Annotated in this window: 49 protein-coding genes, 2 tRNA genes and 1 other RNA gene (1 of these 52 running past the window's edge); 6 read left to right on the top strand and 46 right to left on the bottom strand. The window is 41.7% G+C overall.

Going from position 1 to position 57671, the window contains the following annotated elements; all coding sequences use genetic code 11:
• The 13 genes from KQI87_RS08980 to KQI87_RS08920 form a co-directional block, all read right to left on the bottom strand.
• Positions 1-1154 carry the 5' portion of a polyribonucleotide nucleotidyltransferase gene (locus KQI87_RS08980; protein ID WP_216459839.1) on the bottom strand. It extends 940 nt beyond the left edge of the window, so 1154 of the gene's 2094 nt are visible here — the first part of the coding sequence; its start codon is at positions 1152-1154; its stop codon lies off the left edge, out of view.
• Positions 1155-1480: 326 nt separating this feature from the next.
• Positions 1481-1747 (bottom strand): 30S ribosomal protein S15, encoded by a 267-nt coding sequence (rpsO, locus tag KQI87_RS08975; RefSeq protein WP_008707580.1) that lies wholly within the window; start codon positions 1745-1747, stop codon positions 1481-1483.
• Between the two features lie 176 nt (positions 1748-1923).
• Entirely contained in the window at positions 1924-2823 is a 900-nt protein-coding gene (locus tag KQI87_RS08970) for a bifunctional riboflavin kinase/FAD synthetase (RefSeq protein ID WP_216459838.1), read from the bottom strand.
• 113 nt (positions 2824-2936) lie between these two features.
• Complete coding sequence (gene truB / locus KQI87_RS08965; protein WP_334300731.1) at positions 2937-3824, bottom strand: tRNA pseudouridine(55) synthase TruB; 888 nt, start codon at positions 3822-3824, stop codon at positions 2937-2939.
• Entirely contained in the window at positions 3821-4783 is a 963-nt protein-coding gene (locus KQI87_RS08960) for a DHH family phosphoesterase (RefSeq protein WP_216459836.1), read from the bottom strand. The genes truB and KQI87_RS08960 overlap by 4 nt, the downstream gene beginning before the upstream one ends.
• 12 nt (positions 4784-4795) lie before the next feature.
• A complete protein-coding gene (gene rbfA / locus KQI87_RS08955) occupies positions 4796-5188 on the bottom strand; it encodes a 30S ribosome-binding factor RbfA (RefSeq protein WP_118508559.1) in 393 nt (130 codons plus the stop codon).
• A 378-nt stretch (positions 5189-5566) separates the two neighbouring features.
• Positions 5567-8404 carry a translation initiation factor IF-2 gene (gene infB, locus KQI87_RS08950; RefSeq protein ID WP_216459835.1) on the bottom strand — a complete coding sequence of 946 codons (2838 nt, stop codon included), beginning with the start codon at positions 8402-8404 and terminating at the stop codon, positions 5567-5569.
• A gap of 3 nt (positions 8405-8407) precedes the next feature.
• Positions 8408-8707, bottom strand: coding sequence for a L7Ae/L30e/S12e/Gadd45 family ribosomal protein (locus tag KQI87_RS08945; RefSeq protein WP_118508557.1), 300 nt, complete (start codon positions 8705-8707; stop codon positions 8408-8410).
• Positions 8697-8972 (bottom strand): RNase P modulator RnpM, encoded by a 276-nt coding sequence (gene rnpM / locus KQI87_RS08940; RefSeq protein WP_216459834.1) that lies wholly within the window; start codon positions 8970-8972, stop codon positions 8697-8699. Before rnpM ends, KQI87_RS08945 begins: the two co-directional genes overlap by 11 nt.
• Positions 8956-10182 carry a transcription termination factor NusA gene (gene nusA / locus KQI87_RS08935; protein ID WP_216459833.1) on the bottom strand — a complete coding sequence of 409 codons (1227 nt, stop codon included), beginning with the start codon at positions 10180-10182 and terminating at the stop codon, positions 8956-8958. Before nusA ends, rnpM begins: the two co-directional genes overlap by 17 nt.
• A 28-nt stretch (positions 10183-10210) precedes the next feature.
• A complete protein-coding gene (gene rimP / locus KQI87_RS08930) occupies positions 10211-10675 on the bottom strand; it encodes a ribosome maturation factor RimP (RefSeq protein WP_216459832.1) in 465 nt (154 codons plus the stop codon).
• A 173-nt stretch (positions 10676-10848) separates the two neighbouring features.
• Positions 10849-13095 (bottom strand): DNA gyrase/topoisomerase IV subunit A, encoded by a 2247-nt coding sequence (locus tag KQI87_RS08925; protein WP_216459831.1) that lies wholly within the window; start codon positions 13093-13095, stop codon positions 10849-10851.
• Between the two features lie 71 nt (positions 13096-13166).
• The gene (locus tag KQI87_RS08920; protein ID WP_216459830.1) at positions 13167-15092 is read right to left on the bottom strand and encodes a DNA gyrase/topoisomerase IV subunit B; all 1926 of its coding nucleotides are present in this window, start codon (positions 15090-15092) and stop codon (positions 13167-13169) included.
• A gap of 597 nt (positions 15093-15689) precedes the next feature.
• Between KQI87_RS08920 and KQI87_RS08915 the strand changes: the two genes are divergently transcribed.
• Positions 15690-16607, top strand: coding sequence for a hypothetical protein (locus KQI87_RS08915; RefSeq protein WP_216459829.1), 918 nt, complete (start codon positions 15690-15692; stop codon positions 16605-16607).
• Between the two features lie 120 nt (positions 16608-16727).
• On the opposite strand, the gene KQI87_RS08910 is transcribed toward KQI87_RS08915, so the two are convergent.
• From KQI87_RS08910 to KQI87_RS08845, 14 genes are all read right to left on the bottom strand, one after another.
• Complete coding sequence (locus KQI87_RS08910; protein WP_216459828.1) at positions 16728-20072, bottom strand: carbohydrate-binding domain-containing protein; 3345 nt, start codon at positions 20070-20072, stop codon at positions 16728-16730.
• Positions 20073-20093: 21 nt separating this feature from the next.
• Positions 20094-20414 carry a hypothetical protein gene (locus KQI87_RS08905; protein WP_216459827.1) on the bottom strand — a complete coding sequence of 107 codons (321 nt, stop codon included), beginning with the start codon at positions 20412-20414 and terminating at the stop codon, positions 20094-20096.
• 153 nt (positions 20415-20567) lie between these two features.
• Positions 20568-21191 carry a PrsW family glutamic-type intramembrane protease gene (locus KQI87_RS08900; protein ID WP_019161654.1) on the bottom strand — a complete coding sequence of 208 codons (624 nt, stop codon included), beginning with the start codon at positions 21189-21191 and terminating at the stop codon, positions 20568-20570.
• On the bottom strand, positions 21188-21814 hold the full coding sequence (locus KQI87_RS08895; RefSeq protein ID WP_216459826.1) for a histidine kinase: 627 nt from the start codon (positions 21812-21814) through the stop codon (positions 21188-21190). The genes KQI87_RS08900 and KQI87_RS08895 overlap by 4 nt, the downstream gene beginning before the upstream one ends.
• The gene (locus KQI87_RS08890; protein ID WP_216459825.1) at positions 21798-22166 is read right to left on the bottom strand and encodes a DUF4179 domain-containing protein; all 369 of its coding nucleotides are present in this window, start codon (positions 22164-22166) and stop codon (positions 21798-21800) included. The genes KQI87_RS08895 and KQI87_RS08890 overlap by 17 nt, the downstream gene beginning before the upstream one ends.
• Positions 22153-22701, bottom strand: coding sequence for an RNA polymerase sigma factor (locus KQI87_RS08885; protein WP_253292438.1), 549 nt, complete (start codon positions 22699-22701; stop codon positions 22153-22155). The genes KQI87_RS08890 and KQI87_RS08885 overlap by 14 nt, the downstream gene beginning before the upstream one ends.
• A 20-nt stretch (positions 22702-22721) precedes the next feature.
• Positions 22722-23759 carry a hypothetical protein gene (locus tag KQI87_RS08880; protein ID WP_216459823.1) on the bottom strand — a complete coding sequence of 346 codons (1038 nt, stop codon included), beginning with the start codon at positions 23757-23759 and terminating at the stop codon, positions 22722-22724.
• A 98-nt stretch (positions 23760-23857) separates the two neighbouring features.
• On the bottom strand, positions 23858-25561 hold the full coding sequence (locus KQI87_RS08875; protein ID WP_253292437.1) for an MBOAT family O-acyltransferase: 1704 nt from the start codon (positions 25559-25561) through the stop codon (positions 23858-23860).
• A gap of 66 nt (positions 25562-25627) precedes the next feature.
• Positions 25628-25699, bottom strand: a tRNA-Glu gene (locus KQI87_RS08870).
• Between the two features lie 262 nt (positions 25700-25961).
• Complete coding sequence (locus KQI87_RS08865) at positions 25962-28130, bottom strand: RNA degradosome polyphosphate kinase (RefSeq protein WP_216459822.1); 2169 nt, start codon at positions 28128-28130, stop codon at positions 25962-25964.
• A 14-nt stretch (positions 28131-28144) separates the two neighbouring features.
• Positions 28145-29683 (bottom strand): Ppx/GppA phosphatase family protein, encoded by a 1539-nt coding sequence (locus tag KQI87_RS08860; protein WP_216459821.1) that lies wholly within the window; start codon positions 29681-29683, stop codon positions 28145-28147.
• A 27-nt stretch (positions 29684-29710) separates the two neighbouring features.
• Positions 29711-31018: an ATP-binding protein gene (locus tag KQI87_RS08855; RefSeq protein WP_216459820.1), complete on the bottom strand. Its 1308-nt coding sequence runs from the start codon at positions 31016-31018 to the stop codon at positions 29711-29713.
• Between the two features lie 90 nt (positions 31019-31108).
• On the bottom strand, positions 31109-32239 hold the full coding sequence (gene pheA / locus KQI87_RS08850) for a prephenate dehydratase (RefSeq protein ID WP_216459819.1): 1131 nt from the start codon (positions 32237-32239) through the stop codon (positions 31109-31111).
• A 24-nt stretch (positions 32240-32263) separates the two neighbouring features.
• Complete coding sequence (locus tag KQI87_RS08845) at positions 32264-33553, bottom strand: bifunctional folylpolyglutamate synthase/dihydrofolate synthase (protein WP_216459818.1); 1290 nt, start codon at positions 33551-33553, stop codon at positions 32264-32266.
• A 294-nt stretch (positions 33554-33847) separates the two neighbouring features.
• Here KQI87_RS08845 and KQI87_RS08840 point away from each other — a divergent pair, with 294 nt between their 5' ends.
• The 3 genes from KQI87_RS08840 (at position 33848) to KQI87_RS08830 (ending at position 35668) form a co-directional block, all read left to right on the top strand.
• Entirely contained in the window at positions 33848-34234 is a 387-nt protein-coding gene (locus tag KQI87_RS08840) for a putative ABC transporter permease (protein WP_216459817.1), read from the top strand.
• Positions 34235-34313: 79 nt separating this feature from the next.
• Complete coding sequence (pyrB, locus tag KQI87_RS08835; protein ID WP_216459816.1) at positions 34314-35237, top strand: aspartate carbamoyltransferase; 924 nt, start codon at positions 34314-34316, stop codon at positions 35235-35237.
• Positions 35231-35668: an aspartate carbamoyltransferase regulatory subunit gene (locus KQI87_RS08830; protein WP_216459815.1), complete on the top strand. Its 438-nt coding sequence runs from the start codon at positions 35231-35233 to the stop codon at positions 35666-35668. The genes pyrB and KQI87_RS08830 overlap by 7 nt, the downstream gene beginning before the upstream one ends.
• Before the next feature lie 137 nt (positions 35669-35805).
• Here KQI87_RS08830 and rnpB read toward each other — a convergent pair.
• The 7 genes from rnpB to KQI87_RS08795 all read right to left on the bottom strand — a co-directional run bounded on the left by rnpB (position 35806) and on the right by KQI87_RS08795 (position 43553).
• Positions 35806-36155: RNase P RNA component class A (rnpB, locus tag KQI87_RS08825), an RNA gene on the bottom strand.
• 159 nt (positions 36156-36314) lie between these two features.
• On the bottom strand, positions 36315-37982 hold the full coding sequence (locus KQI87_RS08820) for a nucleoside kinase (protein WP_216459814.1): 1668 nt from the start codon (positions 37980-37982) through the stop codon (positions 36315-36317).
• Between the two features lie 103 nt (positions 37983-38085).
• Positions 38086-38868, bottom strand: a complete 783-nt coding sequence (locus tag KQI87_RS08815) for a Nif3-like dinuclear metal center hexameric protein (RefSeq protein ID WP_216459813.1) — start codon at positions 38866-38868, stop codon at positions 38086-38088.
• Positions 38855-39562 (bottom strand): tRNA (adenine(22)-N(1))-methyltransferase, encoded by a 708-nt coding sequence (locus KQI87_RS08810; RefSeq protein ID WP_216459812.1) that lies wholly within the window; start codon positions 39560-39562, stop codon positions 38855-38857. Before KQI87_RS08810 ends, KQI87_RS08815 begins: the two co-directional genes overlap by 14 nt.
• 10 nt (positions 39563-39572) lie before the next feature.
• Positions 39573-40700 (bottom strand): RNA polymerase sigma factor RpoD, encoded by a 1128-nt coding sequence (gene rpoD / locus KQI87_RS08805; protein WP_216459811.1) that lies wholly within the window; start codon positions 40698-40700, stop codon positions 39573-39575.
• A gap of 39 nt (positions 40701-40739) precedes the next feature.
• A complete protein-coding gene (gene dnaG, locus KQI87_RS08800; RefSeq protein WP_216459810.1) occupies positions 40740-42530 on the bottom strand; it encodes a DNA primase in 1791 nt (596 codons plus the stop codon).
• 15 nt (positions 42531-42545) lie between these two features.
• Positions 42546-43553, bottom strand: coding sequence for a deoxyguanosinetriphosphate triphosphohydrolase (locus KQI87_RS08795; RefSeq protein ID WP_216459809.1), 1008 nt, complete (start codon positions 43551-43553; stop codon positions 42546-42548).
• A 198-nt stretch (positions 43554-43751) separates the two neighbouring features.
• On the opposite strand from KQI87_RS08795, the gene KQI87_RS08790 reads away from it, so the two are divergent.
• A tRNA-Leu gene (locus KQI87_RS08790) sits at positions 43752-43836 on the top strand.
• A 292-nt stretch (positions 43837-44128) separates the two neighbouring features.
• Here KQI87_RS08790 and KQI87_RS08785 read toward each other — a convergent pair.
• From KQI87_RS08785 to KQI87_RS08750, 9 genes are all read right to left on the bottom strand, one after another.
• Positions 44129-45400, bottom strand: a complete 1272-nt coding sequence (locus KQI87_RS08785) for a peptidoglycan-binding protein (protein WP_216459808.1) — start codon at positions 45398-45400, stop codon at positions 44129-44131.
• A 99-nt stretch (positions 45401-45499) separates the two neighbouring features.
• Complete coding sequence (locus KQI87_RS08780; protein WP_330655762.1) at positions 45500-45763, bottom strand: PD-(D/E)XK nuclease domain-containing protein; 264 nt, start codon at positions 45761-45763, stop codon at positions 45500-45502.
• Positions 45760-46047, bottom strand: a complete 288-nt coding sequence (locus KQI87_RS16590; protein ID WP_253292435.1) for a hypothetical protein — start codon at positions 46045-46047, stop codon at positions 45760-45762. Before KQI87_RS16590 ends, KQI87_RS08780 begins: the two co-directional genes overlap by 4 nt.
• Positions 46028-46450, bottom strand: coding sequence for a HEPN domain-containing protein (locus KQI87_RS08775; protein ID WP_216459807.1), 423 nt, complete (start codon positions 46448-46450; stop codon positions 46028-46030). Before KQI87_RS08775 ends, KQI87_RS16590 begins: the two co-directional genes overlap by 20 nt.
• Positions 46441-46794 (bottom strand): nucleotidyltransferase domain-containing protein, encoded by a 354-nt coding sequence (locus tag KQI87_RS08770; RefSeq protein ID WP_216459806.1) that lies wholly within the window; start codon positions 46792-46794, stop codon positions 46441-46443. Before KQI87_RS08770 ends, KQI87_RS08775 begins: the two co-directional genes overlap by 10 nt.
• A gap of 212 nt (positions 46795-47006) precedes the next feature.
• The gene (locus KQI87_RS08765; protein WP_216459805.1) at positions 47007-47540 is read right to left on the bottom strand and encodes a hypothetical protein; all 534 of its coding nucleotides are present in this window, start codon (positions 47538-47540) and stop codon (positions 47007-47009) included.
• Between the two features lie 63 nt (positions 47541-47603).
• The gene (locus KQI87_RS08760; RefSeq protein WP_216459804.1) at positions 47604-49934 is read right to left on the bottom strand and encodes an Ig-like domain-containing protein; all 2331 of its coding nucleotides are present in this window, start codon (positions 49932-49934) and stop codon (positions 47604-47606) included.
• A gap of 168 nt (positions 49935-50102) precedes the next feature.
• The gene (locus KQI87_RS08755; RefSeq protein ID WP_216459803.1) at positions 50103-52043 is read right to left on the bottom strand and encodes a hypothetical protein; all 1941 of its coding nucleotides are present in this window, start codon (positions 52041-52043) and stop codon (positions 50103-50105) included.
• A gap of 24 nt (positions 52044-52067) precedes the next feature.
• Positions 52068-53024 (bottom strand): hypothetical protein, encoded by a 957-nt coding sequence (locus KQI87_RS08750; RefSeq protein WP_216459802.1) that lies wholly within the window; start codon positions 53022-53024, stop codon positions 52068-52070.
• A gap of 557 nt (positions 53025-53581) precedes the next feature.
• Here KQI87_RS08750 and KQI87_RS08745 point away from each other — a divergent pair.
• Positions 53582-53842: a helix-turn-helix domain-containing protein gene (locus KQI87_RS08745; RefSeq protein ID WP_216459801.1), complete on the top strand. Its 261-nt coding sequence runs from the start codon at positions 53582-53584 to the stop codon at positions 53840-53842.
• Between the two features lie 95 nt (positions 53843-53937).
• On the opposite strand, the gene KQI87_RS08740 is transcribed toward KQI87_RS08745, so the two are convergent.
• The 3 genes from KQI87_RS08740 to KQI87_RS08730 all read right to left on the bottom strand — a co-directional run bounded on the left by KQI87_RS08740 (position 53938) and on the right by KQI87_RS08730 (position 56982).
• Entirely contained in the window at positions 53938-55539 is a 1602-nt protein-coding gene (locus KQI87_RS08740; RefSeq protein ID WP_216459800.1) for a serine/threonine protein kinase, read from the bottom strand.
• 17 nt (positions 55540-55556) lie between these two features.
• A complete protein-coding gene (locus KQI87_RS08735; RefSeq protein WP_216459799.1) occupies positions 55557-56018 on the bottom strand; it encodes a hypothetical protein in 462 nt (153 codons plus the stop codon).
• A gap of 232 nt (positions 56019-56250) precedes the next feature.
• Positions 56251-56982, bottom strand: a complete 732-nt coding sequence (locus tag KQI87_RS08730; RefSeq protein ID WP_216459798.1) for a DUF554 domain-containing protein — start codon at positions 56980-56982, stop codon at positions 56251-56253.
• Positions 56983-57671 lie beyond the last annotated feature (689 nt).

Genomic DNA, 57671 nt, shown 5'->3' with positions numbered 1-57671 from the left:
ACAGAGTAGGACGGGAAGTTATAATGATGCATATATCTCTTTGTAGTTTCGAACTCATCAAGTCCGTCAAGTCTCTGTGCTTCTGCGAGAGGAGCAAGAGTTGTGATGGTACAGATCTGTGTCTGTCCACGTGTGAACATAGCAGAACCATGTACTCTCGGGATGATATCTGTCTCTGCTGCCAGAGGACGGATCTGTGTGATTGCACGGCCATCCGGACGTTTGTGGTCTTTTAAGATCATCTTACGTACGGTCTTCTTCTGGTACTGATATACAGCTTCGCCCAGAACTGCAAGCCATTCTTCATTGTCAGCAAAAGCTTCTTTCAGCTTCTCTGTTACCTGGCGGATGTTCTCTTCTCTTGTCTGTTTATCGTCAGAGAATACTGCAACTTCCATTTCTTCCGGAGGTACGATCTCTTTCATTGCTGCGAAAAGTTCTTCCGGAACAGCGCATGATTCATAGCTGTGTTTCGGTTTGCCGCATTCTTCTACGATCTTATCGATAAATTTGATGATTTCCTGGTTTACTTCGTGAGCTTTGTAGATAGCTTCGATCATCTTGTCTTCCGGAACTTCTTTTGCACCGGCTTCGATCATGATTACTTTCTCTCTTGTAGAAGCTACTGTAAGCTGAAGATCAGAAACATCTTTCTGTGCCATAGTCGGGTTAATGATATACTCACCATTAATAAGACCTACCTGTGTAGTTGCACATGGACCGTCGAACGGGATATCGGAAATGCAGGTTGCGATAGAAGAACCAAGCATAGCCGGGATCTCCGGATTGCATTCCGGATCAACAGACATAACCATGTTTACTAATGTTACGTCATTTCTGTAATCCTTCGGGAACAGAGGACGCATCGGTCTGTCGATGACACGGGAAGTAAGGATTGCATGTTCGCTTGCTTTTCCCTCTCTCTTATTAAATCCTCCAGGGATTTTGCCTACTGCATACATTTTCTCTTCGTATTCAACGCTTAACGGGAAGAAATCGATTCCTTCTCTTGGCTCTTTAGATGCTGTTGCTGTAGATAAAACTGTAGTATCGCCATAATGCATTAATGCAGCGCCGTTTGCCTGTTTCGCAACACGGTTGATATCTACCGTTAAGGTTCTTCCAGCTAATTCCATGGAATAACTTTTGTACATACGTTCATTCTCCTTTTTTCATATTTGAGTTGTTATATTACTTTGCAAAACTGCCCACATTATCATTGGGGCTTTTCATGAAATCATTACTTATAAAACAGGAGTCCGAAACAACTGAAAAAACTACTTTTCAGATAAAACATGTCTGATCCGCATTCTGCTTCTCCAGTTATCTAATTCTAAAATAATCTTTTCAGTAGTCTCGGAAATAACTCCTGTCACATTGCGCAGTTTCTGAATATGCAGGCACATCCAGAACAACAATTTAACTTACATAAAAAGGGAGGCGGATGGAAATCCGCCCCCTTCCGCATACTAAAAGGCTATTATTTTCTTAAGCCTAATTTTTCAATCAGTGCACGGTATCTTTCGATGTCTGTTTTCTTCAGGTAAGCTAACAGTCCACGTCTCTGACCTACCATTTTCAGAAGACCACGTCTGGAGTGATGATCTTTATGGTTGCTCTGTAAATGCTCTGTAAGTTCCTGAATTCTTGCTGTAAGAACTGCTACCTGTACTTCCGGTGATCCTGTATCTCCTTCAGTTCTTGCATATTCTTTCATGATTGCTGCTTTCTTTTCTTTTGAAATCATTGTGATTTCCTCCTATATTCTTATAATTATTGTTGATTGACCGCCACATATTAAGAGATGGTCGGAGTGTCCTGTCCCTGAACATGGGCTAAATTCATCTTGGTTAGTATAGCACATTGCCCTTGGCGTGTAAACCTCTTTTTTTACAAACTTCCAACAAAATTAAATAGCGCAAACTATTTAATCTGCTGAAAATATTCCTTTCCCTTATCCGCATCTCTCTCCAGCTGTGCTTTCAGTGCTTCCAGCGAAGAGAACTTCTGCTCCGGTCTGAGGAATTTTTTGAAATCTACTTTGCAGTATTCTCCATACAGATTCTCGTCGCAATCAAAAAGGTATGTCTCCACACCGATAAATTTCTCGCCGCCGACTGTAGGCTTATGCCCTACGTTGGTAATTCCCTGGTAGCTTTTGTCTTTGAAATGGGAAACGGTAATGTAAACACCGTTTGGCGGCATCAGTTTCTCTACCGGAGGGATCAGGTTTGTAGTCGGGAGCAGATATTTGTGTCCCATTCCACGTCCGTGTTCGACAATTCCTTCCACTGAGAAGTCTGTTCCCATAAGGTAATGGAATTTCTCCATGTTTCCTCTGTTCAGTTCTTCTCTGACAAATGTGCTGCTGATCTTGCGGCGTCCATCCATTTCTTTTGGCAGGACTTCCGTATGAAATCCATATCTCTTTCCAAACTCTTTCAGCATGGCAGGAGTTCCTTTCCGCTCATAGCCAAAGCGGAAATCCTCTCCAACCGCCACATAGGAGACCTGCAGGTCCCCTATCAATATTTCTTTTATAAAATTCTCTGCTTTCATGTGCCGTATTTTCTCTGTGAGCGGGCACTCTAACAGCACATCCACTCCCATTTCTTCCAGAACACGGCATCTCTCTTCCTTTGTGAGGATTGTTCTTGAGGCAGTTCCAAGTGCAAGTACAACCGCCTGTGCACCTTCCTGTTTCTGCTCAATAATTTTCTCGACCAGTTTCTGATGTCCGCGGTGTATGCCGTCAAACTTCCCAAGTGTTACCGCACTGTGTGAAATTCTGGGAAAATCATTCTCAATCCTTAAATATTCCATCGTGTCTCCTATAGCCACATTACTGTTCTTCTATTGCAAAAAACAAGCAATCTTATTCTTTCATCAGACAGATAAATCATCTGCTTTTATCTATAACCGGATCATAAATCAGGTCAGAACATTTTTACAGGAAAATATCTGTCTCTCTTTTCATCCCACTGATAAACTCCGGCAAAAATTCCTTCACTGTTGCACATCCGAATCCATCCATCTTTCTCCTCTGCATCAACCAGTGCCTGTACAAGAGGATTTCCATTAGCCAGAAGTCTGTCGCCTTCTTTTGTGCAGCATACACGCGGATATTCTGCAAGAATTTCCTCGATACCGAGAACCTTACTTTCTATCTCACCGTTCTGCACTGCTTCTTCTGTCTGTGCCAGAGTAATGGCATCATCCAATGTAAATCTGCCTACTTTTGTGCGCAGAAGAGTTTCCATTGCTGCTCCGCATCCAAGTTTTTCTCCGATATCATGGCACAAAGTACGGATATAGGTTCCCTTGCTGCAGGTCACGCGGAAACGTACAAGAGGCAGCGCAATCTCAAGAATCTCTATTTCATAGAAATGTACAGGTCTTGGTTTGCGCTCTACGGTCTTGCCTTCTCTGGCAAGTTCATAGAGTTTTTTTCCGTTGACTTTCAGTGCGGAATACATCGGAGGAATCTGCATGTAATCTCCTACGAAAGACTCTATTGCAGCTCTCAGTTCCTCTTCTGTGACATGAAGTTCTTCTGCCTGCGAAAGTACAGTTCCGCTCATATCCTGTGTGTCTGTGACAACACCCAGGTGCATCACTGCTTCGTATGTTTTCTCTTTATCCGTGATCATATCCACCAGACGGGTTGCTTTTCCCAGAGCCACCGGGAGTACGCCCTCTGCGTCCGGATCCAGAGTTCCGGTATGTCCGATCTTCTTCATATGAAGAATGCCGCGTAGCTTTGCTACTACATCATGAGAAGTAAAACCTTTTTCCTTGCGGATTACAATTACTCCATCCATCAGACTTCGCACTCCTGGAACTCTTTGCAGATCTGTTCTGTCACATTGTTGATGACATCATATACAGATCCCTGCAGGTCACATCCTGCAGCTCTCATATGACCGCCGCCGCCAAAATATACCGCAATCTTGCTTACATCGACTTTGCCATTGGAACGGAGGGAAACCTTAAAGGACTGTGTTTCCAGTTCATACAGGAACATAGCAACTTCTACGCCTTCTGTAAGGCGAAGCTGGCTGACAATGCCATCCAGATCTTTGCCTTCTACTCCGTAGAATTCCATGTCTTTTTTCTTAAGATATCCAATAATGCATTTGCCATCCAGAAGCAGGATACTTTCTGCGAGAACACGTCCCATAACCTGATTCTGAACATAAGTTTTCTGATAAAAAGACTCATCAATGATCTTGCTGAAATTGAATCCTGTTTTCATCAGCTCACCTGCGATACGCATGGTTTCCGGTGAAGTTGAGGAATACTGAAATACTCCTGTATCATGAACCATTCCTGTATAGATCGGTACAGCGATCGTGCGGGTTACTTTCTCAGGATCAAGCAGTCCATAGAGCACCTCACATGCAGAGCTTACTTCGCCCCTGATGTGATTGGTCTGTGCAAATCCCGGATTGCTGATATGATGGTCAATGCAGGCAGTTTTTTTTGCAGTGTCGAAGTACGGACCTGCAAGAGCAAGTCTGTCTCTGGCGCTTACATCGCAGGTAACAAAAAGATCGTACTCTTTGTCACCGTCCAGCTCTGTTTTGATCTCATCCATACAGTCAATATGTCCGAAAACAGGTTTCGGATTATCCAGATAAACATCTACCTGAATTTCCGGATAATAGGTTTTTACATATAAATACAATGCCATACAGGAACCAACGCAGTCACCATCCGGACGGATGTGTCCGCCGATTCCCACTGTTTTTACTCCTTCCAGTATTTCCGAAATATTCTTCATGCATTCACCCTCTCAAATCTCTTCCTGCTCCTCAGCCTGTCTGTGGGAGTTGTCTTTCTTTGTAACGTCATCAATCAATTTGGACATATTTACGCCGTATTCAATAGATTCGTCCAGAATGAAACGGATCTCCGGTGTGTTTCTCAGATTTAAGTTGCGTGCAAGCTGGCGTCTGATGTAGCCTTCTGCACTCTTGAGACCTTTGATGGTTGCCTCTTTTGCTTCTTTCTCTCCCAGCACACTGATGTATGCTTTACATGTTTTTAGATCAGGAGCCACTTCTACAGCCATGACAGATGTCATTGGATGAATACGCGGGTCCTTGATCTCGTTGCGGATAATGGTGCTGAGTTCTTTCTGAACTTCTCCATTGATCCGTGTATTCTTAATACTGTTTTTTCTCATTTTAATATACTCCTATATTCAGATATAATAATGATTTTCTCACTCCAGCGTCTGTATCTCCGAACCATTACCGTTCACTTCCGCAGTAATGTTATCAAAACACCTCCTGAAAAACAGCAAACAACGACTCAGAAACATCCGTGTCAAATATCAAATTATATCTGTTACAAATAAGGTGCGCGTCACGCTGTCCGTAACACCATGAATCGCGCACCCCATATTTACATTAACTATCTAGGTACTGTTCACTCCGCTCACAGTACAACGCTCCGCGATGCACAGAATTTATGCTAATCGCATAAATTCGCACGGTATGTCTCGGGATTTTGACATATTCATGTCAAAACACCTCGCGGAATAGTGGTATGTGAACAGTAACTATCTAGGTACTTCTACCATGATATAAGCTTCTACTTTATCTTCTTCCTTGACATCGTTAAATCCGTCAAATACAAGACCACACTCGTATCCTGCCTTAACTTCCTTAACATCGTCTTTGAATCTCTTCAGGGATGCAAGTTCGCCTTCGAAGATCTGCTCGCCTTCTCTGGAAATACGAACCTTGCAGTTTCTCTGGAAGATACCATCCAAGATATAGCTTCCTGCGATTGTTCCAACACCGGATGCTTTGAACAGCTGACGTACTTCTGCATGACCAATAACTTTCTCCTCGAATACAGGATCCAGCATACCCTTCATGGCAGCTTCCACATCTTCGATTGCCTGATAGATGACTCTGTACAGACGAAGATCTACACCTTCCTGCTCAGCAAGCTGTTTTGCTGTTGCATCAGGACGAACGTTAAATCCGATGATGATCGCGTTAGATGTAGCTGCAAGACTTACGTCAGATTCATTGACAGCACCAACACCGCCATGGATTACTTTTACAACTACTTCTTCGTTGGAAAGCTTTGTTAAGCTCTGTTTTACGGCTTCTACAGATCCCTGTACGTCTGCTTTGACGATGATCGGCAGCTCTTTCAGATCGCTTGCCTGAATCTGGTCAAAGAGGTTATCCAGAGACAGTTTGCCCTTAGTTTCTTCAAGAAGACGGTTCTTATTCTCAGATACAAATGCACCTGCGAAGTTCTTCGCTTCTTTATCGCTCTCGAATGAAAGGAGAATCTCACCTGCATTCGGAACATCACCAAGTCCGAGGATTTCTACCGGAGTAGACGGACCTGCTTCTTTAATTCTGCGTCCTTTATCGTCCATCATTGCACGAACTTTACCATTACATGCTCCTGCTGCAATGAAGTCTCCTACATGGAGAGTACCTTTCTGAACAAGGATAGTAGCAACCGGACCTTTACCTTTATCAAGCTGAGCCTCAATTACAAGACCTCTTGCTTCACGGTTCGGGTTTGCTTTAAGTTCACATACTTCTGCTGTAAGAAGGATCATCTCAAGAAGAGTGTCAATTCCTTCTCCTGTATGTGCAGATACAGGAACGAAGATTGTGCTTCCGCCCCAGTCTTCCGGAATCAGTTCATACTCGGAAAGTTCCTGTTTTACACGTTCGATATTTGCACTTGGTTTATCAATCTTATTGATGGCTACGATGATCTCAACACCTGCTGCTTTTGCATGGCTGATAGCCTCTACAGTCTGAGGCATTACACCATCATCTGCTGCTACGACCAGAACTGCGATATCTGTGGAGTTTGCACCACGCATACGCATGGCTGTAAAAGCTTCATGTCCAGGTGTATCCAAGAATGTGATCTTCTGACCGTTAACCTCTACTACAGAAGCACCGATATGCTGTGTGATACCGCCGGCCTCGCCGCGTGTTACGTTTGTCTTACGGATTGCATCCAGAAGAGATGTTTTACCATGATCGACATGACCCATAACACAGACTACAGGTGGTCTCGGAACCATATCTTTCTCGTCTTCTTCGCCCTCTTTGAGGAGTTCTTCGATGACGTCCACTTTCTCTTCTTTTTCTGCGATGATATCGTAATCCAGAGCGATCTCCTGAGCTTTCTCAAAGTCGATCTCATGGTTTACAGTAACCATCATACCTTCCATGAAGAGTTTCTTAACGATCACTGACGGCTGCATCTTCATTGCTTCTGCCAGTTCACGGATTGTCATCTTTTCCGGAAGTGTGATTTCTTTAACCTCAGGTTTCTTCTCTTCCTGTTTTGGCTGTGGAGTTGGTTTCTGCAGAGCTTTCGGGATTCTGGAATTCTTGTTGAATCCACCCTGATTTGGTCTGCGTCCGCCGCTCTGGCTCTTATCGAAATCTTTCTTCTTATTCTTGTTTTCTCTATCGCGCTCTCTCTTGCTGTCTTTGGAAGTCTTGGTCAGTTCCGGTGCAAATACCATATCATCATTCTTTCTGGTATTCTGGCGCTGTCCCTGACGTCCCTGACCGCCGCCGAAGCGTCCGTCACGTCCCTCACTTCTGTTTCCATCCGGACGGCCCTGACCATTACCCTGTGGTCTGCCTCCCTGGCGGTTATCGCCCTGAGATCTTCCCTGGCCGCCGAAACGTCCACCCTGACGATTTCCATCGCCCTGGAATCTTCCACCCTGGCGTCCCTGGCCATCACCCTGGGATCTTCCCTGACCGCCGAAACGTCCACCCTGACGATTTCCATCGCCCTGTGGTCTTCCACCCTGGCGTCCCTGACCGTCACCCTGGGATCTTCCCTGACTGCCGAAGCGTCCGCCCTGACGATTTCCATCGCCCTGAGCTCTGCCTTCGCCCTGGAATCTTCCCTGACGGTTTCCGTCTCCCTGCGGTCTTCTGTTACCGGCATTGGAACGGTCTCCATTATTTCTTCTTGGTCTGTCACCATCTGTTCTGTTATCAGAAGATTTTCCTTCTGTATTTCTTGGCGCACCTGTTCTCTCGCCTTCGGCTTTTGCCGGTTTCTTTCTTGTTGTTTTTCCTCCGTCACTTGCATTCTGTGCATGGTAAACACGGATAATATTTTTTTTCTTTTTAGGTGTTTCAGCTTTATCTCCTTCAGATTTTACTGTTACAACCTTTTCTTCTGTCTTGGGAGTATCCAATTTCGCAATATGCTCCTTTCCCCTGTTATTATTTGAAAATCTATTTTTTACCACCGAAATCAGAGGCTCATCCACCATACTCATATGGCTCTTGACTTCAACACCTCTGGATTTCAGAAACTCGATTACTTCTTTGTTCTGTCGTCCAAGCTCTCCTGCCAGCTCATGTACCCGCAATTTAGACAATTGCTATACCTCCTTCATGATTGCTTTCGCAAAGTTCTCATCCTGGACAGCCAGACAGGCACGGTACTCCTTTCCCATTGCTCTGCCTAAACTCTCTTTATCTGAGAGGAAGTAGATCGGAACTTCGTAAAAACTGCACATGTTCCGAAATTTCTTCTTTGTATTCTCGGAGGCATCCTCAGCCACGATCACAAGCAGTCCTTTTCCGGTTTTGACAGATTTCTCTGTAGAAAATTCTCCGCTTACGGTCTTGCCCGCTTTGGTAGCCAGCCCTATCAGCGACAGTACTTTGTTATTTTTCAATATCTTCCAGCTCCTTTTTAAGTCGTTCATATACTTCGTCCGGAACTGCAGTCTTCAGAGAACGCTCAAGTCCGTGATTCTTGATCGCTTTGTCCAGACATTCTCTGGAAAAGCAGAGATACGCGCCTCTGCCGTTCTTCTTGCCGGTAGTGTCAAGTACGATCTCATCTTCAGTGGTCTTAAGGACTCTGATCATTTCTTTCTTGCTTTTCATTTCCCTGCAGCCGGTACACTGGCGCATAGGAATCTTACTCTTCGTCTTCATTCTCTTCTGCTTCCTGAACTTCTTCAGACTCTTCGTCTACAGGAACCTCTTCTGCTGCATCTTCTGTTTCAACATCATCTGTTTCAATATCATCTGCATCAGCATCTGTAATTTCTTCAGAAGCAGTCTCTTCTGTTTCCTCTGCTTCGTCATCATAATCATAGAAATCACCGGACTCTTTTGCCTGAGTCTCGCTCTTGATATCGATCTTGAAGCCAGTAAGTCTTGCCGCAAGACGTGCATTCTGTCCTTCTTTACCGATTGCAAGAGAAAGCTGATAATCAGGAACAACTACTAAAGCTGTCTTCTCATCAGGATCTGCCATAACTGCGATAACTTTTGCAGGGCTTAATGCATTCTCGATCAGGATTGCCGGGTTCTCATCCCAGTTGATGATATCAATCTTCTCACCGCGAAGTTCCTCAACTACTGCATTGACACGGGCACCGTTCATACCTACGCATGCGCCTACTGCATCTACGTCCGGATCGTTGCTCCATACAGCGATCTTTGTACGGGAACCTGCCTCACGGGCAATGCTCTTGATTTCAACAGTTCCGTCTTTTACTTCTGCTACTTCGGATTCGAAGAGACGTTTTACAAGACCCGGATGAGTTCTGGATACAAGGATACGTGGTCCTTTCGGTGTATCCTTAACTTCGAGGATATATACTTTGATTCTCTCAGTCGGCTCGAAAGTCTCACCTTTTACCTGCTCGTTCTCGCTTAATACTGCATCTGCCTTACCAAGGTTGATACTTACATTCTTGCCCATCACACGCTGTACGATACCGGTTACTACTTCTTTCTCTTTTCCATAGTATTCGTCAAACAGTACCTTACGCTCTTCCTCGCGGATCTTCTGCAGAATGACGTTCTTTGCATTCTGTGTTGCGATACGTCCGAATTCCTTGGACTGGATCGGAACCTGTACCATTGCGCCGATCTCAGCTCTGGATGTGATCTTTAATGCATCTGCAAGCGAGATCTCCATTGCAGGATCTTCTACATATTCTACGATGTTTCTGTCGGCATACACTGCGAAGTCACATGTTTCCGGATCAATGGTCACATGTACGTTGTCAGCTTTACCAAAATGGTTCTTGCAAGCCTGGATCAGAGACTGCTCGATTGCTTCAAGCAGTGTATCTTTGCTGATATTTTTTTCCTTTTCAAGGATATCCAGCGCCTCCATTAACTCTCTGTTCATTTTTTTCTTATCCTCCCGAATTTATCAACTAAAACTCTATTGCGAGGCGTATCAGGGCTGTGTCTTTCTTGTCAAAAACACGCTCGGTTCCATCCTCATCGATTGTCACACTGTTACTATCATATGCGGTTAAAACCCCGCAGAACTCTTTTTGTTTCTCGATTGGCCGGTAGGTACGGATCTCCACCTGTTTTCCTAAGTTTCTCTCAAAGTCTTTTTCTTTCTTGAGCGGTCTGTCCAGTCCCGGAGAACTGATCTCCATAATGTAACTGTCTTCGATGAAGTCATTCTCGTCCAGTTTGTCGCTGAATGCTCTGCTGACTACTTCGCAGTCATTTACTGTAATTCCGCCTGGCTTATCAATATATCCTCTCAGATACCAATTGCCTGCTTCCTTCACATATTCTACATCAACCAATTCAAAACCGTTTTGTTCTACGATCGGTGCCAGAAGTTCCTCTGCGCGCTTTTCATATTCTTCCCGTCTGCTCATTTTCCCACCTGCCTTTCTATGCAACAAATAAGAGTGGGCTCACGCCCACTCCCATGTTTACAAGTTCTAATTTAGCTGTATTGTAACACCAATTCTTTACAATTGCAAGGCTTTTCCTGTAAAAACCTTGATTTTACTGGATTTGTTGGTTTTTCAGACCGTAAAATAATATTTTATATCCGCGGTTTCGTTCCTTTACTGTCTCGTTTGGACAGTTTCACCTTGTTGAGAACATAAGGTTTGTCATGATAAGTGATCGTATATTCCTGGCGGCTTTCCAGAAGATATGCATGATCCAGCTTATCTCCTTCTGCCAGCTTCATTCCCCTCACACCGATGGATGTTTTCTTCATAGAAGAAATATCCTGCTTCTGGAATCTGAGGAAGTATCCACCCTCACTCTGGAGGACTACCTGTTCCATCTCATCTGCTGAACCTACGAAGATCAGAGAATCTTCTTCTGCTAATTTCGTGGATACAATTGTTCTCTTCGCCACATCAAACTCCGCACCGCTTACCAGCTTACACATAGAAGCTGCTGTAACAAACAAAAGTGTATTTTCTTTTATGGATGCCAGCGGCGCAACGTAAAGCATTCGCTCCTGTGCACTATCATAATTGCTTAAGTTATCTGCCGGCATTCCTTTATCTCTGAAACGCACCAGCGGAATATCCGCAACTTTGATACTGTGCATCTTCCCGTTATCTGTAAAAATACAGATCTTATCTGTATTCATACAGTTAAATACATATTTGTTCTCTGCATTGGCAGCTTCTTTATTTCTCTCATAAGCAGATTTATCAATAATTCTCATGTATCCGAAGCGGTCCATCAGGAATGTAACTTCCATTTCTTCCATCTTCTTCTCTTCATACACAACTTCCTCTGCATTCTCGATCACTGTACGGCGTTTGGTTCCGTATTCTTTCTTGATCTGGTCCAGATCTTTCATGATTACTTCTGCCATGGAATCATAATTATTCAGGATATCTTCATATAATGCAATGTTCTTCATTGTCTCTGCATAGTCTGCCTGAAGTGCTTCGATCTCCAGACCAATCAGCTTGTACAGACGCATATCCAGGATTGCTGCTGCCTGTTTTTCTGAAAAGCGCAGCTTCTGTGCAGCTTTCTCACTGACTTTGCTCTTGAACTTGATTCCCTCTGTCACACCATCGACCAGGCATTTCTTTACCTGTTCTCTGTTCTTGCTTCCACGCAGGATCTCGATGATCAGGTCTATCACATCACATGCTTTGATGAGACCTTCCTGAATTTCTTTCTTCTCCTGCTCTTTGTTCAGAAGTGTGGTATATTTTCTGGTTGTTACATCGAATACGAAGTCTACATGATGCTCAATCACCTGCTTCAGACTCAGTGTCTCTGGTCTGCCGTCTGCAACTGCCAGCATGTTTACGCCAAAGGTATCTTCCAGCTTGGTCTTCTTATAGAGCATATTTGTAAGATTCTCTACATCTGCATCACGTTTCAGATCGAGAACGATACGGATTCCCTCTTTGGAAGACTGGTTGGAGATATCCACGATATCTGTTGTCTTCTTGTTCTCTACCAGGGATGCGATATCATTCAGGAATTTTCCGATATTTGCACCGATCATCGTGTACGGGATCTCAGTGATTACAAGCTGCTGTCTGCCGCCTTTAAGCTTCACTGTCTCCACTTTACCTCTGACACGGAGTTTACCTGTTCCTGTTTCGTAAATCTTGAGCAGATCATCTTTATTTACTACCAGACCGCCCGTCGGGAAATCCGGTCCCTTGAGATAACGCATCAGACCTTTGACGCTGATGTCGTTATTCTTCATATATGCTTTTACCGCATCTACTACTTCACCCAGATTATGAGGCGGGATGCTGGTCGCCATGCCGACCGCGATGCCGTCTGCTCCGTTTACCAGCAAATTCGGGATTCTGACAGGAAGTACCACCGGCTCTTTCTCTGTTTCGTCAAAGTTCGGCATAAAGTCTACTACATTCTTATCCAGATCTTCGAGAAAGACATCCTGTGTCAGTTTCTCCAGTCTGGCTTCTGTATATCGCATGGCAGCTGCACCGTCACCCTCGATAGAACCGAAGTTTCCATGTCCGTCGACCAATGTTCTGCCTTTCTTAAAATCCTGAGCCATTACTACAAGTGCTTCGTAAATAGAACTGTCACCATGTGGGTGATATTTACCCATGGTATCACCTACGATACGGGCGCATTTTCTATATGGTCTGTCATAGCGGATGCCCAACTCATACATATCATACAGGGTTCTTCTCTGTACCGGCTTCAATCCGTCACGCACATCCGGCAGGGCTCTGGAGATAATAACACTCATGGCATAATCTATATAGGATTTCTGCATGACCTCCGCATAGTCGGTGGGAATCACATTCTCCTGTTTTGTTTCCATTTATTTCATTCCTCCATCTCAGACACATATCCATGTATCTGTCTTAATTTCCATATAACACTCCGGCAAAATCAGATGTCCAGCTCTGCATCCTGTGCATGCTCATAGATAAACTTCTTTCTCGGCGGAACATCGCTTCCCATCAGGATCTCTGTCACGCTTGATGCAAGTCTCGCATCCTCAATCTCCACTCGCTTCATCATTCTTGTCTCCGGATTCAGAGTAGTCTCCCAGAGCTGCTCCGCATCCATCTCGCCCAGACCTTTATATCTCTGAAGAGTAAAGCTTCCCGGTTTATGGGCACGTCTGTATCTCTCCAGTGCCTTATCATCGTACAGGTATTCCTCCTGTCCCTTCTTAGGCATGACTTTATATAATGGCGGCATGGCAATATACACATGTCCCTCAGTGATCAGATCCGGCATGAAACGGTAGAATAAAGTAAGGAGCAGTGTGGAAATATGCGCCCCGTCCACATCGGCATCAGCCATGATCACAATCTTGTCGTAACGAAGCTTTGTAATGTCAAAATCATTTCCGTATCCTTCGGAGAATCCGCATCCGAATGCATTGATCATGGTCTTGATCTCCGCATTGGCAAGCACTTTGTCAATGGTTGCTTTCTCTACATTCAGGATCTTACCTCTGATAGGAAGGATTGCCTGGTAATTACGATTACGGGCAGTCTTTGCGGAACCTCCCGCAGAATCTCCCTCTACGATAAAGATCTCACACTTGGACGGATCCTTTTTCTCACAGTTTGCCAGCTTTCCGTTAGAGTCAAAGGAATATTTCTGCTTTGTCAGAAGATTGGTCTTGGCTCTCTCTTCTGTCTTACGGATTTTGGCAGCTTTCTCCGCGCAGGAAAGGATGGTCTTAAGAGTCTCCAGATTTCTGTCAAAATAGAGTACCATCTGCTCTCCTACAACCTTTCCGGTTGCGCGTGATGCATCCTGATTATCCAGCTTTGTCTTGGTCTGTCCCTCAAAACGTGGTTCCGGATGCTTGATGGAAACAACCGCTGTCATTCCGTTACGGATATCTGCACCTGTGAAGTTCGGATCCTTGTCTTTAAGAACGCCAATCTCTCTCGCATAAGTATTCATGACTGTGGTAAATGTAGTCTTAAATCCGGTCAGATGAGTACCGCCCTCTGCATTGTAAATATTATTACAGAAGCCCAATACATTCTCACGAAATTCATTGGTAAACTGGAATGCCACCTCTACCTGAATGCCGTCTGCTTCCCCTTTCAGGTAAACCGGATCATGCAGGACTTCTGCACTGTGGTTCAGATCCTTGATAAATCCAATGATACCATCCGGCTCATGATAGGTAATATCCTCGACCTCTGCACCTCTTTTATCCTCAAAGCGAATGGTCAGTTCCGGATTCAGGTATGCCGTCTCATGAAGTCTGCTCTTTACTTCTGTTGCCGAGAATCTTGTCTTTTCAAAAATTTCCGGATCCGGCAGGAAATTGATACTGGTTCCGGTCTGTCTGGTCTTACCCAGCTTCGGCAGCAGCCCTTCCTCAAGTTCAATGGTCGGGATTCCCCGTTCATAGTGATCATGATGCACATATCCGTCACGACTGATCTTAATGTCCAGATATGTAGACAGGGCATTCACAACCGAAGAGCCTACTCCATGAAGTCCTCCGCTGGTCTTATAGGCAGAATTATCAAATTTACCGCCTGCATGAAGAGTTGTAAATACAAGTCTCTCTGCCGACACTCCTTTCTCATGCATATCTACCGGAATTCCTCTTCCATTATCCGTAACCGTACAGGAACCATCCTTCTCCAGAATCACATGGATCAGACTGCAGTATCCTGCCAGATGTTCATCTACTGCGTTATCTACGATCTCATAAATGAGATGATTTAATCCTTTTCGTGAAACACTTCCGATGTACATTCCCGGACGCTTCCGAACCGCCTCCAGACCTTCCAGGACAGAGATGCTCCCTGCATCATAGGTGTTTTTCTTTGCCATGTCTGTTACATTTCCTTTCTTTATATCAACCGGATTGCTTACTGTAAATCCGGGAATGATTTTTTTGCACCGCAAACATTTGTTCGTATTATAACCGAATTTTTATTCTTTTTCAAGTGTGAACTTTCCCTTGCCAACGGAATAAAACACAAAAAATAATCAGAACCGAAATTCTGATCCTTCTCTGACTGTAAGCCTGTTCTGTTATAATTTGAGTGCATTTATCTTATCATTGGTTTTTTCAGCTGTCAACTGTTTCATTTGCCCGCAAGGCTGTTTGGCATTATCTTTACAGTAGAAATATCTGTAAGAAACAGAAGATATTTCTTTGTCTTGAATTTCTTCATTGTGGAATATGGACTGTAAACTCTGGATTTAAGGAAGAACAGGAAAATAATCGCCCAAAATGGACTTGATAAATAGCCATAGATGCTGTATAGTAAAAAATGTAAACGATAATCTATACTTTCTTATAAGTGATTTTTCAGGCAATATCTGCCACTGATTCCAAAGATAAAAATACATAATTTTAAAGAAATTAAGTGTTCAATAAAACTCGTCAAAATGTTATAATATAAGTACAAAAAGGAGTGTTATATGAATAATACGATTTTTGATGATGTATTCCGTACAATGATCGAGAAGATGCCATATCTGGCAGTACCGCTGATCAATGAGGTATTCCACACATCATATCCGGAAGATGTGAAGATCACACAGCTTCGCAATGAACATCAACAGGAGGATGGAGAGATCATTACAGATTCCTGTCTGCTGATTGGAAGGAAAATGTACCATATCGAGTGTCAGAGTACAGATGACATGACAATGGTAATAAGGATGATTGAATATGATTTTGCAATTGGCATAGAACATGCTGAAAAGCAGGGGCGCAGATACCGGATAGAATTTCCAAAGTCCTGCGTACTGTTTCTGAGAAGTTCGGAGAACACGCCGGATTATCTGGAAGCAGATGTAGTTTTTCCAGATGGAAATACATATTTATATTCCATACCTGCTATAAAAATGGCTGATTATACAAAAGACAGCATCTTTGAAAAAAACCTGTTAATGCTGTTGCCATTTTATATTATGAGATACGAGAAAAAAGGACATGATTTTAATAACAATCCGGAATTATTCCAGATGCTTTTAAACGAATATGAAGATATCAGGGTAAATTTGGAAAAGGAACTGACGGAGACAGGTAAATCGGAACTGTATACAGATTTGGCAAAGTTAATTGTAAAGGTTGCGGATTATATTTTCCGTAAGGAGGAAGATGTCCGGAAAGGAATAGGTGATATTATGGGCGGAAAAGTTCTGGAACTGGAATCTGAAAGACTTAAAGCTGAGGGACGTACAGAAGGAGAAGCAATTGGACAGGCAAGGGGTGAAACTCGACTTGGAAGCCTGATTACTCGATTACTTCAGGATCAGAGAACTGAAGAAATCCCGATTGTATCAACAAACGCCAAAAGACGTGAGCAGTTATATAAAGAATACAATCTCTAAGAAAAATGGCAGGAGGAAAGGCAGATACCTTTCCTCCTGTTGTCGTCATATATATTTTATTAGCAAATTACAAGTCTCTTTTCAGGTAGATTTCATTCAGAATCCTTTAAGAAACAGAAGCTATTTCTTTGTCTTGAATTTCTTCATTGTGGAGTATGGACTGTAAACTCTGGATTTATCTTTGGAGGTTTGGTTCCATGCCCGTATGGTCACATACCAGGTACCTTTCTTTACGTTTGTAAAGGTTACAGTAGTGGTGTTTCCGGTACGTTTCAGATATTTTTTTACAGGGCATTTCTCACCTGCGGAGGTTTTGTATTTGTTTCCGAGCAGGATTTCATAACCTGTGGCATTTTTGCATTTTGTGTAAGTAACAGTCACAGTGTTTCCTTCTACAGTAATATTCTTGATCTTTGGCTGCTGTGGTGTGACAACAATGATCTTGATCTTCTTGATCTTTGTCCAGGAACCATAGACCTTATTGCCCTGTGCATCCAGAACCCAGCTTCGGGCTGCCACATACCAGGTACCTTTTGAAAGATATCTGAAAGATGCCTGTGGCTTGCCGGATGAGGAAACTGTTTTGCTGAACTTTCCGGTTTTGAGCATATCTGATTTCTTGCTGATCACGAAGTCATAACCCTGAGCGCCGGCACATCCTTTGGAAAGTCTGACAGTGAGCTTGTTTCTGTCAATGGAATAGCTGGAAATCTTTGTGTTTGCAGGTCGCAGGTATGCACCGTTTTCATCTGTGATACTTCCGTCTGTGTGAATGACTCTGCCATTGAGAGATTCTGTACCAAATGCTATGAAATAATCCTGTCCTTTGGAAAGCGTAAAGTCGGCATATGGAATACTGCGCTCAAATGCACCGCCTACAGTTACAGTCTGGATACACTGCAGAACCCCATTCTCAACATCATACCAGAACAGATTTGCCATAAGTCCTGCACAGGAGGCATCTGCCTTTACGGAAAGCACAGCCGGGAAATCGAAAGCTCCGCTTCTTCCAAGATGGAAACCGAAATCATTCTGGTTTGTGGAGATCAGGCTGTATAATGCTGCCGGGATATATTCTGCTGTGTTTGTAACAGAAAGATCTATATCCGCAGGTGTTTCTGATGTAATGGAAGTACCGTTGATTTTCCAGATGAAACCATTTTCCATATCAAGGTTCAGGGAAATATCTTTGCCTTTTATCTCGGATAAGACAGAGGCAGGAAGTATCTTGGCGCCATTCAGGATAATGGAAATGGTATCTTTTTCTTTGGAAGCCTTAATCAGATCATTGACAGCATCCCAGCCTTTCTTCTGGAAACTTCCCTCAATATAAGGTTCCCCGTCACCAAGTTTACCGAGAGTTTTTGTATCCTGATGTTTACACCACTTACAGGTGTAAGTTATGATTCCGTCAGTTTCTGTAGTTGGTTCTGTAGTGATAACGCCATTGTCATAGTCATGACCGTATGCGGAAATGGTATAACCATAGGAAAGTGTTTCATTACAGTCTGTGCAGTAGGTATCTCCGCTATATCCGCTGGAAGTACAGGATGGAGAGGAGTAATAACGTCCGGCGGTGTGTTCGTGCTTGCATTCACTTCTCGTGATTTTGAATTCAACGGATTCATCTAGATAATTACCGGCATCTGCGCCATTATAAACTGCTCTAGCAGAAATTTCCTTTCCTACAGGCAATTCTTTAGAAATATCGGAATTACTCCATTTCCAGTCATCCTCGAAACAGTTCTTAACATCTTCGACTTTCTTGCAGGACCATGGAACGGATATTGTAGTATCGGTTGGCTTGCTTGAAGGTGCTTGTGCTTTTGAAATGACAAATTCCCATTCTGGTGATGCAGATATCTGTTGGGCTGAATTGTAGTATTCACCTGCATTCACATCAATCTTAAAAGTATAAGTACCTGCATCTGTGGGGCTGTTTGTGAGTGAAGTTCCATCTTCTTTTTTAAAATACGTTACATGAGTAATTTCACCATGACCGGTGACATCATCTTTCCATTTAATATAGTTACTAATATCAACAGGGTTATCTTTATTATATGTAAAATTTTGCGGTGTAAAATCTAATTGGGTAGCGGTGGGATCTGTTTTTATACGACTAAATTGCTTGGTATCTTGATTGAAAGAATACTTCCTTTCTTCAGTTCCAACAGTTATAGTGTGCTTTGCTCCAGTTAGCCATGCATACAGGTTGTTCCCGACAGACTCACCATTTACATGATTATATGTTTTCCAGTCAACATTATCTATACTTATTTTTCTTTTTTGGGGATTAGAAACAGTACAGAGATATACTTCTGGATTATTACCAGTGCTATTTAAATTCTGGCGAGGAATGCAGCCAATTCGTGCAGTTACAGAACCGCCATTAATGGCAATGGTATCGCAAGAACCATCATTGCCATAAGCGCCACCGTAGCCACCACCAATTCCGACACCATAATCAGAATTAGCAGTTACAGAACCGCCATTAATGGTAATGGTATCACAAGAGCCACCATTGCTACCATAGCCAGCATAGCCGCCACCAATTCCGGCACCATAATCAGAATTAGCAGTTACAGAACCGCCATTAATGGTAATGGTATCACAAGAGCCACCATTGATACCATAGCCACCATAGCCGCCACCAATTCCAGCACCAAAAACAGAACGAGCAATTACAGAACCACTATTAATGATAATATTACTGCAAGAGCCAAGATTGCCACCACCAATTCCGGCACCATAACGAGAACTAGCATCTACAGAACCGCCATTAATGGTAATATTACTGCAAGAGCCACCATTGTCACCACCAATTCCGGCACCAGAACTAGCACTAGCTTTTAAGATTCCTGTAGTAGTGTCTGGAGCGTTATCTATTGTAAGGTTAGCCTGATTATTTTTCTGTAAGCCTGCGGTATAGCTCCGCGTTGAACAAAGTAAATTTTCATTTTGCAAATATATATAGACTTGAGCTTGAACATTAGATTGAATTTGCAGCGCCGGACCAGCAGATGTATTGATATTTACGTTATCAAGATAAATGTTGATGTTGGCTTGCTTTGAAATATTTGCTCCATCAATTACAATTCTATTTGCTGTTTCCTGACTATTACTGCATGTGAATTTGTAATCTCCTGCCGAAGTTATAGTATAAACTCCGCCCGCAATATCATCAGTTAAATCAATTACTCCATTTTGTGCATTTTCCGCAGCAGCCATTGCCTCATCGGGGGTATCATTGAACTCAGGAACCTCTTCTGAACTGAATACAGACAGTTCCTCATCTGTCTCTCCTGCTGTTTCCTGCTCCTCATTGGTAAAACTCTCCGGAGTTTCTTCCTCAGACACTACATCCTGATTTCCGGAAGTAAATTCTTCCGCAAATATGGTCTGGGGGGGCATATTTGTAGAACACAGTGCAAGTGCCAGAATCCCGGCTAATAACTTTTTCCTCATGCTTTCCACCTTTTCCTTTCTTTATACATGATTTTCTGCATCCTGACTCTTTTGTCCTTTTTTTCTGAATTTGATACATAATGCGGTAATCACGACTGCCACAGTAAAGGAAATGACAGCCACCAACACATAGCCGCCTGCGCCTTCATGCAGCAGAATTGTGCCGTACATTCCCGTGGCGTTTATTGGCCGGCTTTGCATGATCCCCATTGCCCCCACAAGGGACAGGAACAGCAGGGTACACAGAACGGACAGACGGCAGACTGTGCGCCGCTCCTGGCGGCGGTGGTATTCATGCATTCGCTTTTTTACCAATTCGATACGCTTTTCTGTATCGTACATGCCTTCCAACCTCCTTCCACAAAAACAGTCTTAAAAGTCCTTTCACTTATATAGGTACAAAAAAAGCGAAAAACTCTCACCTGAAAATCAAATTTTTTCAAAAAAATTTGAGAGCTGCCGAAACAGCTCCCAAAAGCGGAAAATCAGGTTATATTATTGTATCGAACTGCGGAAGATCAGTTTTCCCGCTGCCAGGATCAGTACAGGCAGCAGATAAGCAATATACTGTGCTGCACCGCCGTAGGCGATCAGGAGATTATAAATTGCATGAAAGGTGATTGCCGCTCCCAGCAGGCCGCAGGTTCCGGCAATCTTCAGCCATGTTCTTTGCCACACATATGCAAGGCCGCCGCCGACAATGGCTCCACAGATCACATGCATGGCTCCAGTCCCAATACCACGGAAGAAAATAAAAGAAAAATGTCCGGCTCCGTTTTGGATCAGATAGCAGACATTCTCAAATGTGGCAAAGGAAAGGGCTGTGATCACAGCGGCATTTTTGATTCGCTCCGCTTTTGGCTCAAATATCAGCAGATAAAAGAGCAATGGCAGAAGTTTCATCACTTCCTCCACCACCGGGGCGATCTCTGTGGTAGCTGCAAAGGTGTCCGCTCTGTAAAGTGCAGCGAAAAAGGTGTTGATGTATGCGGAAAGCAGACATGCACCCATTCCGGCAAAGCAGAACAGAAAGAATTTTCTCTGCCGCTTTCCCATACACAGCGCCGCGATCAGCAGGGGCGAAGCCATGCAAAGAAATACATTTTCAATATATGTCATGCCTGCACCGCCTTTCCTGTGGCTGGCAGCAGCGCAAACAGGCTGCCTGTAAGCAAAAGATCAAACCAGCAATAGGGAGCGGAAATGGAATAGCCCGGCCACAGGCAGCCGGAGATCCAAAGAGCATACTCCACCGCCACATAGCACAGCACCTCAATGTGAAAATACCGCATCTTACACGCTGTTCCTGTCTGTATCTGCGCATAAGCAAGACCCCGGATAGAATGATAAGAAACAACGATCATCATGCCACACCAGAGCAGATTGGAAAGAATATCTCCAAAGGTGCAGTAAAACGCACAAAGCGGAATGCCGATCAGAGGAGCTATCAGAGATTTCCGTGTCGAAAAGTCTCTTTCCTCCGCAGAGGAAAGGGTGTATTGCAGAAGATAAAGGAAAATCACGCTGGCTACCCAGCCAAACTCTGACACATAAAAGACCTGCGGTGTTTCAGAAAACAGAAGCAGATACAACGTCCAGTAAAGAGAGCCGAGGGCAAAGCATCCGTAAAAGCAGGTCAGCAGGAAACAGGTCTGTTTTCGATCTTTCAGATACCAGATACCACTCAGACAAAAGCCCAGCAGGGTAACGGCGAATTGAAAAAAGTTACTGAACAGTTCCATCCCCATTGTCCTCCTTTTGCATCTCCGTCTGCTCCTCTTTGTCCAGCTGGCGGATGCGGAAGCACAGAATAGTCACGCAAACGCCGAGAATAAAAGCCAGCAGTCCGATTACCATATATCCCAATGCGGTGCCGCCGCCTAAAATTGTTGCTGCCGTTTCAAATCCAGAAGAAGTACCGGGCGTAATCTGTCCGACAATACCTGGCATGACAAAGGAAACACCAACGATTACTGCAAGGCATGCCGCTATGCAGAATGCAGAGACAATCCGTCTGTGCCGCAGTCTCTGCTGTCGTTCTTTTTCCTCAATACGCCGTTTTACCTCAGCAATCCGTTCCTCATTTTTCAACATCTGTAATACCCTCCCGTTGCAATAATCCGCGTAAACGCTCTTTTCCCCGGTACACCATATTTGTGATCTGCTTCACACTTTTTCCCATGACCTTAGCAGCCTGTTGGTAGCTCATACCCTCAAAATAGGTCAGATAAAGAGCTTCCCGATAATCTGAATTTAACTCGTCCATGCAGAGATGCAGGATCTGATTCCGTTCCTTTGTGCGGATGACCTCCTCCACCAGTGTCTGCGCCTCCGGTTCTCTGGTCAGGTCGTCAAGACTGAAGAAAATCCGCCGTCTGCTTTTGTGACGCAAAGCCATGTGCCGCGCTGCTTTATAAAGGTAAGCCTTAAAACATCCATCCCGGATGCGGGGCTTTTTCGTAAACAGCCAGGAAAAGGTTTCCATCATTAAATCTTCCGCTTCGTGGACGTCATGCAGATAACCATCAATGTATAAGGTCAGCGGATCACCATATTTTTTTATCAACAGTTCAAGTCCTGTCTCATCACCGCGCAGATATTGCCCATAAAGTTCTTCATCCGTGGCCATATCGTTCTTCCTTTCCAATATTACTCCTCTGTTGTCAGATGAAATCTCCTGGCTTCTTTCCATCCCTCATTAATGATACTTCTTTTTTTATCTTTTAGCATGGTTTTTACATACTCCAGACAGTCCTCTGTATCCTCTGCAGATTTATCCCAGCTTTTTATGATCTTTTCTGAATGCACACTGTCTTTCAGATCATAATATTCCACCATGTAGTTTCCAAAATACTCCGTAAACTTTTTCTGCCCATACAGATTCAGATGATGATTATTATAAAAATCCTCCATCATATTCAGTCCGATCTCATCCTTTTGTGTTTCAAAATCCACATAAGAAAATCCATATTCTCTGATAATCTTTTCCGCTTCATTCGCTCTTTGATAAAACGGATAGCTCTTCTTTGTGATCCTGTGCGGTGCACGCATGAACAAAACATTGTCAATCCCTTCATCTTTTAAATACTGAAGGAGGTCGCGCAGGTAATATTCTGCCTTTTCCGACAAAGGAAGTACTGAAGTATCGCCCGTCACATCTATTACCTTACTTTTGGTTTCTTCTGCTCCGGATATTGTCTGAAATCCCTTCAGCCGGCTGCCACCTTCCAGCCTCATACGTGCCTGAAGATAAAAATCAGCTATGCACAGATCCAGACTCTGCCAGTTTGAATGATACTTTAAAAAAGGTATGAAATACTCTGTCCGCTGATCCTCGGGCACTATATCCATGATCGTGTTTATCTTATTTGCCGACCATGGCATATTATCTATGTATTTTCTCAGTCGTTTTTCATCTGTCTGATATTCATCGTCATCCTGCAATGCCCCATTGATCTCTATCACAATTACTTTCGGATCCTGATTAGCCAGAATCTCCTTTACCTGTGATTTTACTATCGAGATCGGACTTCCGGCCACCGAATAATTATAACTGGTAAATCCGAACTCTTTCCAGAGCAGCCCCGGTGCTATTGACGTATAAGTCTCACTTGCTCCAATGGTCACCATATCCAGACTATCCCCCGATTCCAGATAAAATCCTTTGATACGCACACTATCCGGCAAACTGTTCACCTTAAGAAATCCGGCTGCTCCACTCAGGAATAACATAAATATCAGGACAAAGCAACTTAGTTTTAAAATTCTTTTTTTCATCATATATCCTAGAACTGCATATACACAAAATCTGCTGCATTACATCCGGGTCCATACATTCCAAATATGGCAATGCAGAGAAGTCCTGCAAATAACACGATCCACTGAAATTTTGGATATTTCTCCTCCAAAAGCTTCCGTATTGTTGTATCAGGATGACGTTCCTGTATCAGACTGACATAAAAGATTAAAACAATCATAAATATAAGCAGCATATAATCATACAATGTCATACCGCACGACGTAATCTGCTCTGTGATCTGACTTATATCAAAACTGAAATCCATAACACAACGTCCCAGCATATCCATTGCAGCAGAAAAATTATTGCCTATGTCAAACATATATCCTACCAGTACGATCAGAAATGTCCGTAATATCTGAAAAATATGCCATGACTTCTTTTGAGTCTGAATATGCAGCCCGGCAATTGCTTTATTAAATAATGGCTGCATCAAAACAGACAACAGAATCACGCCACCATTCCAAACACCAAAGGCCACATACTTCATATTTGCTCCATGCCAGATTCCCACAAGCAAAAAAGTGATAAAAGAAGCAATTCCTGCCGGCAGTACTTTTGCAACATGAGCTCCGATTGCATGATCACCGTATTTTTGTTTCAGGTTTTTACCCATTTTAAAAAAGCGTTTTGACATTGCAAGAGAGTAAAACACATAGCTCTTCATCCATGCACCTAATGTAATATGCCAACGCCTCCAATAATCGTTAATGCTTACTGCAAAATATGGTCTGCGGAAGTTTTCCGCCATTTCAATACCCAGGATTTCCGCAAACCCTCTGGATATGTCGATCCCGCCCGAAAAATCTGCATACAATTGTAATGCATAGACCAGAACCGTTATGAAGATAACAGTTCCATTATACTGCGTATAATCCGGTGCAACCATTTGGATCAGGCTGACTGCCCGGTCTGCGATAACCATTTTTTTTAAATATCCCCAAAGCATCAGAAGTGCACCGTGTTTTAGATTTCCATAAGAAAATTTTCGTTCTGCATAAAGCTGATGCGCCAGCTGATCATAAAAGCTGATCGGACCCTGAATGATCTGTGGAAAAAATGATACAAACAATGCATATTTTGCAGGATTTCTTTCCGGTTCAGTTTTTTCTCTGTAAACATCAATCAAATATCCGGCAGACTGAAAAGTATAAAAAGAAATCCCCAGCGGCAATACCAGATGTAAGATTGGAACTGAACCGGTCATTCCAGCTTTTCCAAGAAACCTGTTCATTCCTCCGGCAAACAGATTAAAATATTTTAAAAATATAAGGATTCCAAAATTCAGTACAAGCACCATGATCAGAACTCTTTTTCGCTTCTTCTTCATTTCCTCTTTGTACTGCTTTTTCTGTTCCCGATTCCACTCTCCGTTGTGAAGAACTATCGTTTCTTTCTCTATCCTGCTGTTTTTATACATAATAAGTGCTGCAAAATGGACTGTAAATGTAGTAAATAAAAGAAAAGCAGCATATTTCCAGCTTGCCCATAAATAAAAAACATAACTGGCAACCAGCAATACGGTCCACTGATACTTTTTTACAGGAAACATATAATATGCTGTCGTTACCAGCAGCGTAAATATCATAAATGTAATTGTCGTATATCCCATACCTGCTACCCCGGAAACCAGACAGACGGAGATGCTGCAGCAATTCCTGTAAACATATCCGTCTGATATACCACCCATAATGTCACGTTATGATAAAAAAATAACCAGAGTCGAAACTCTGGTTAAATTCTCACTATTTCGTAGCAGCCAGTACGGGAATCGAACCCGTGTTTTCGCCGTGAGAGGGCGACGTCTTAACCCCTTGACCAACTGGCCATTTATTTGTCTGTCGTTTGCTCTTCGCTGTCGACTCGTTTAATATACACCATCTTTTTCTAAAATGCAAGTACTTTTTTAAAAAAATTTCAATTTTTTTATTTTTCTCGAATTTTTCGTTCAAAAAGCCCTGTATTTATGCGGTTTTTGCCACAAAAAAGTTTTTATTTTTTTGTCCCAGAAAAGAAATGCCATGGCAGCCTCACCGCTTTCCATGGCATTTCCCAGTTATTTATTTCTGTTTCTGACTGTTTCTTGTTTCTTATTCCTCTATATCCTCCGCAGGCTCTGCCGGAATGAATACGCGGGATTTCTTTTCTTCGTGTTTATGAAGTGCTGCTTTCTCAGTTGCCTCAATACAGAATTCCATCTGAGAGTTAATCTGGGCTTTGCCCCGTTTATCCGGCTTCACATAAGTTCCATCCGGCTGCAGGATATGAGCTTTTACATTATCCTTAAATTCCAGATCAAGTACGTGCTCCAGCTCTTTCTTAATCTTCTCATCTTCCACAGGGAAGACAATCTCTACCCTGCGGTCAAGGTTACGTGGCATCCAGTCTGCACTTCCCATATAAATTTCCGGACTTCCACCGTTTTCAAAATAGAAAATACGGCTGTGTTCCAAGAATTCTCCTACAATAGAACGAACATGAATATTCTCACTGACTCCCGGCACTCCCACTTTCAGACAGCAGATGCCTCTTACCAGAAGTTCCACCTGAACTCCGCAGGAAGATGCATAATACAGTCCTTCAATGATCTTCGGATCGCAGAGAGAGTTCATCTTTGCACGAATCAGCGCAGGCAGACCTTTTTTCGCATTCTCTGCCTCACGCTCGATCAGACTCAAGAATCTGTCTTTCATCCAGATCGGAGCCACGATCAGTTTATTCCAGCGTTTCGGCTCAGAATATCCGGAGAGCATGTTAAATACCGCTGTTGCATCCTCGCCAAAACGTTCATCGCAGGTAAAGATACCGCAGTCTGTATAGAGTTTAGCAGTAGAATCATTATAGTTTCCGGTTGCCAGATGCACATAACGGCGGATTCCTGTCTCTTCTCTGCGCACAACCAGCGTGATCTTGCTGTGTGTCTTAAGACCTACCAGGCCGTAGATTACATGGCATCCTGCTTTTTCAAGTTTCTTCGCCCATACGATATTGTTCTCTTCATCAAAACGCGCTTTCAGCTCTACCAGTACAGAAACCTGCTTGCCGTTCTCTGCAGCCTGTGCCAGAGCCGCAATGATCGGAGAATTTCCGCTGACACGGTATAAAGTCTGCTTAATAGCCAGAACATCCGGATCTTTTGCTGCCTGACGCACGAAATTTACAACAGGGTCGAAGCTCATATAAGGATGATGCAGGAATACATCTCCCTCACGGATCACCTGGAAAATATCTTTCTCATTCTGAAATTCCGGTACAGGTGCAGGTTGATACTTCGGTGTCTTGTAAGCATCAAAACCATCTGTGCCATATACTTTCATCAACATGGTAAGATCCAGAGGTCCATTGATCTCGAAAATATCTGCCTCTTTGATATCAAATTCCATCTTCAGGATCTTCAGCAGACGTTCATCCATCTTATCCTCTACTTCCAGACGGATAACTTCGCCCCACTGGCGTTTCTTTAACTGACGCTGAATCTCCACCAGCAGATCCTCTGCCTCATCTTCATCAATGGTAAGATCCGCATTACGCATAATACGGTAAGGATGTGCACATACCACATCATAACTGAGGAAAAGTTTATCAATATTTCTTTCAATGATCTCTTCCAGAAGGATCACTGTGGTATCGCCATCTTTCTTCGACGGGATCTGTACCACTCTTGGGAGCACAGACGGAACCTGTACAGTAGCAAACAGAAGCTCTCCTGCTTTATCTTTCTTGTTGAGTTTATCACTCTTCTCTTTCTTGGAGATCAGAGCGCCGATATTCAATGTTTTATTTCTGATCAGCGGAAACGGTCTGGAAGAGTCCATCGCCATTGGCGTAAGTACCGGATATACATTGTCCTCAAAGTATCTGTCCACAAATGCCATCTGTTCTTCTGTAAGATCTTCATGGGCAGCAACCAGATGCATGCCTGCTTTCTCCAGCGCCGGGATCAGGGAACGGTTCAGGGTATTATACTGTACATGAACCAGTTCATGGGTGCGGGCACTGATTTCTTTTAACTGTTCTTTGGCAGTCATTCCTGCGATGTCTGTCTTATGATATCCTGCATGTACCTGATCCTTAAGGGATGCCACACGCACCATGAAGAATTCATCCAGGTTAGATGCAGTAATACTTAAAAATTTCAGTCTGTCAAATAAAGGAAGATTTTTATCTCTTGCTTCACTCAGAACACGCTCGTCAAATTTGAGCCAGCTCAGCTCACGGTTTACGAAATACTCTTTTTTTTCAAATTTTCCAAGATCCATAAGTTCATCCTCCTTTATGCTCTGCCCCTACGCCTGAGAACCAGACGAATGCCAAATACTTCTTCAAAAAATGCGACTTTATCTTTCAGCAGTCCCAGTTCCAGGGAAATATCCTGTGCGGAATCCACGATCATCTGCAGTTCTCTGTCCTTGAGCGCTGTCTTGATCCCTTTTACTTTCTGATAATGGCTTCTGTCCATGGCATTTGCCAGACGAAGGATCGCAGTCATCTTTGCTACCTTGATATAGCTCTCTCTGTCAATCGCCATTCCCATACTGTAAAGTTCATCGTAGTGAACAAACGCAGAATTATTGAATCTGACCGCACACGCGATCATCTGGCGTTCCAGAGAGGACAGACCGATAATATCTGTGGACATAATGATCTGATAAGAACACTCAGAAACATTTTCCATGCTGATATATTTGCCGCAGTCATGGAGCAGTGCCGCGATCTGCAGTAACAGACGTTCTCTTGAACCCATGCCATGAACTTTTTTCATGCTGTCAAAAATATTCAGGCAGAGATTCATCGTTCCCTGAATGTGACTCTTACTGCTGGAATAGCGTTTCGCGATATTCTTTGAGGTAACCAGAATATCATTCTCGAAATTATGCACACTCTTGATAAATTTCTTTTTCTCTGCAAAATCATATGCAATTCCATCCAACAGAGAAACACCCGGAGCCCAGAGAGATTCTGCGTTAAAAATATCGATAAAGTTTCTGCACACTACCATAGTCGGCACTACAAGGGACGCATACTCCGGATCGATCTCCATTTCCTGAGCCAGCAGATCAACAGATTTTCCTACCGTATCCTCATAGCGTTTCATAAATTCTTCCCTTGTAATGATCTTATCTTCCATTTCCTCCTGGAAGATCATATCTGTGATGAAATCTCCCATCAGGATCACATTCTTGATATCCTTGTCTTTCAGATATAGACGCTGGAAACTCATCAGATCATTTCGGATAAATTCCTCAACCAATTTATCATAATGAATGGTTGTTTTCTCCAGTTCCTGCAGCCGCTGGCGGATTCTTAAACTTCCCATCTTCAGTCCCTGAGTAGTGACCAGCGCATCTTTGTCAAAAAGGGAAACCTGCAGGCTGCCGCCTCCTACATCCAGGATCGCAGTTCCCTTCTGAATCATCTTCTTGAATCCTTTTTCAATGGCAGCAATAGATTTATATCCGAGGAAATGCTGTTCTGCACTGCTCAAAATCTCAATCTTAAGTCCTGTCCGCTGATAGATCTGTTCCAGGATAATCAGCGGATTCGCAAGTTCTCTGAATGCACTGGTACCGCAGGCGCGGTATTCATTTACACCAAAGTCCTGCATCAGACGTTTAAAGTCATTGAGTACCTCACACAGAACATTCAGCATTTCTGAATCGATCTTTCCTCCGGAATAAACGCCCTTGCCCAGTTCCAGACTGTATCTGACATCATTCAGTTCCCGGAACCCGATTCTCTTTGACATCTCAAAGATCTTCATACTCACTTCATAAGACCCGATGTCAATGGCCGCAAATGTCATAACTGCCATATGTGTTCCCCCTTTGCTTTGTTATATTTATTCTTCCGCAACCCCCAGCAGATGGTCGATAAACTGCTGTGCCGTTCTTCCTGTAAGTCCGCCATGAGAAAGTTCCCATTTGTTTGCTTCCAGAAGCAGTTCCTCTTCCGGCATCTTGATCCCATTTCTCTCTGCAAGCGCCTTGACGATAGTCTGGAATTCCTTTTTGCTCGGTGCACCGTAGTAAATGCGGACACCGAAACGGTAAACAAGAGAAAGTTTCTCCTGTACAGTATCGGAGGAATGCAGATCGTCATCATCCATAATCTCCAATTTATCACTGGATTTCTCTCTTACCAGATGTCTGCGGTTACTTGTTGCATAGATCAGGATATTATCCGGTTTCTTCTCCAGACCGCCCTCGATAACAGCTTTGAGATATTTGTATTCAATCTCAAATTCCTCGAATGACAGATCATCCATATAGATAATGAATTTATAATTTCTGTTCTTGATCTGCGCGATCACATCATTCAGATCCTGGAACTGATGCTTGTACACTTCAATGATACGAAGTCCCTCATCATAATAACGGTTCAGGATGCCTTTGATACTTGAGGATTTACCTGTACCTGCATCACCAAAGAGCAGACAGTTGTTTGCTTTTCTGCCCCTTACAAAGGCTTCTGTATTCTCGATCAGCTTCTGCTTCGGAATTTCATATCCTACCAGATCTTCCAGTTTCACATGAGCAATTCTTGTGATCGGCTGGATTTCTACATTGTCATTCTCATCATGTCCAACACGGAACGCCTTATGTAAGCCCAGTTTGCCTACGCCGAAATCTTTGTAGAACTGCACCATATCTTTCATAAATTCTTCAGTAGTTTCTGCTTCTGCCAGAGTCTTGCTCAGGCTGCAGATACGGTCTCTGATACGAGAATTGAACATCTTGCTGTTGCTTCCTGTATTTGTGTAATCTGTCAGTATCTTACAGCAGGAAATGCCAAATGCTTCGTCCAGTACTGTCAGGTCGAAATCATATAATTCTTTGAATACTCCGAAATCATTCAGTGCCAGTTCATTGATACTTCCATTTACCGCACCTCTGATCTCGCAGGCTGTGCTGAATGCATTTTCATTATTTACAAGAAGAAATGTAAGATAACAGTGCCACAAATTCCCGGAAAATCCGTATGATCCGGCAGTTTCCACCAGTCCGTTGGCGCATTCAAAGAACAGTCCTTCTTTTTCTTTCAGATCCGGTGATTTCTGTTCCCAGGCAGTCATTAGCTCTGCCATCTTGTCCAGGATCTCACCATGTTCAAAGTTACGATATAATATACATTCATTTAATCTAGCCATTGTTGTTACTTCCTTTTTATCTTTATCCGTTATCCAGATATCAGGTTTTCTTTCTCTCTTCCCATATCTGATTTCACATTGTTGTCAATACTAATAATTTCCCAGAATTCTCATTCTGCCAGTCTCTGCTTCGATTCCTCTCAGCGCATTCTTCACAGCACTGTCTCTTAAATTTCCCTCAAAATCCAGGAAGAATCTGTACTGCCAGTTCTTTCCCGTGATCGGGCGGGATTCGATTTTTGTCATGTTCAGACCATTGTAAATAATATGGGACAGCATATTGTAAAGTGTACCACTCTCATGAGGCAGTTCAAAGAAAATGCTGATCTTGTGCGCATCTTTCACATAGATTGGTTTCTTACTCACAATAACAAAACGTGTAGCGTTCTGTCCGTTATAACAGATATTCTCTGCCAGGATCTTCAGTCCATAGAGTTCTCCTGCCTGTCTGCTGGCAATAGCTGCCTGTGTTTTATCATTATCCTCTTTAATTCTCTTGGCAGAACCTGCTGTATTCTCCATTTCTTTTTTCTTCCAGTCCGGATGAGTTTCCAGATATTTTCCGCACTGTGCAAGAGCCTGCGGATGAGAACATACTTGTTTGATATCCCCAATTTCCGCATCCGGCAAGCCCAGAAGCACATGCTCCGGACGGATGATCTGCTCTCCAACAATGCTCAGATCATATTCTGTAAGAAGATCATAAATATCTGCCACGATCCCGGCTGTTGTATTCTCGATTGGAAGGACTGCATAATCTGCTCTCTCTGCCACAACCTCTTCCATCGCATCACGCCATGTTTTCACATGATAACTCTCGATATCATCATGGAAATATTCTCTCATGGCAGCATAGCTGTATGCACCTTCTACTCCCTGAAAAACAACGGTAACATCTTTCATCGGAAGTTCATCTACCATTTCCAGTTTCTCATCATCCTCGATGCCATGCTCTGTCAGAAGCTGATACTGCCTTTTACGGCTGATGGCCATGATCTGCTGAAAAAGCTCCTGCGCACCAAGTTCATTAAACTCTCCATGTGCTTTTTTACGCAGTGCTTCCAATTTCTGCCTCTCACGCTCCGGATCCAGAACCTTCTTTCCTGTGCGGATCTTATATTCAGCCACATCTTCGCACACCTTCATTCGCTGTTCAAAGAGACGGATGATCTCGCTGTCAATCTTATCTATTTCATCTCGGCAATCCTGTAAATCTATCATGTATCTTATTCCTTCTACTTTCTTTTATTGGTGTTGTTTCTCCACAATATCAGTCATCTCTCCGATAAAGGAAAGAGAACCAAACGCAATGATCACATCCTGCTCACCAGCTATTGCAAACGCTTTCTCTACTGCGGCCTGAATGGATGGCATAGCCTGAACATTCGGATTATATTCTCTGACAGTCTCTGCCAATTTCTCTGCTGGCAGTGCACGCACATTATCCGGAGTCTGAATCGTAAGGATCTGGTCTGCAAAATGTGCAGTTTTCTGAATCACGCTTCTGTAATCTTTATCAGCAAAAACTCCCATAATATAGATCAGGCGTTTTCCTTTAAAATAATGTTCAATAGAAGCTGCCATCATATCTGCCGCTGCAGGATTATGCGCTCCATCTACTACAAACAACGGTTTCTTACAGATGACTGTAAATCTTCCATTCCAGTGCGCATTCTGAAGTCCCTCTTTCCTCTGCTCTGCAGTAGTTGCAAAACCCAGCTCATTCAGCACTTTCAGGGCATTCAGGGCAACTACTGCATTCTCTTTCTGATATACACCCGCCAGTGGAATTTCATAATCTTCCCCATCATACCGGATAGTCTGCCCCAGACAGCTCTCCTGAAGCACCTGTATCTGTGAAGCATCTGCCACTGTACATTCGGCATGATGTTCTGCACAAACTTTCTCAATTACCTGCATTGCTTCCGGTTTCTGCATGGCAGTTACCACATGGCAGTGATCCTTTATGATGCCGGCTTTCTTCTCGGCAATTTGTGACAGGGTATTTCCAAGAAAAGACATATGGTCCATGCTGATAGAAACCAGCACTGCCAATAATGTGTTCTTAATGATATTTGTGGCGTCCAGATTTCCGCCCATTCCGACTTCTAACAAAACGAGATCACATTTCTCGTCCCTAAAAAACAGAAATGCCACTGCTGTCTCTATCTCAAATGCAGTGGGATGAGGATAGCCATCCTTTGTCATGGCTATAATGGCCTCTGCCACCTGTGTGATATATGCGGCAAAGCTCTCTCTGCTGATCCTGCTGCCTGCTACTTCCATCCTGCCTCTGTAGGAATACAAAGTAGGTGAAACATATCTGCCGATACGGTATCTTGCACCAGATAAAGCAGAATATAAAAAAGCAATGACAGATCCCTTGCCATTGGTACCGGCTACATGCACGTATTTCAGATCATCCTGAGGATTTCCCAGGCGCTTCATCAGTTCGCGCATATGGTCAAGCCCCAGTACGCTTGGAATTTCCCGTGTGATTCTATCTATGTACTCCCGGCTCTCCTGATAATTCATAATAAACTCCTCTGTTTCTATGAGCCCGAAAATTATTTCATTACTGTTCACATGCCACTATTCCAAGCCATACCATACAAAGCATATTATCGGATACGGACTGAACAGTAACATTATTTTCCACAGCTCATTTTCTTCCATAAACAAATCTATATGTTCCTGTCTATATATCGTAAAAACTAATTATTCCAGACAATAACACATGTGTTCTCATTATATCTTACACGTATGTTTTTTTCAAGGCAGGCAATACTAGAATCAGGTAAAATTTACGCGAAAATCGGGAGGTCTTTTATGAAAAAATCATTTCTGCTCTGCGGCTTGGCCGGATGGTGCATAGAGGTTCTCTGGACAGGTCTGCATTCTGCACTCTCCGGGGAACTTACCATGACAGGAAAAACCTCTCTTTTAATGTTTCCCATTTACGGATGCGCAGCTGTCATCCGGCCTCTCTATAAGAAGTTTTCCGCTGTCCCGGTTATGATACGCGGATTCATTTATACTGTTGGTATTTTCTCCGTAGAATTTATCAGCGGCTCTTTTCTGCGCTGTTTTCATATGTGTCCATGGGACTACAGCCAGGCGCCCCTGAACTACAAAGGACTGATTCGTCTGGACTATGCTCCACTCTGGTTCGGAACCGGATTATTTTTTGAAAAAATACTCAAAAAACTCTCTTGAAAAATATACAGGGTTATTATATGATGTTAAGAAGGATTACGAAAAAAGTTCCTGAACCAACAAAATATGGAGGTATAAAATGAGACACTTAATGAGTCCACTTGACCTGTCTGTAGACGAGCTTAACACTCTTCTTGACCTGGCCAGTGATATTGAGAAACACCCTGATAAATACGCGCATGTCTGCGACGATAAGAGACTTGCCACTTTATTCTACGAGCCAAGCACCCGTACCCGCCTCAGCTTTGAAGCTGCTATGATGAATCTCGGCGGTAAAGTTCTTGGTTTTTCATCAGCTGATTCCAGTTCCGCTACAAAGGGCGAAAGTGTTGCTGATACAATTCGTGTTGTATCCTGTTATGCAGATATCTGTGCTATGCGTCACCCGAAAGAGGGCGCTCCGTTAGTAGCTTCTATGGCTTCTTCTATTCCTGTTATCAACGCCGGTGACGGTGGTCATCAACATCCTACCCAGACATTAACTGATCTACTTACCATTCGTTCTCTTAAAGGACGTTTAGACAACCTTACCATCGGTCTGTGCGGTGACCTGAAATTCGGACGTACTGTTCACTCTCTGATCGAAGCACTTGTACGTTACACAAATGTGAAATTCGTACTGATCTCACCGGAAGAACTTCGTATTCCAAGTTACATTCGCGAAGATGTTCTGAAGAAGAACAACATCGAATTCCAGGAAGTTGAAAGACTTGAAGATGCTTTACCAGACCTCGATATCCTGTACATGACACGTGTACAGAAGGAACGTTTCTTCAACGAAGAAGATTATGTCCGCATGAAAGACTTCTATATTCTGGACAAACAGAAAATGGAACTTGCAAAAGAGGATATGTACATTCTCCATCCTCTTCCACGTGTAAATGAAATTGCAACAGAAGTAGATGCAGACCCGAGAGCAGCTTATTTCAAACAGGCTCAGTACGGCGTATATGTACGTATGGCCCTGATTCTCACATTACTGGAGGTAAAATTACCATGTTAAATGTTGGAGCACTTCGTGAAGGTTATGTATTAGACCATATCAAAGCCGGCAAGGCCATGACTATCTATCATGATCTGAAACTTGATAAACTTGACTGTACTGTTGCGATCATCAAGAACGCACGCAGTAACAAAATGGGAAAGAAAGATATCATCAAGGTTGAATGCCCGATCGAGAATCTTGATCTGGACATCCTTGGTTTCATTGACCACAACATCACTGTAAACATCATCAAAGATGAGAAGATCGTTGCAAAGAAAGACCTGAAACTTCCGAAACAGGTCGTAAACGTGATCAGATGCAAAAATCCTCGCTGCATCACTTCTATCGAGCAGGGACTTGACCAGATCTTCGTTCTCGCTGATGAGGAGAAAGAAGTTTACAGATGTAAATACTGCGAAGAGAAATATACCGGTAAGCGTAATAAATAATTTACCTGTATCTCATACGAATCATTACATAACCGGGAGCTATCGTTGTTCCCGGTTATTTTTATACAAAAAATCCCACCAACTGATTTAGATAATTTTCCACATCAGCAGTGAGATTTCAGTTTCTTATTATTTTGTACGCAATCAGACCGATAAGCCGGGTTATGTCATTGGGTAATCATCTGTCTAGGCCTTACGTTGCCATAAGGCTCAAGCGACCCACCTGAAAGCACGACGGGCAGCCGTATCGCTTTCTATTCGGTCTTGCTTCGAATGGAGTTTACATGTGCCCGGCCTGTTACCAGGACGGCGGTAGTCTCTTACACTGCCTTTCCACCCTTACCCCACAAGTGAGGCGGTTTATTTCTGTTGCACTGGTCTGGGAGTCACCTCCACCGGACGTTATCCGGCATCCTGCCCTGCGAAGCCCGGACTTTCCTCGTCTGAACCCTTTCGTCTGTCCAGCCGCGATTACCTGACCTGGTTGCGCAAGTGCTATTCTAGCACGTTTTTTTTTAGTTGTAAAGAAAGATCTTTACATTAGTGTCCAATTTTTATTCCCATGAGTACACGACACATACTTAAATTCTAACATATGCATGTAAAAGCTTACATAAATAGCAATATATGAGCCTCTGTAGCAATTCTATACATTGAAGCAGCTTCCGCCAATAAACTCTCTTAAGATCGAGTTATGCGGCACTGCCTCACTTGGCACCGGAACAAAATATTCAAAGAATTTCAGCAGTCTCTTCGCTTCTGTATACTCCGGCTCATTTTTATCAATCCCAAACAGAAGCGGCTCTGCATATACTTTCAGGCATGCCAGTTCATAGATCAGGGCAGAATTAAACATTACATCTGCCTCCTCCTGAAATGGAAAGATATTCTGCTCTTCTCCTCTGCGTACAGAAGGCCATCTCGCAATCGTCTCCTTCGCAGAAGTTCCTCTTGTACGGGCATCCCTTACGATCCTGCGGATCAGTCGTCCATCAGTGGTAGGAATCCTGTTATGCTCATCAATATTCAGCTGAGTCAAAGCACTGAGATAAATCTTAAATTTGCTCTCCTTTGGAAGTGCATAGCTAAGCTTATCATTCAATCCATGAATCCCCTCAATTACCAGAATATCATCTTTATCCAGCTGCAGAAAATCACCTTTATATTCCCTGGTTCCTGTTTTGAAATTGAAAACCGGCATCTCCACCCTTTTTCCTTCCAGAAGATCAAGCATATCTTTATTAAACTGCTCAACATCAATCGCTTCCAGACACTCAAAATTCTTTTCTCCAAACTCATCTACGGGAGTGAGATGTCTGTCTACAAAATAGTTATCAACTGCGATCGGATGCGGTTTCATTCCATGGGCAGCAAGCTGAATGGACAATCTGTGTGAAAATGTAGTCTTTCCGGAAGAAGACGGGCCAGCGATCATAACAAACTTCTTATTTCCAGCTGCCGCGATCTTAGATGCGATTTCTGAGATCTTTGCCTCCTGCATCGCTTCCTGGATCAACAAAATGTCCTGAATACCGCCTCTGGTAACTTTTTCATTGAGATCCCCAACTGTCGCAATATCCAGTTTATCTCCCCATTCCTGAGATTCCCTCTGCACATGGAAAATCTTCTCCTGAGGTTTAAATTCAGGTATCCGATCCGGTTCATTCTGAGTCGGAAGCTGCAGCACAAAACCGCCCTCATACAGAAACAGATCAAACGTCTTGATATACCCTGTATGATTTGCCATAAATCCGTAGAAATAGTCCTCAAAACTTCCAATACTGTAAAGATTCACGGTAGAACTTCTGCGGTAATTAAACAGTTTCTCCTTGTCATACATATGATGCTTATGAAAAAGCGCAACCGCCTCACTGGTGCTTACACTTCTCTTTATGATAGGAAGATTCTCGTCTACGATCCTGTGCATCTGCGCTTTTACCTTATCAATAAATTCCTGATCCAGTACCATAGGTCCTTTCATTGTAAAATAATAGCCGCTGCCCACTGAATAATGGATCACTACACTGTCCACATTCTCCTGTCCTGCCACATCATAGATTGCCTTCAGAAGGATCATACTGGCACTTCTGCAATAAGTTTTGTGTCCGATTGGATCCTTTGATGTCACAAATTCGATCTCACAGTCCGCCTTCAAATGCTTATGCAGTTCTCTCAGTCTGCCATTTACGATCACCAGCATTACCGGCGCATCTGTATTTCCTTCGTATTCTTTTACAATCTCACTGTAAGGAATTCTCTCCGGATATTGCTTTGTTTTTCCCTGTATTGTAACATTATACATTTTCTGTTCCATAAATCCTGCCTCCATTTCTGCTATGCCGACAAGTAAATATAGTTACCGCTGCTCTGCAGACAACAGACCAGCCAAATTTCATATTATATGGTAAGAACCCGTATCACAGAATCGTGTACGGGCTCTTTACCTCTGCACAGGAAATTTTCAGATCTGGAAATGCCTGTGCCAGTTCTTTTTTCATTGCATCCATAAAAACATATTCAGTTCCATAGTGTCCGGCATCGATCAGCGCCAATCCCTGTGCAACAGTATCAATTCCTGTATGGTGGTCAATATCACCAGTTACATACACATCTGCCCCTGCCTTAATGGCATCTTGGATCATGCTCTTACCTGATCCTGTACAGACTGCTGCACGTTTCACCCTGCTATCCAGATCACCATAAACCTTTACATCATTTAGTTTCAGGGATTTCTTGATCAGCTGCGCATATTCTCTCAGAGTCATCTCCTCCGGAAGGTCTCCAACTCTGCCGAATCCCTGCACCTCACCATTTCTCTCCTCAGTTACAGAAAGAACTTCCGTATTGTGTATCTTTGTATAATCCGCACTTAAATCTGCCATGCCCAGCACATCGTAATTGGTGTGCATCGCATAATACACGATTCCTTTCCGGATCAATGTAATGATCTTTCTTCCTGTAAAACTGTGATTATTGATTTTCTTAATTCCTGAAAAAATCATCGGATGATGGGTAATGATCATATCTGCACCATCCCTGATCGCCTCAGCCAGTGTCTCTTCTGTCAGATCCAGAGCCAGAAATACATGGCTGATCTCATTGGTATCATCTCCCGTGAGAAGTCCTACATTATCCCAGTCCTCAGCTGCATCGGCAGGATATTTCTTCTCCAGCCAGGAGGTCAGTTCATATGCCTTCATATTCCTTCAAAGCAGCAATAACAGCCTGCTTCTCCTCCTCTATCTCACCTGTACGCTTTTCGGCATTCGGTGCATTCTTTAATTTGTCAAGAATCTCATTGCGGATGCGAAGCTCTCTTTCCAGATATTCCTTCAGGATCGGATGTTTCCTCTCAAGGAGCATACCGCCGAACCACTCTTCTAAAGTATAAGGCTCATCTGCAGAAATATGCTTCTTTTCTCCATGGATCACTTTCATCATAGGATAAAACTTTCCATCCTCCAGAACCATCTCTTCATCCACGATCTTCCAGCCAATCTCACTGATAAATTTGCGAAAATGCGGAATATCCGACTGAGGCTGCAGGATCATTTCCTGAAAACTCTCTCGGACTTCTGCTCCGTCAGTAAGTATCCTCTCCATGAGAGGGCCTCCCATTCCTGCTATTACAAGAGTGTCGCCCTCTCCCGGTTTCAATGCTTCCAGACCATCTGAAAGTCTGGTCTCTATGTATGCGTTCAGACCATACTGCGAAATATGTTCCTGTGCTCTGGACAGAGGTCCTTTTCTCACATCCATGGCGATCGCACCCGGTATTCTGCCATCCAGATAAAGAGATACCGGCAGATATCCGTGATCACATCCCACATCCACAAGTCTGTTTCCCCTGGTCACCAGGCCTGCTATTGCAGACAAACGTAATGAAAGCTGCATAACAGGCTCCTTAGTCCAGATAATCCTTCAGTTTACGGCTGCGGCTCGGATGACGAAGCTTACGGAGAGCTTTTGCCTCAATCTGACGGATACGTTCTCTTGTTACATTAAATTCCTTACCAACTTCCTCCAGAGTTCTTGCACGTCCGTCATCCAGACCGAAACGCAGGCGTAAAACTTTCTGCTCTCTGTCTGTCAGTGTGCTCAGAACCTCTACCAACTGTTCTTTCAGTAAAGTAAACGCTGCTGCATCTGCAGGTACAGGTACATTATCATCCTGAATAAAGTCTCCAAGATGGCTGTCCTCTTCTTCACCGATAGGTGTTTCCAGAGATACCGGCTCCTGAGAAATTTTGAGGATCTCACGCACACGATCTACAGACATATCCATTTCTTTTGCAATTTCTTCCGGCGTAGGTTCACGTCCAAGCTCCTGCAGTAACTGACGGGAAACACGAATAAGTTTATTAATTGTCTCAACCATATGCACCGGAATACGAATGGTACGTGCCTGGTCAGCAATTGCTCTTGTAATTGCCTGACGGATCCACCATGTTGCATAGGTACTAAATTTATATCCCTTACGGTAATCAAACTTCTCAACTGCCTTGATCAGACCTAAATTACCTTCCTGGATCAGATCAAGAAAAAGCATTCCACGTCCTACATATCTTTTGGCAATGCTGACAACAAGACGAAGGTTTGCCTCTGCCAGACGTTTCTTGGCAGCTTCATCTCCATTCTCCATTCTCTTTGCAAGTTCGATTTCCTCTTCTGCAGAAAGAAGCGGAACCTTACCGATTTCTTTCAGATACATACGGACCGGATCCTCGATACTTACACCTTCCGGAACAGAAAGGTCGATCTTGTCAAGTTCAATCTCTTCTTCGTCCAGTTTGTCAATATCTGCATCGTCATCATCCAGGATCATATCATCTGCATTGTTGTCTGTAATTCTAAGCACATCCACTCCACTGGCTTCCAGAAAGTCAAATACTTTCTCCATCTGTTCAACTCCCAGTGGCTGATCCTTAAAGAAATCATTGATTTCCTGGTATTCCAGTACATTTTTTTTCTTCTTGGCAAGCTCCAGAAGTTCTACCAGTTTTTCACTGAATTTACCCATATTCATTTCCATATGTGCTCTATACCTCCATATAGTGTTTATATTTTATCCTTATTCGAAAGAAATATGCAGCTGCTGCCGCTTTCTTCCGAGATCTTCCAATTCTTTCTTTGCTTTTATGATTGCCTGCAGTTCCTGCATGTCAGCAGGATTCCATTTCCGGTTTCTCTCTTTGAGACTCTCCTCCTTGATCCTGATCACAGTATCCGAAAAAGCCCGATTCTGTTCTTCAGGAGTTTCCAGATGAATTGTCGCATTAAACAGAGAAGAAACCTCCCTCTGCTCTTCACTGTCAATAAAAGCATTCATCAACCTTGCAGGATTGACATCGCCTTCCTTATGCTGCTGGTACAGCATCTCTGCCACCTGCCGGTATAGCGGAACTACGAAATCTGACGGCTGGATATACTGTTCAACCGTGTTAAAGATTTTCGGATATGTTACCAGCCAGGTAAGCATCAGTTTCTGTGCTTTATCCGATGCACTCTCCTTCTTCACCTGTCCACCTACTGGTTTCGGCTGAACTCTCTTCTCTGCCGGAGTTCCCTTCATGGCAAGTGCACCTACCCGTCGCTTCAGATTATCTGCAGTAATGCCGCTGCTTCTGTAATCCTTCACGATCGCTTCTATATAAAGATTCCTCTCCAGCTCATCGGAAAGCTCCAGCAGCATCTGCGCACACCGTTCAAAGAAACGGTTCTGACCCTGAGGATCTTCCATTGAAAAATCTCTCTCCGCCATATGCACCCGGAACATAAAGCTGTCCGTCGCCTGTTCCAGACGTTTCTCAAACTCCTCTGCACCAAGTGCCTTGATAAATTCGTCCGGATCCTTGTGTGGTCTTAGATTTACCACTCTGGACGTCAGACCTGCCTCACGCAGGATTGGAATCGCACGAAGGGCAGCTTTTACGCCAGCTTCATCACTGTCATACAGCAACAGAACTTCCTGTGTATAGCGCTTCAACAGGCTTGCATGTCCCGAAGTAAGTGCAGTTCCCAGTGATGCCACTGCATTGGTAAATCCTGCCTGATGCATGGAAATTACATCCATATACCCCTCACACAGGATCAGATAATTCTTTCTCGTTGTTCTTGCAACATTCAATCCATACAAGTTCCGGCTCTTATCAAAGATCGTCGTCTCCGGTGAATTCAAATATTTCGGCTTCCCATCTCCCATAACACGGCCTCCGAATCCGATCACACGGCCATTCACATCCATGATTGGAAAAATAACTCTGTTCCAGAACTTATCATACATGCCCCGGCGCTCATCTACATTAAACAGACCAGAATCTCTCAAAAGATCATCACTGTAATTCTTAGATTTCAGAAATTTGTACAGATCATCGCTGTATTTGTCCGAATATCCCAGTCCGAACTTCTTGATTGTTTCCTCACTTAATCCTCTGCCCGTCAGATATGCATATGCCTGCTTTCCAGTTTCGCGCCGCAGCTGATAATAAAAATACCTCGCTGCAAGTCTGTTGATCTCCAGAAGGACAGCCCTGCGTTCTGCCTTCCGTTTTGCCTCTCCGGAATATTCAATCTTCGGAAGCTGCACTCCGGCACGGTCTGCCAGATGCTGCAGCGCTTCTCCAAATGTATAATTCTCATACTCCATCACAAAGTTAAATACATTCCCGCCTGCTCCGCAGCCAAAACAATAGTACATCTGCTTTGACGGGGTCACAGAAAAAGAAGGGGTCTTCTCATTATGAAACGGACATAATCCGAAATAAGTGCTTCCTCTTCTGTTCAGCTTCACATACTGGGATACAACATCTACAATATCATTCTTCATTCTGACTTCTTCAATGATATCGTCTGAATAACGCATGTCCCGTCCTCCTTCTTAATAGACTTCCCATGCTCTTGGTATGTAAATCTCCCGGAACTTCTCCATAGAATACTGATCTGTCATTCCAGAAAGATAGTCACATACTACCTGTTCCTTCTTCTCTCCCCGCATGATCAGTTCTCTGTACTCTGTTGACATTGCCTCCGGGTGTTCAGCATAATATTCATATAGTTCCGTCAGCATCTTCACTACCTTAGATTCCTCTTTGTGGGCTACAGGATTCTCATATACATTCTGGAACATCAATGCTCTCAGTTCCATCATTGCTTCGTAAATCTCTGCTGACATCTTTATGGTATCCTGCTCCAGACTGTTCTCTATGATATTATGGACAAATGTATTAAGCCGCTCCCGGGTTGTATACCCCAGAAGTATTCGCAAAGTAATCGGAATATCATCCTCTGTAATGATCCCGGCTCTCTGTGCATCATCCATATCATGATGAATATATGCAATCTTGTCTGAAAGTCTCACTACCTGACCCTCAAGAGTGGATGGATTTCCGCTGGTCCTGTGATTCAGGATTCCGTCCCGGACTTCCCAGGTAAGATTTAATCCCTCTCCATTCTTCTCCAGTACCTGTGCAACCCTGACGCTCTGTTTATAGTGGGCAAAGCCATCCGGATTCACTGCATCAAGAGCTCTCTCTCCGGCATGACCAAAAGGCGTATGTCCAAGGTCATGTCCAAGTGCGATTGCTTCCACAAGATCTTCATTCAGTCTCAAAGCCTTAGCTATGGTTCTGGCTATCTGTGATACCTCGAGTGTATGTGTCAGTCTGGTTCTGTAATGGTCACCCTGAGGTGCCAGAAAAACCTGTGTCTTATCCTTCATCCTGCGAAAAGCTTTGCTATGAAGGATCCTGTCTCTGTCTCTCTGATAGACAGTCCGTACATCGCATTCTTCCTCCTGCCGCTCTCTGCCTCTGGAAAAAAGGCTGCATGCAGCATAGGGGCTGAGCATCTTTTGTTCTCGTTGTTCCATGCTTTCCCTTATATTCATAAGCGATACCTCCACAAGCTGACAAAATACCTCTTATTAATTATATTCTACATAAAATTTCAAATTCCTCTTTTTTTCAAAAAAAATTTGAAATTTTTTATATTTTTTTCAAAAAGTTGTTGACATTGTCTTTTGCATCTGGTATAGTATCACTTGTCGCGAGGGAGAGCACAAAAGAATCCCAAAGAAATGCGATATGCGGAAGTGTCGGAACTGGCAGACGAGCAAGACTAAGGATCTTGTGAGCATTGCGCTCGTGTGGGTTCAAGTCCCATCTTCCGCATTAAAGAATGAGGAACTATGAGAAGTCATGGTGCCTTATTTTTTTTGCGTTTTTATTTTAGATATATAATAACCTCATTACCTTGACACTGATTTTTAATGAATCCCGACATACAGATAAAAACTCTGGCGAATGAGCTTCTCACTGATCTCATAGTACACCTGTCCGTAGTCTTTACATAGTATTCTCAATAAATAGCAGCAATAATACTCTCTATAAATACAGATAAAATAATGACCGGTTATATCACCTTATGATATAGCCGGTCATATATTTTATCTGTTCATATTCATCACAGTTCTGCAATTCTGCTGACTGCCACATAAATTTCCTGTATTTTGTACCAGGTCGGATAATCAACAATCCCCGTCTGTCCCAGGCCAAAAATCCCCTGAAAAACTCTGACAGCATTTTTTGTCTCATCTCCGTATATCCCATCCACAGTCACAGTTGGCACTGCCGGATATGCCCCGGCGATTGTATTTAACTGCTCCTGAATCTGACTTACTTTACTTCCTGTTGCACCAATATCAAGATCATATCCCGGCCATGATGCCGGAATCCCTGATACCGCTTCTGCCACATTAATGTACATATCATTTCCGTAAAAAGCCCGAAGAATCTCAATCGCAGAATATCCCTGATCACCCAATGTTTTACTGCCCCATTGCGTCATCCATCCCCTGTTTCTGCACTGCACCTGCTTTCCATCACAATACTGTGTCAGAATCGGCTGGCGCACATTCGGTCTGGACAGATAATTCTCAAATAATTCATCTACAATGCGGTCGATACTGTCAAAAATATTTCTGCCATAGATCCATTTATGGTCATATGCAGTGGAAGAAGTTATGGTAAAATCATATCCTTTATTCCGATACCACTCAGTATAAACTCTGTTTAACGTAAACGACATAATCGCCAGGACATTTGCCCGGATTGTATCATCCGGCCAGGTGGCATAGATTTCGCTGCTGGCTACGTTTTTGATATAATCTCTGTAACGCACATAATAATTCTCTGCCGAAGAATCACTTACCGGGCCATCATGTACTACGATATATTCCGGAATAACAACCTTGCTCAGCACGATCTCTCCCGTCTCATTCACCGGCTTAATCTCAGATTCTTCTATTTTAGGTGGATATTTATAAAACAATGTGTGTGGCGGAATCACCACCCGCTGGTAGCTTTCTCCCAGTTCCATAGCATTTAAAGTTGCCGGCTGTCTGGACAAAACATCCGGCAAAACCTCACTGCCCGCTACTTCTTTGGGTTCAAAACCTTCCGCATCGATCTGCACCGTATATTCTGCATAAGGCTGTTCTTCTACCGGCTCCATACTATATTCCAGCGGCGGCGTTTTTAATTCAAGAACCGGTGTCCGGCCGGAGGAATCTGTCACCACCTCTTCAATGACGCTGTCCGGCGCACCTGTATAAGAGATCCTGACTCTTGCATTCTCTACCGGACGGTTATTCAGCCGGTCCAGCACCACCACCTGATACCGCCCCGTATCCACATTCTCCTTCTGCATATGCATTTCTTTATCAAAAAAAGCCATACAAACATCCTCAACGCATTGCTTCCTTAATAGAATATTCCCCGCAACTATATATGTTACAATTTTTCCTGATGTTTCTTTACTTTCTCATCAAGCTCGTTAAGCTTTCTCATAAGCGGCATCATATACCCGACATTTCTTTTTATTACAGACAATTCCATATTTCCAAATAGTTCCAATGCCGTTATCTCTGAATTCATCTGCATATTGCTTCTGATCTATCTGAGTGATTGCTTTCCTACATTCTATATCTTCTGTATCATTTTCAGAATACTTTACTTCAATAATAATTCCCACATCCGAATCGTCAATTCTAATTAGAATATCACTGAATCCATCTCCTGCTTCCTTATTTGAATTCACTCTCCAACCCGATTTAAATCCCAAAATTCCAAGTAGAATTCCATGGTAAAAGTTTTCTTTTGTTGCTTTTTTACAAATGTATCGCGCACACTGATTGTCTTTTTCATATAGTCTGTAAATATAGATTCTACTTTCTCTGCATTTCCATTCTCAAGTGCATTGCAGAAATTCTGTTTCATTTTGCAAATCGCCTTTCTGCAGACATCACTGTTACTCTTTGTGTCTCCATCATAACATGACCGTATCTGGTTTACTTCATTTACTTTATTTGAATGTTTTCTCAAATTCCATAATTTCCTTACGACACATTTTTACCGCTTCATTACACATTTCCACATCGTCGCGGTCAATCTCTATGCTGTCATCACCTGGATATCTGGTTGAGAAATAAAATCCATCTATCATTCTCATATATGTTTGTGTACTCTTAGAAAACTCCAAATTCATATTTTCCTTCAAAAACTTCATCAATCTATTAAGACTATGTGTACGCAAAATATTTTCAAAATCTTTCTGCTGAATAGAATTATCTGGTTTGTAATATTCTGAAACCAAATGTTTCATATACTTTTCGCATATCCCCTGCGCCATGGCTCCCATCATATTCGCAACAATACCAGCCTCATAAGACGCTTTAAAATATTGAAAATCATTTTCCGCAAAGTCAAAGCAGCTGCTTAAGGCCATACCTGAATTCCCTCCTTTCGCACATTCGCATAATATAACATTTTATTCTTCTTCCATTCATCTCCTACCACAATTTTCAGATCCGTCTCTGCATCATCCAATTCTGCAGATGAAACTTCTGATTTCAAAAGATAGATATATTTCTTTAATTCCGGCCGGGAGCGAAATGACTCCGACAACTCCAGAAACAAATCAACGTCACTGCTGTATTTTTCTTCTCCACGCGCACAGCTGCCATATAAATAAATTGACTGGATATATGGTTTTATACATGATGACTGAATAACCTTAAGCGCATACTCTGCTGCATTTCTCTGTCGTTGTGATTTGATACATGTCAGCATTCCCGTTTCCTCCATCTTTTCAATTTTATCAAATCATTTTTTAGTTGCATTTGAATTTCTATTACAATTTATCCATTGTCCTTCTACAAACAACGCCAGTACTCTTTGTGCTTCCATCATAACATGGTCGTATTTGTTTTACAAGAAAGAAGAACCACAGCGACACTGTGAATTTCAGTGGCTGTGGTTCTTCCGTAATGTTTATTGATTACTTAATAGAAATGTGATTGCGGGTAAAATCCATGGGTAATAGTTGTTTTATATCTGTCAGCAGTTGTACGTCCCAGCAGTTTTTGATAACAGTGTGTTTTCTCTGTCACTTTGATTCCACTTCCTGAAATTTTAAATATAAGGACATGATATCCCCCACTTGAGCACGAACAATATGCGGTTGCTTTCTTCCCGCTGGAATCAATAGTTGCTGACAGATTATACCCGTTCATTTGAGGCATATGAATGGATACATTCATCTTTCTTCCCTTGACACTGTTTATCCTTAAATAAAATCCGCCATTAGAAAACGCCCATAATGTTTTCTTTTTAAACTTCACTTTTGCAGAAGCATTCTTCTTTTCATTACTAATTTGATAAGTCTGAGTACCTTCATATGTAGCAATTGAAGTATTTTCCTGCTTTTGATCAATATCTGATGCTTTTACATCTTGTAATCCATTCTGAAAACTAATAGCTGAAACAGCTATAATTACGAGCAATACCGTTATCTTTCTTATAAAATCTCTTTTCATACTTTTTCCTTCCTCTCTACCTAAGCACTGAATTCATATCTTCTATTCAACAGCGTTAATATATTATCTGGAATACCAGCCATTAAACTCAGAAACACGTGGGAATGTTATTTTCGCCTTACTTGAACTAATATTAGATATCGTGAAAAATACATCCGATGAGCCACTATAGTACGCTTTATATCCGCCAGAATAAGAATATAAGCGAACTGTTGTATTCATTTTTCCACCACGTCCATAAGCTTTGGCATAATAATTATTTCCAGATTTATACACAGTAATTGTTGCGCTTCCTCTGTAGATTCCTGTAACATTTACTTTCTGAGCTTTTCCTAATGTTTTATTTCCCTTAGGCACACAATTTTGACTACTAAAAACTTCATCATCAATTATTTTGTATGCACCTACCATATAATAATATTTTTTTCCATCTTTCAACGAAGTATTTGTGTAGCTTACTGTTTTTGAATTTTTTATAATTTTAATTTGTTTGTAATCGCCATATTTACTTGTTGAACGATATAAAATATAACCATCTACACCTGATACCTTTTTCCAGGATACTTTGAGTTTTTTCTTTCCTGCTGTTTTTACTGAAATAATTTTAACATCCTGAGGTACTATATCAAAGCTCTCTTCTATCGTACCTGTATAATTTCCAATACCTGTAACAACCATTAAAGCTGTACCTATTTCTGAATTATTCTCATAAGAAACTGTATAATCTTGATCTTTAACCAATTCTTCATTTCCAATTTCTATGGAAAAATCAGGTTTTACTGCTTTTCCGTTATATGAATAGGCACTGTCCAATATTATCTTCACATTTGAAATATCTATTTTTGCAGCTTCTACTGATACCTTTACGCTACCTTCAACTTCGCTTCCGTCAACGGATTTCGCAGTTATAATTGCTGTACCTGCACGTTTTGCACTAATTACCCCGGAAGAATTTACCGTTGCCACACTGCTGTCACTACTACTCCATGTAAGTTCAGGATTTGCTGCATCTGAAGGAATGATCTGAGGAGTTAACGTGTACTTTTTGCCAGCATTTACAGTTAAGCTGTCTGGCAGAATAATTTGTTTTACATATTTGTATTTTTCCTGGCTGAAGCAGATAGAATAATCTGGTTCAAATTCCTTTGAGTATGGACTTTTTACTGTTACATAATAGACACCAGCTGGATATTTTTTCTCTTCTGTTGTAGCATACGGATTTGTGGTATTGCTTACGTGAGCTAATTCCTTCATATCTTTATCGTATAATGTAGCTACAAGTGAGTTATCAGAGGATTGTCTAGGCACCTTAAATTCCACTTTTGCATTTCCTGATTTTTTTAGTTCAAATTTATAAAAATCAATATCTTTTCCTGTATTCAAGTTTCCTGTATACCAGGTATTAATTTGTTTTTTATTTGCCAGACTTCTAACATTATTGTTTTCTTGCTCATATTCATCTGCGGATTCATAAGTAAGATCTACTCTAAGTGAATACTGCATCGTGGTAGTCATTTCTATATAATAAGCGCCCGCAGGTAACCTCAATCTCCTTTTATTTGTCGCACCTGTTATAAGATAAACATTTTCGTGCTCATCTTCCTCATATATTTTAGGAGATGTGGTAGAGTTATCTCCTCGTAAATTTTTTATATCTATTACAGCAAGACCTGGTTGCTCCATATAGAACTTATAAATGTCAACATCCTGTCTTGGCGTACAATTTCCCTCATATGTAGTGTTAGGCTGTATAACATTGGCAGTATCATAAGTATTGTTTGGTTCTTTTTCTCCCTGATACATATCCTGTGATTCATATTTTATAATAATCTTTGCCTCTTTATTAACATTATCCTTATAATAATCACCATCAATCAATCTTCCTGAAATCTCTCCAGCATGCACCGTAATCCATCCTGAATCGTAAGTATCCATTCCTACATTCCACCACGTATAATACCAATTCTGATATCCAAGTGAATTTCCAAATATGAAATATTGTTTACTTAACGACATATTTTCACAACAATCTTCAAGCATAATTCTTATTCTTCCATCTCCAGGAATAGATGCAGAATAATGGTATCCGTAATCATTTCCACCCCTTGTATAACGAAGATCTACTATATTATAGTACTGGTTGAGCTCACATCTCTCGTTTGTACTTGAAGCCTGCATTACTTCCTGAGTATCTTCTGAGGGCAAAATTTCATCTTCCTCTATGTCATTCTTATCTGTTACTCCATCATTAAATGTAGCAATTTCTTGGTTTTCTTCCTCCAGCACCTCATTTCCATCACTAAACTCTGCATTTGCAAGAACAGTCTTTCCATTTACCGTCAACATCAGTACACTTGCAAATAAAGCTAAAACTAATCCTACTTTTTTCTGCATTTTTATTCTCCTTCTCTGATTGATATTTTGTATTTTTATTTTTCGCTAGACATACCACCTTCCTATAAGTATTGAACATATCTATCTTTCTTAAATCACATAAATATTAAACACCACTTTTCATGTAAAATACCTTTTTAATTTTCTTTCTATATCTAAAAAATTATCTTAATCAATTACTGCATTATTACTTTCCAAAAAAAGATATAATCCAACACAATACTGAAGAAATTCTATTTTTTTCTTCGCCCCTGTATTTTTGGCAAACTGAACAATATTTAAAAGATTCTCTGCTGTTTGCCCTAAGACTAATAAAGGAAATCCCACTATAGAAGCTAATACTCTCACAACAAATGACTCAACATCTTCAAATGTACCTTCAAACATTTCTTTCATAAATGAAAAATTTATGCTTTCTATATCATCTGGAATTTTAATTGGATGGCGTTCATTTATTTCCTTTGCCAAACAAATCAATCCATCTAATTCAGAATTTTTAGGTGGCGATGCAATAATTAATGACTTACTTTCATTTACAGCATACCGTATCCCGTATTTATCAAAATCAAATTCATTATTATTAATATTTTTTATGAATTTAGTTGCGATAACCGAATCTCCAATTAAAATAAATCGCCCTCCATTATTTTCTTTTTCCACACGATTACGTTCATAATCTTTATATCCGCATAAACTAACCGAGGGCAAAGAACTATCCACCTTATCTCTATAACTTTCAATAACAGCCTTCATATATTCAGCAACTTCTGAAAGCGAAGGTTTATATATCAAAGTTATTGGCTTCTGATAAAAAATTCTGGCCTTGTCTTTAAGTTCCTTTATTCTTCTATATTCTTGTTTTTTTTCTGAAGCCTGCTCATCTACATATTCCTCATAAGTCTTTGCTTTATTCCAAGCAGGTTTCCATTCTTCAATTTTAGTGCCTTCTAACGGAAGTGGAATAATAAATTGTTTGTCTTCATCATCCAAAATATATGATAACTGGTTATATTCCATTCTAGCTTGTTTTGCCCTTGAATCGCCACTCAAAATTTGCCGGATATAAAGACCACTAAGAATCTGTGTATTAATACCACAGTTATAATGTTTATTTACTAATTGAGCAAAATACTTAATTGCATTATTATAATCTTGAATTCTTAAACATGCAAACGCGCATAACTCAACAATGTCTAACTGACCACCAGAATAATTTATTGCTATTTCAATAAGTGATCTTGCCTTTTCAGGATTATTATTTTGATTCAATCCTAATAATTCAATATACTCTAATGCCCAGGCAGAAGTCATCACATCGTAACGTAAAAGATTAAAAGTATTAAGTTTCTCATATTTTAAAAAACCTTCCAAAGCTAGCGCACGATATTGTGCCTGCATGTCCAAGTTCTGTGAATACATTTCATTTTGATAAATACTATTAGCTGTACTGCCAAGTTGATACCAAAATGGAGGATAAGCATTAAAATTCGATCTCATCGAATTTAGAAAATTATAGCGTTTTATAGGATTACTTTCAATTAAGGCCATATTATACTCTTGGATTTGTCTCTCTGTTAAACGATATTCGTCTGGAAATTTGTATCTCTCTGCCAAACTCCATGCTGTTCCAAATAGTTGCTTTTGTAAGCCATTAAGATGCAACATATGATTTTTTTGTATTTCCCACTTCGTTCTTTCATATTTCAAATCATTCTCTGCCTTGTTTCTACGATAATTCATATATCCAATACCCACTTGTGTTGCAAGAGTAATTCCCATTGCAACTGGATTGGATGTTGCAAAGATGGCTCCTACATTAGGAACCGCACTCCAAATAGCATTTTTTATCTGATGTTGATATTCTCTCTCTATCATTTTCTTATCGCCATTTTCTGCAAGAGAATATGTAATCTGATCCATAATTTCCCTGATAATATCCAATAATACATTATCCTTTGGCATTTTTTCAATATTAAGGTTGTTCATAATAGAATCATATTCCTGTTGCATTATATTGATATCATTATAGTCAATAATCTGTTTTATGGATACCGTCCATAAATTGAGTGCATATGCTGCCGTTAATTTCTCGTTGTCTGATATATTCATGTATTTTATCTCCACAATCCTTTTCTATATATCAATGGTCATCACTATTGGTAAATGATCAGATATATTATCATTATAGTATTCAAAATCACTATTACAATATTTATTCACTGCATCAACAACCTCAAAGGAAACTTTATTAAAACCTGAAAGTTCTGGGCTATATGTAAAATGATCATAATTATTAGCGTATCTTCTCAACGTCTGATCTGATTCTTCGACATTTTGTCTACTTAACGTACTTAATCCTTTTTGTTCTGTTAAAACATTTATTTTTCTATCTCCATCACAATAAGAATAAACTGGCGCTAAATAATTTTTACTTGATGTAACAACACCAGGTGTGTAAATATTCAAATTATAATCTCCCATAGCAACTGTATATGCTGTTCTAAAATCACCATATCTTTTAGTACTTAAATCCGGATAAATATCATGTGTTAAAATATCATATTCTATCCTTCGTTTCTCTAATGACGAAAGTCTATTATCACCATAATATATGTGTATATTAATAAATCGTAATTCAAAGAAACCACCAAAAAGAGGTTGTAGTCGAATATAATATGGTGTCCTTGCCAAAACAGAACAATCCACTTGAACATCATTTGACAGAGAATTGAGAATTCTCGGTTCAAATATTCGCCGCTGACCAAATCGTGTCATTTCTGCCAACTTAAATTTCTTTTTATTCCATAAATATGCATAACACTCTCCACGAGTATCATTAACTATCATATCCTTTATCTTATCCAAATCTGTTGACTCTTGAGGAGATGCCCAACAAAAATCCCAATCATATAATTCATATTTTACACATTGTTCAAGAAGACGTTTTATTCCTTTTCCTTCACTTAGTATTTCTTGTAAAGCAACAACATCCATCTGCTCCTCTGTGATAATCCGCGCTATTTTTTCAAGATCTTTTTGGGAATTTGCTCCAAAATTTTTCATATTAAATGATCCTATTTTATATTCCAATAATTATCCCCCAACATTTTTATACATTACAGAAACTATGCATTGCTTTAATATTTTTGCTAATCTATTTCAAATCATCAATGGCAAATATCCATTTTTAATCTTCTTATTCATCTACTTTTACAAAAATATAATTTCTGTCAATGCTCCTTTTTTCTAACAAAAATATAGATTTATCTGTGTAATTTTCATAATAATTTGTCTATTTACTTTTTATAATAGGTCAATATATCCTTAAAGTCAATAGCTTATTATCACTTAAACACACTAAAAACGTCTAATCTTATTACCATTCTTTTTCCAGATAATTTACAATCAAGAACTGTCATTTAACATTTACCTTCTTTTGGGTATTTGGCAATTTTCTGGATACAATATAAACGCCATCCCATCAAACCTATTTGGCAAATCATAAGTACAACCTAATATTTTTCCATTCTCATATATGAATTTTGCTATTTTTCTCATTCAAATTAACTTCTACCAGTGCTAAATAGGTCAATTCATCCCTAAAGTCAATAGGTCATTATGCCATAATCTTGTAAAAGGAGGCGTCTATGTCACGTTTGAAAGAACTGCGCCGCGAGCGGGGCTACACACAGATAAAGATGCAGCATCTCACAGGTATTGATCAAAGTGATTATTCCAAGATTGAAAATGGTAAACGCTACTATACTTTCGAGCAATGCCGCCGGATTGCTCTGGCTCTTAATACAAGTATGGATTATCTGGCCGGGCTTACGGATGTTAAGGATGCTTACCCGCGGAAACCTTCGAACTCTTCCGCGGGGGCTGCATCAGCAAATCAAAATTCATAAATCAATGCTCACAGTAAGCAAAGAACCTATGAATGTATTTATTATACATTCATAGGTTCTTTCATTTCGCCCACCCGCGGTGGACTTTTTATTTTCTACTGTCTTTTATACATCCCATCAAACCGCACATTCAACCCACCGAATTCTCCTTTCAGCGTTTCTGCATATATTTTCCCATCAATTACCACCAGTTTCAACTCCGCATAAATTTCTCCATCTGCGTCATCCTCTGTATATAAATACTGCTGGGAGTTGATCTGTGTCAATGGACCATCTATCTCTCCTGTATTGACGCTCCATGATGCGCCGCCCTTTACAGAGTATGTTCCGTCCTCTGACTTTTCGAATGTGAGATAAGCTGACGAGTCCTCTCTGGTATATGTTCCGGGAACAATTACATCTGATGTAGCATTCTTTTCCGGTTCTGTTATTTCAGAATCAGTGTCTGTTACATCATCATCTGTATCAACCCTGTTCAAATCATCTTTATGGAATTGAATCGTATAATCTTCATAGGAAAATATCCATTCTCTCATCTGCTTTGACGGAGTATCATATAAGTCTGCTGTGTTTGTATAATAATGACAGATGCCATCTTTAAGAAATGCACATTCAAGCTCCCCTGTTTCGCTTAAGGAAACTGCTGCTTCCATAATTGTGTACATTCCCGGCATACCGCCTTTCATAAAATACCTGCCGTCCAGATAACTGACATCATCGCTGATAGAATACAGGCATTCCTTAACATAAGAATACTGTGTTCCCAGAAGTTCTTTCAGCATTTTATCGACTTTTTTATTTTCCAGCAGAAGCTGTGGTGATTCCTGGTTTTCATATGCCTGCTCTAATCCGGGCCACTTTTCCTGCTTTGCATTCCAGACAGCTGCACCGATGGCAAATACACAGACAATTCCACAAAGCACTCCTATCTTTCTCTTGTTTCTGCTTAGCACCCCCCATGGTTTCTCATAGGTCGCCAGCATTTTTTCCAGTTCTTCTACTGAATGAAATCGTCTTTTGGAATCTACCTGAATACAGCGATTGATCACCGGCAAGAGGCGTCCTTTATATACTGTTTTATGATTCTCCAGTATTTTTCCCGTGAGCATTTCATGCATCATAACGCCGACGGAATAAATATCACTGGTAATTCCCGTCTGCCCGTATCCGTAATGTTCCGGAGATGCATACTCTTTCGTTCCGAGCAATACAGTGTCCTGGTTTTTTGTATCTTTGTAACCGCGCACTGTGTCAAAGTCAATCAGTTTCACGCTTCCATCGCTTCGAAGCATCACATTGCCTGGCTTTATGTCTCTGTGAATCAGTGGCGGATTCTGGCTGTGAAGTTTTTCCAGACCATCACACACCTCTTTTATAATAGAAAGCACTTCTTTTTCTGTAAAAAGCCCTTCCATCTGTATATATTCGGCAAGCGTCTCACCATCTATAAGTTCTTCTACGACATAAGTATTCCCATCACAGAAAAAAGCATCGTATACTGCTGCAAGATTTTTATGATGAATATCCTTCAGTCGTCGGTAAAGCTCTTCCAGGTTTCGGTTATAGTAAGTTTTTACCACGCATACTGTCTGCCTGGGAGTATAAAAGACTCTTTCTACTTTACTTTTCGCTGATTCCGCAATCACATCCAGGGATTGATACTGGGAAAAGAAAAACTGTTTCTCCAATGATTCCATATCACAGTCACATCATTTCACTTTTTTTCTTTATCAAGAAGACTCATTTTCAGACCACGCTTTTTCAGAAGTTCCTCTGTCTGGTAAACGTCCAGATGATTTCTGATTGCAAACTCTATAATGGCATCTTCCTCCCGTCTGGGATAAAGTTCTTTGTTTCCGGACGCCTTCAATAAAAGGTTGGTTTCTTCCAGTGTAGCATTTAATACAAACGCTGCCTTAATCGCGGTTTCTTTCGATGGAAGCTTTGCCCCATTACGCATATAGTAGGCAAAGGACTTTCCGATTGCACTGTTCATATAAATGTCACTTATTTTAACGCCTTTTTCCTCACATAGTTCATTAAAATATTCTGCGAAATTAAGCTTCTGATCCTGATTTTGGTCTATCCAGTTTTCAAGCTGTGTACTGTCAGTTACGCTTTCCAGCTCATTTTCTAATTCTTCTGTTGTCTTTGTCTTTTTCTCTTCTATTTTCATCTTTTAACCCTGCTGCTCTCTGGCTTACATTTGCCTGATTTAGTCAAATCAGCTCTTTACTTTATTACAATTTATTGCAAAATTCGACTGACTGTTTATTACCCTCTCCCCAGTTATGAAGAAGCTCTGTTATCATTTCTGTTTTATCCACATAGTAAAAATTCTACCGAATCATTTTTTCAATATACTGTAATTTCAATACTCTCTCCACGAAAAAAGCATCAGAAAAATATCAAGATACTAACGGAAGTACATAAGTCACCCAGAACCATGACATCGGCATGACCAGCACCATAGCCGGTATCATATCCGCAGTCGGGAAGTTTTTCAGTTTCACCATACGGAATCCTGTTGCAAGCATCAGAAATCCACCACAGGCTTTAAAGTCATTGATCATCCCCGGTGTTGTCAGCGGGAAAATCGCCGTTGCCGCAAAAAACAAAATCAGGAAAATAATCACCTGCGGAATCGCGATCATGCATACAACCATTCCCAGACTGCATGCAAAGATCGCCGCTGTAAATAAATCCAGAATAGATTTGGAAATCAATACAGAATGATCTCCGCTCATACCGGATACGATAGAACCATAAATTCCGGTTCCGCTGGCACAGAACAATACGATGATTGTCACTAAAGTGTTCATAAATTCATCTTCAGACATTTCAGCATTTGAATTCTTGATAAATTTGCTGATCACTCTCTGCATTGCACCTGCACCGGCATTGATTTTTTCCCCAAGATGAATCGCAAGACCGATTCCTGTTCCGATTACGATGGAAAAAATAACCGCCGGCATATTTTCCATCAGGCCGATAGTACTGATTCCCATTCCCATAGAACATACACCGAACACCAGGGTAATGTCTGCCTTGAATTTCGGACTTAACTTATGTCCCACAAGGGCACCCAGGATTCCTCCGATAACTACGGATAATGCGTTGATAATTACTCCAATAGGCATATTTTTTTCTCTCTCCTTTACCTGATTTCAGGCAAATGCCGCTTTTTCTGACATCTGCCTGAAGCTTTTTCTTATTATTTAAAACATATCCGGCAGCCAGTGTTTCGGATTTACGTCCATAAACTGAGTTCTCTGGAAACGATCTTTCTAATTGAACGTTACAGTGCAGTCAAAGATTGCCTTGCATGCCACACCACGTTCGCGTATTCCCGGATGATAAGTCGGATTGTTGGACGGATCCGACGGATGACATTAATCCTACAACAACACCTACATACCAATTAGATCGAGTAGGAGCTTTTGACGCTTAAATCATTCCATAAAATAATATAGACTCTGTGGCATACTCCATAATCATTTTTTTGTAAACTCCAACCTCTAAGCCATCAGCCGCAGACCGATTTTATTGATATTACTTCCTGAATTTATATTTCCCTTTTCCGTGGCCGGACACAGGTTCAATAATATCTGCCTGCAACAGATTGGAAAGAAATTTTGAAGCACCCGAACTTTTCAACTCAAGAAGTTCCATAACTGCACTTCTTCCAAACCCGACAGGGGGTGCGACCCCAATGTGGTCAACTTAAGCCCAGAATGCTGAAAATTCAACGATTCTGAGCTTATATTCTGGATTTTTTATATAAATATCTTGACATATCCTCCTAAATATGTGGTTTATAGATTAAGCA

The organism is Blautia sp. MSJ-9 (assembly GCF_018919065.1).
Classification (GTDB): Bacteria; Bacillota; Clostridia; order Lachnospirales; family Lachnospiraceae; genus Blautia_A.
The sequence above is the reverse complement of the archived record's forward strand: the minus strand, read 5'-3'. Positions and strand labels throughout refer to the sequence as shown.

Excerpts from the sequence above, each read along its gene's own strand:
- KQI87_RS08925 (WP_216459831.1), bottom strand. The coding sequence starts at position 13,095 with ATGGAAACAAAACAGGAGAATGTGATTCCCACCGACTATGCGGAGGTC.
- KQI87_RS08785 (WP_216459808.1), bottom strand. The coding sequence starts at position 45,400 with ATGGCTTTTTTTGATAAAGAAATGCATATGCAGAAGGAGAATGTGGAT.
- rimP (WP_216459832.1), bottom strand. The coding sequence starts at position 10,675 with ATGAGCAGACGGGAAGAATATGAAAAGCGCGCAGAGGAACTTCTGGCA.
- KQI87_RS08855 (WP_216459820.1), bottom strand. The coding sequence starts at position 31,018 with ATGGCTAGATTAAATGAATGTATATTATATCGTAACTTTGAACATGGT.
- rnpM (WP_216459834.1), bottom strand. The coding sequence starts at position 8,972 with ATGAAGACGAAGAGTAAGATTCCTATGCGCCAGTGTACCGGCTGCAGG.
- KQI87_RS08960 (WP_216459836.1), bottom strand. The coding sequence starts at position 4,783 with ATGAAGAATATTTCGGAAATACTGGAAGGAGTAAAAACAGTGGGAATC.
- KQI87_RS08885 (WP_253292438.1), bottom strand. The coding sequence starts at position 22,701 with ATGGCCACGGATGAAGAACTTTATGGGCAATATCTGCGCGGTGATGAG.
- KQI87_RS08860 (WP_216459821.1), bottom strand. The coding sequence starts at position 29,683 with ATGGCAGTTATGACATTTGCGGCCATTGACATCGGGTCTTATGAAGTG.
- KQI87_RS08795 (WP_216459809.1), bottom strand. The coding sequence starts at position 43,553 with ATGAATATAAGGGAAAGCATGGAACAACGAGAACAAAAGATGCTCAGC.
- KQI87_RS08830 (WP_216459815.1), top strand. The coding sequence starts at position 35,231 with ATGTTAAATGTTGGAGCACTTCGTGAAGGTTATGTATTAGACCATATC.
- KQI87_RS08775 (WP_216459807.1), bottom strand. The coding sequence starts at position 46,450 with ATGGCCTTAAGCAGCTGCTTTGACTTTGCGGAAAATGATTTTCAATAT.
- KQI87_RS08755 (WP_216459803.1), bottom strand. The coding sequence starts at position 52,043 with ATGAATATATCAGACAACGAGAAATTAACGGCAGCATATGCACTCAAT.
- rpsO (WP_008707580.1), bottom strand. The coding sequence starts at position 1,747 with ATGATTTCAAAAGAAAAGAAAGCAGCAATCATGAAAGAATATGCAAGA.
- rbfA (WP_118508559.1), bottom strand. The coding sequence starts at position 5,188 with ATGAGAAAAAACAGTATTAAGAATACACGGATCAATGGAGAAGTTCAG.
- KQI87_RS08910 (WP_216459828.1), bottom strand. The coding sequence starts at position 20,072 with ATGAGGAAAAAGTTATTAGCCGGGATTCTGGCACTTGCACTGTGTTCT.
- KQI87_RS08810 (WP_216459812.1), bottom strand. The coding sequence starts at position 39,562 with ATGCAGCTTTCATTACGTTTGTCTGCAATAGCAGGCCTGGTGACCAGG.
- KQI87_RS08740 (WP_216459800.1), bottom strand. The coding sequence starts at position 55,539 with ATGGAATCATTGGAGAAACAGTTTTTCTTTTCCCAGTATCAATCCCTG.
- KQI87_RS08745 (WP_216459801.1), top strand. The coding sequence starts at position 53,582 with ATGTCACGTTTGAAAGAACTGCGCCGCGAGCGGGGCTACACACAGATA.
- KQI87_RS08895 (WP_216459826.1), bottom strand. The coding sequence starts at position 21,814 with ATGGAACTGTTCAGTAACTTTTTTCAATTCGCCGTTACCCTGCTGGGC.
- KQI87_RS08840 (WP_216459817.1), top strand. The coding sequence starts at position 33,848 with ATGAAAAAATCATTTCTGCTCTGCGGCTTGGCCGGATGGTGCATAGAG.
- KQI87_RS08815 (WP_216459813.1), bottom strand. The coding sequence starts at position 38,868 with ATGAAGGCATATGAACTGACCTCCTGGCTGGAGAAGAAATATCCTGCC.
- KQI87_RS08735 (WP_216459799.1), bottom strand. The coding sequence starts at position 56,018 with ATGAAAATAGAAGAGAAAAAGACAAAGACAACAGAAGAATTAGAAAAT.
- KQI87_RS08770 (WP_216459806.1), bottom strand. The coding sequence starts at position 46,794 with ATGCTGACATGTATCAAATCACAACGACAGAGAAATGCAGCAGAGTAT.
- KQI87_RS08820 (WP_216459814.1), bottom strand. The coding sequence starts at position 37,982 with ATGGAACAGAAAATGTATAATGTTACAATACAGGGAAAAACAAAGCAA.
- KQI87_RS08875 (WP_253292437.1), bottom strand. The coding sequence starts at position 25,561 with ATGGGTGGTATATCAGACGGATATGTTTACAGGAATTGCTGCAGCATC.
- dnaG (WP_216459810.1), bottom strand. The coding sequence starts at position 42,530 with ATGCGTTATTCAGACGATATCATTGAAGAAGTCAGAATGAAGAATGAT.
- KQI87_RS08845 (WP_216459818.1), bottom strand. The coding sequence starts at position 33,553 with ATGAATTATCAGGAGAGCCGGGAGTACATAGATAGAATCACACGGGAA.
- KQI87_RS08765 (WP_216459805.1), bottom strand. The coding sequence starts at position 47,540 with ATGAAAAGAGATTTTATAAGAAAGATAACGGTATTGCTCGTAATTATA.
- KQI87_RS08920 (WP_216459830.1), bottom strand. The coding sequence starts at position 15,092 with ATGGCAAAGAAAAACACCTATGATGCAGGGAGCATCTCTGTCCTGGAA.
- KQI87_RS08915 (WP_216459829.1), top strand. The coding sequence starts at position 15,690 with ATGAATAATACGATTTTTGATGATGTATTCCGTACAATGATCGAGAAG.
- KQI87_RS08970 (WP_216459838.1), bottom strand. The coding sequence starts at position 2,823 with ATGGAATATTTAAGGATTGAGAATGATTTTCCCAGAATTTCACACAGT.
- KQI87_RS08760 (WP_216459804.1), bottom strand. The coding sequence starts at position 49,934 with ATGCAGAAAAAAGTAGGATTAGTTTTAGCTTTATTTGCAAGTGTACTG.
- KQI87_RS08730 (WP_216459798.1), bottom strand. The coding sequence starts at position 56,982 with ATGCCTATTGGAGTAATTATCAACGCATTATCCGTAGTTATCGGAGGA.
- KQI87_RS08900 (WP_019161654.1), bottom strand. The coding sequence starts at position 21,191 with ATGACATATATTGAAAATGTATTTCTTTGCATGGCTTCGCCCCTGCTG.
- KQI87_RS08905 (WP_216459827.1), bottom strand. The coding sequence starts at position 20,414 with ATGTACGATACAGAAAAGCGTATCGAATTGGTAAAAAAGCGAATGCAT.
- nusA (WP_216459833.1), bottom strand. The coding sequence starts at position 10,182 with ATGAACAGAGAGTTAATGGAGGCGCTGGATATCCTTGAAAAGGAAAAA.
- rpoD (WP_216459811.1), bottom strand. The coding sequence starts at position 40,700 with ATGGAAATGAATATGGGTAAATTCAGTGAAAAACTGGTAGAACTTCTG.
- KQI87_RS08865 (WP_216459822.1), bottom strand. The coding sequence starts at position 28,130 with ATGGATCTTGGAAAATTTGAAAAAAAAGAGTATTTCGTAAACCGTGAG.
- pheA (WP_216459819.1), bottom strand. The coding sequence starts at position 32,239 with ATGATAGATTTACAGGATTGCCGAGATGAAATAGATAAGATTGACAGC.
- pyrB (WP_216459816.1), top strand. The coding sequence starts at position 34,314 with ATGAGACACTTAATGAGTCCACTTGACCTGTCTGTAGACGAGCTTAAC.
- KQI87_RS08890 (WP_216459825.1), bottom strand. The coding sequence starts at position 22,166 with ATGTTGAAAAATGAGGAACGGATTGCTGAGGTAAAACGGCGTATTGAG.